This is a genomic window from Afipia sp. 1NLS2, assembly GCF_000178995.1.
In the GTDB taxonomy this organism is placed as follows: Bacteria; Pseudomonadota; Alphaproteobacteria; order Rhizobiales; family Xanthobacteraceae; genus Afipia.
This window is the reverse complement of sequence record NZ_ADVZ01000002.1, coordinates 226,790-282,154: the sequence shown is the minus strand read 5'-3', so window position 1 is coordinate 282,154 and position 55,365 is coordinate 226,790. Positions and strand designations below refer to the sequence as shown.

Below are 55,365 nucleotides of genomic sequence, written 5' to 3'. Positions count from 1 at the left end.
CGATACGAGCCGGTGTTGACCTTCTAAAACTCTATGCCGCCCGCCCAGTTCGATCCGCGCACCCGCAGACCGTCAGTCCCCTGCGAACCTCAACAGATGGCGCATCGGGAATATACAGGGTTTTGATTTCCTGCAATGACGTTCTTCCCTTGCGCGCTCACCACAAAACAGCCAGCCATTTTGCAGCGAATCCGCCCCGATCCTGAAGTCTGACCGGTCGAAAACTTTCCCCCATGCGACCGGAAATCGCGCAACGAGACAACATCCGAATAGCACAGATCGGGGGACTTGGCCAAGCCGGGAGCAACCGCCAAACCGTCATAAAACGACACAGCGACTCCCCTAAAGCCCTCAAATCATTGCCATTCCACCATTGACATGGATGGTCTGGCCGGTGACGTAGGCCGCCTCGTTCGACGCCAGATAGACAGCGGCCGCGGCGATGTCGTCGGGCGAGCCGAGCCGTCCTGCCGGAACCTTGGCAAGGATACCCTCCTTCTGCTTGTCGTTCAGTGCAGCCGTCATCGCAGTCGCAATAAAACCGGGTGCAATGCAATTCGCGGTGACGTTCCGCCGCGCATATTCCTGACCGATCGACTTCATCATGCCGATCAGGCCCGCTTTCGACGACACGTAGTTGACTTGCCCCGCATTGCCGGTGACGGCGACCACGGAGGTGATGCCAATGATGCGGCCGAAACGCTTACGCATCATCAATTTGGTCGCAGCACGCGCCAGGCGGAAGGTCGCGGTGAGATTGACGTCGATCACCTGATCCCAGTCCTCGTCGCGCAGCTGCACAAAAAGGTTGTCCTTGGTGATGCCCGCATTCGCCACAAGGATGTCCAGTTGCCCCATCGCCTTCTCGGAAGCGGGCACCAGCGCTTCGACCTGATCCTTGTCGGACAGGTTGCACGGCAGAACGTGGACGCGCTCCTTCAACTCACCGGCGAGCGTGTCGAGCACTTCGCGCCGCGTGCCTGAAATCGCAACCGTCGCACCCTGCTTGTGCAACGCCTTGGCGATCGCATTTCCGATGCCGCCGGTCGCGCCAGTGACTAGCGCGGTCTTGCCTGTCAAATCGAACATTGAAATTCTCCCTGAAATCACCCGCGCGCGGCGGCGATCGCATCCTTTGCAGTGGCAATATCACCGGGACCACCAACCGCGACACCGACGGCACCATCCGCGATACGCTTGACGAGGCCGGTAAGCACCTTGCCCGAACCGATCTCCAGAAAATGCGTGACGCCGTGGGCGGCCATATAAGCGACGCTTTCGCGCCAGCGCACCGTGCCGGTGACCTGCTCCACCAACAGCTTTCGAATTTGATCGGGATCAGTGACCGGACCCGCGAGGATGTTTGCAACCACCGGGACCACCGGCTTGTTGACGGTGACCTTCGCAAGCGCCTCCGCCATCGCGTCGGCAGCCGGCTGCATCAGGCGGCAATGGAACGGCGCGGACACCTGCAGCAGCATGGCGCGCTTGGCGCCTTTAGCTTTCGCGATCTCGACAGCGCGTTCGACCGCAGCCTTGTCGCCGGACACCACGACCTGACCGCCGCCATTGTCGTTCGCCGCCTGACAGACCTGCCCCTGTGCGGCCTCATCGGCTGCCGCCACGGCGGTCTCGTAATCGAGGCCGAGCAAGGCCGCCATCGCGCCGACACCCACCGGCGTCGCCTTCTGCATCGCCGTGCCGCGAATCCGCAACAACCGCGCCGTATCAGCAATCGAGAGGCTGCCAGCCGCAGCCAGCGCCGAATATTCGCCGAGCGAATGGCCCGCCACGAACGCAGCGTCACGCGCAAGATCGATCCCCGCCTCCGCTTCCAGCACCCGCAGGGTCGCAAGTGACATCGCCATCAGCGCGGGCTGGGTGTTCTCGGTCAACTGGAGAGCTTCGGCTGGCCCTTCCCAGATCACGGTGCTGAGTTTCTGGCCGAGCGCCGAATCCACCTCGTCGAATACCGCGCGCGCAGCCGGAAACGCCTCGGCGAGCGCCTTGCCCATGCCGACGGCCTGTGAGCCCTGTCCCGGAAATGTAAATGCTGCCGTCATAAAGGCCTCCCAAACGTGGGGTGGTAAGACACCGCCAGGCCGGGGGCTGTCAAGCTGACGACACGGAACTGCCGGCAAATCCCCGATTTTGAGAGCATGCCCCCTCAAAACCACCGTAAACGTCTCGATTTTCGGGCCAAATCCGGCTCAAACCGCCTCTCTAGTCCCTTGCCAACCGCCGCAAATCACCTATAAAGCGCGCATCCGTGGATCCCGGCCGGGAGCTGAACGGACGGTCTCAGCAACCTTCATTTCAACAACGAAATTGGGTTGATGGGACAGGGCCAGTCGGTCCGTCGTCCCGTGCTTCCGCCTTCTGAGCAATATCGAGGTCCTTTCCGAAGGTCTCGAAGGGCTTGCCGCCAGGACCCGCGCTAACACAGGAAAGGACTCCCATGCCTCTTTACGAGCATGTTTTCCTCGCGCGCCAGGACGCGAGTGCCCAACAGGTCGAAGAATTCACCACCCAGATCACCGGCGTGATCGAAGGTCTCGGCGGCAAGGTTGCCAAGACCGAGAACTGGGGCGTGCGTTCGCTCACCTACCGCATGAACAAGAACCGCAAGGCTCACTTCGTGCTGCTGAACATCGACGGCCCGGCTGCGATCGTTTCCGAGATCGAGCGTCAGGAGCGCATCAACGAAGACATCATTCGTTATCTGACCGTGCGTGTCGACGAACTCGAGGAAGGTCCGTCCGCAATGATGCGCAAGGCCGACCGTGATCGCGAACGCGACGACCGTGGCGGCGGCTTTGGTGGCCGTGGCGGCGACCGCGATGGCGGCTTCCGCTCCGAGCGCGGCCCGCGCCGTTCGCGTGATGACGAAACCGCATCGGTAGAGGAGTAAGAGACATGGCTGACGCTGGTGCACGCCGCCCGTTCTTCCGCCGTCGCAAGACCTGCCCGTTCACGGGTCCGAACGCGCCGAAGATCGACTTCAAGGATTCCAAGCTGCTGATGCGTTACGTATCCGAGCGCGGCAAGATCGTGCCGAGCCGCATCACGGCCGTGTCCGCGCTGAAGCAGCGCGAACTCGCCCGTGCCATCAAGCGCGCGCGGTTCCTGGGTCTTCTGCCTTACGTGATCCGCTAAGGCGAATAATTCCGCTCCTCATCCCACGGGATGAGGAGCAAACTTCGCGCTCCATGAGGAGCGATTTTCATAACACGGCGGCGACAGCAGTCGTGGATGGTTGGGGCAAACAGCCTCTAACCGCTCGAAGGGGGCGGGACAGCTGATGATGGCAACGACGATTCTCATTGCACTGGCGGCCGCGCTTGCGTCGGCCATGATGTTCGCCTCGATCGCATCGGGCGCGGTGCTGTCGCTTGCCTTGTTCTATCTCGCACCATTGCCGCTGATGGTGGTCGCGCTCGGCTGGGGATCGCGGAGCGGATTCATCGCCGGCGCGGCTGCGGTGCTCGGCCTCGGCGCCGTCTTCGGGCCGATGTACATGCTGGCCTATGGCGTCATGGTCGCCCTGCCCGCGCTCTGGCTCGGCCATCTCGCGCTGCTCGCACGTGCTCACGATGATGGTTACACGCCTCCGTCCGCGCTCGACTGGTACCCGGTCGGCCGCATCCTAGTCTGGACCGCAGGCTTTGCGGCTCTCACCACCGCCGGGGCACTTCTGACCCTTGGCACCGACGTCGACACGATCATGGCGGTTATGCGGAAGAGCCTGACGCACCTCTCCGACGTTGCGAACCAGGGTGGGGTCGCCCATGGCACCACGCCTGATCCCGTCATCGAGGCACTGGTTGCGATCGCCCCCGGCGCGGCCGCGCTGGTCGCGATGCTGACTCTGACGCTCAATCTGTGGCTTGCGGCCAAGATCGCTCAGACCTCGCAGCTTCTGAAGCGCCCGTGGCCAGACCTGCGCACGACCGAGATGCCGCGGCCGGTGATGGCCGCGCTCGCGATCGCCATCGTGCTCTGCTTCTTCGGCGGGCTAACCGCGCTGGTCGCCAAGATCGTCAGCGCTTCACTGCTGCTCGCCTATGGCATGACCGGCTTTGCCGTTCTGCACACCGTCAGCCAGACCATGGCGGGACGCTCCTTCATGCTGAGCGGCATCTACGCCCTCACCGCTTTCATCGGCTGGCCGCTCGCAGGCGCGATCGTGCTCGGCCTTGCCGACGCCGCCTTCGGCATTCGCAGACGCTACTGGCGGAAACAGCACAGCCTGCCAGACCCCAACTGAACTTCAACCGTCACCTCAAGAAATCCCTCTATCCAGTCTTTGCCAAGGAGAACATCATGGAAGTCATTCTACTCGAACGCGTCGCCAAACTCGGCCAGATGGGCGACATCGTGAACGTCAAAAACGGCTATGCCCGCAATTTCCTGCTCAAGCGCCACAAGGCGCTGCGCGCGACCGAGGCGAACCGTTCCAAATACGAAGGCATGAAGGCCGACCTCGAAGCCAAGAACATCGCGGCCAAGGGCGAAGCCAGCAAGGTTGCCGAGAAGATCGAGGGCCGCAACGTCATCGTCATCCGCCAGGCCGCCGAAAGCGGCCAGCTCTTCGGCTCGGTTTCGGTGCGCGACATCATGGCGGCGCTGGCTGCCGACGGCGTTTCGCTCAACCGTCATCAGGTTCTGCTCGAACACCCGATCAAGGAGATCGGCCAGCACAAGATCACGATCGCCGTTCACCCCGAGGTCGAGATTCATGTGACCGCCACCGTGGCCCGCAGCGAGGCGGAAGCCGAGCGCATCAACCGTGGCGAAGACATCAGCACCCGCCAGGAAGATCAGGACGCGGCGGCAGAAGCGATCGCTGCGGCCGGCGAATTCTTCGACCCGGAAGCCCAGGACCGGATCGAAGCACCGGAAGCACCGAGCGAGCAGTAAGCTTCGCTCCATTGCAATCATCATCAAATCCGGTCCGGAAACGGGCCGGATTTTTTCATGCGCTTTTGAAGGCGATGGGCGCAGAGCCGACCGCTTTCAGACTGATGGATATTATTGCGAAACCGGCGCCGCCGGCTTTTCCGGAGCAGCCGGAGCCTCGGATTTGGAATCCGGCTTCGCCTCCGGTTTGGGCTCGACGTTGAAGACCGGCATATTCGAGGAGGCAGGCTTCTCCTCATCCGGCTTCTTCACGGGGGCGTCCGCTGCGGCGTCAGGAGCAGACACGGCAGGCTTGGTCTCAGGCTGTGTGGCGGATTCCGCAGGCTTTTCCGGCGCCGCGGCAGGCTTGCTGTTCTCGGCCGCAGGCGTTTCCGGCTTCGGCTGGGAAGCAGTATCGGATTTTGGCCTGGAGGTATCCTTCGGCTCATCCTTTGCCGGAGCATTCTTCGGCTTACGCTTGTCAACCTTGGGCTTTTTACCCTTGGCGTCGACTTCACCCGCTCCTTCGTCCTTCGGCTTGGCGGCGTGCCCGTGTGCGGGCTTCTCGGCCCCGATATGCCGTTCTTGTCTTTCCTTCGGCTCGGCATCCCGCTCCCGCGGCTTCGGCGCCGTCAACTCGCGTCCCTCGCGCGTAAGGTCGTCACCGGCGCGCCTGTTCGCGGCGCCGTTCGACAGGACGTAAGCACTCATCGCGCCCGCCATCCCGGTGCTCGTCGTATAGTGCTGGCGCAGGAAACCGGGGAGCGATCCGGGCGCCACGCTCTTAAGCAGCCCATGGGGGCTCTTGTGGCAGACCGCGCATGTCGCGGCAAAAATCTGGGCCGGGGTTTTACCGGCCTCGAGATTTTGCGCTGCCGCCGGACCGGCAGCGCTCATCCAAAGCACCGCCGCCGCCAGAGTGAGCGCTCGCCTCGACATAGATGGTCTCCAGAAATTGCTCGACCGGCATCGTCATACCGGGAGGTCAAATGATCGTATGACAAATCCTTAGCGGATAATCCGCCGGATGGAAACGTTGAGAATGCAACACTCTAGGTAAGATTGCAGTGATGCGGCATGGCCACTCCTGCCCTCTATTCGGGCTTGAAGGAGCGGGCAAGAAGGGGGAAACTTTGGGCCGTGGGGCCCGTTCAATAAGAATAGCACATTAGAGCCAAGGCCACTGCCCATGAGCTTTTTGCTGAAATCCGTTCTCCGCCGGTTTTTCCGCTACGGTTCAATCACTTTTATCACCGCTGACGGCCAGTCCTTCACGTGCGGCGACGGGACCGGCACACCGGTCACGGTCCGCTTCACCACCCCCTCGGCACAACGCAGGTTGCTACTCGATCCGGAGATGACCTTCGGCGAGATCTACATGGATGGCGAACTCGTGATCGAGCAAGGATCGATCACCGACGTCCTCGCCGTGGTGCTTGGCCAACCCTACGACCTGCCCGGCTGGGCAAAGCTCCATCACCTGCAGCGCTTTTTGATCCGCAGGTGGCATCAGTTCAATCCGATGGGTCTGGCGAAGCGCCGCATCCAGAGCCATTACGATCTCGACAGCCGGATCTACTCGCTCTTTCTCGATTCCGACCGGCAATATAGCTGCGCCTATTTCGAGCAGCCGGACATGTCGCTCGACGAGGCCCAGTTGGCCAAGCGCCGCCATGTCACCGCCAAGCTGCTGGTGCAACCGGATCAGCACGTGCTCGACATCGGCTCCGGCTGGGGCGGCCTTGGGCTCTATATCGCGGAAATCGCAGGCGGCCTCGTCACCGGCGTCACTCTATCCAACGAGCAGTTCGAGATGTCGAACCAGCGCGCCAAGGCCAAGGGGCTGTCACAGCGCGCCAAATTCCTGCTCGAGGATTATCGCAAGGTGCCGGGTCCGTTCGACCGGATCGTTTCGGTGGGCATGTTCGAGCATGTCGGTATCGACCACTACCAGACCTATTTCGATCGTTGCGCCGAACTGCTCAAGGATGACGGCGTGATGGTGCTGCATGCCATCGGCCGCTCCGAGGGACCGGACATCACCAACCCATGGGTCGCCAAGTATATTTTCCCCGGCGGCTATATTCCGGCGCTGTCGGAAGTGCTGCCCAGGATCGAGCGCTCGGGCCTTCTGGTGGATGACATCGAAATCCTCCGCCTGCATTACGCCGACACGCTGAAAGCCTGGCACGAACGGTTCCTTGCCCAGCAGGAAGAAGCCGCACGCATTTATGACGAGCGCTTCGTGCGGATGTGGCGCTTCTATCTCGCCTGCTCGGAGATGAGTTTCCGCAAGCAGAACATGATGGTGTTCCAGATTCAGCTCAGCAAACGGCAAGGCGTGGTTCCGATTACCCGCGACTACATCACGCGGGAGGAACAGCGACTGCGCGGGCTGGAAGCTGCAAAAGCTCCCCCACTCCAAATCGCCGGCGAATAGCAAGTGGAATTACAGGGAAACAGGGTTTCCCCGGCCGGGTGTGAGAATCGGGCATAAAGTCAGTTCTGACTTACGCCCCTTGCGGTGCAGGTGCTTGATACCTGCCCGCCTCTTCCGACTTGAAAGCGCATCTGAACACCATGGCCGTTTCCGACTCGAACATTGTCAAGCTCGCGCCCGAAGCCGGCGCACCGGCCTACCGCACTGCGCCCCACAACATCGAGGCGGAACAGAGCCTGCTCGGCGCGATCCTCGTCAACAACGACGCGTTCTACCGCGTTTCGGATTTCCTCGAGCCGAAGCACTTCTTCGAGCCGATCCATCAGGTGATCTTTGAGACGGCGTCAAGCCTGATCCGCGCGGGCAAGGTCGCCACGCCGGTGACGCTGAAAACCTTCCTGCCCGCCGACACCGATCTCGGCGGCATCACGGTCAGCCAGTACCTCGCCCGCCTCGCCGCCGAAGCGACGACCATCATCAACGCGCAGGATTACGGCCGCACGATTTACGACCTCTCCCAGCGCCGCGACCTGATCCGCATCGGCGAGGACATGGTCAACGTCGCCTATGACGCGCCGGTGGACTTCGCGCCACGCGCGCAGATCGAGGATGCCGAGCGGCGGCTCTACGAGCTGGCCGAGCAAGGCCAGTATGACGGCGGCTTCCAGAAATTCGGACAGGCCCTGACGGTCGCCATCGACATGGCGGCCAAGGCCTATGCGCGCGACGGCAATCTCTCCGGCCTCGCCTCGGGCCTGCGCGACATGGACACCAAGATGGGCGGATTGCAGCCGTCCGACCTCATCATCCTCGCCGGACGCCCGGCTATGGGAAAGACCGCACTCGCCACCAACATCGCCTATAACGTCGCCCGTTCCTGGCAGGGCGAGTTGCAGCCCGACGGGACGACGAAATCCGTCAATGGCGGCGTGGTCGGTTTCTTCTCGCTGGAAATGTCGGCCGAACAGCTCGCCACCCGTATTCTCTCCGAGCGCACCGGCGTTTCCTCAAGCTCGATCCGGCGCGGCGGCATCACCGAAAGCGATTTCGACAAGATCCGCGACCACGCCATCGAAATGCAGCATTTGCCCTTCCACGTCGACGACACCGGCGGCCTGTCAATCGCGCAACTGATGGCGCGGGCACGGCGGCTGAAGCGGCAGAAGGGCCTCGATCTTCTGATCATCGACTACATCCAGCTCCTGTCAGGTTCGGGCAAGCGTTCCGACAACCGCGTGCAGGAAATCACCGAGATCACCACCAGCCTGAAGGCGCTGGCGAAGGAGCTGAATGTTCCGATCATCGCGCTTTCGCAGCTCTCGCGTCAGGTCGAAGCGCGTGACGACAAGCGCCCGCAACTCGCCGACCTTCGTGAATCCGGCTCGATCGAGCAGGACGCCGACGTGGTGCTGTTCGTATTCCGCGAGGAGTACTACCTGCAGAACAAGGAACCGAAGGTCGGCACGCCGGAACACGAAAAATGGCAACTGGAAATGTCGCTGGTTCACGGCAAGGCCGAAGTCATCATCGGCAAGCAGCGCCATGGCCCGACCGGCACCATCAAGCTGCATTTCGATTCCAGCGTCACGCGCTTCGCCGATCTCGTCGAAGACGACCACATGCCAACGCATATTTGATCTTTGGCGCGGGAAGCGTGATATGAGAGGCTGATCTTCGCCTCCAGCCGCGTCCTTTCATGACACCCTTTCCCGATACCTCAGTCCAGATCGATGCGCACACGTTGCAGGGAACGCCCGGCGTCCTGACCATCGATCTCGACGCGCTCGCCACGAACTGGAAGGCGCTGGAGAGCCGCGCTGTGCCGGCGGAATGCTCCGCCGTGGTCAAGGCCGACGCCTATGGCTGCGGACTCACACCCGTGACGCGCAAACTCGTCAGCATCGGCTGCAAGACGTTCTTCGTGGCAACCCTCGATGAAGCGAAGCGCGCACGCGAGGCCGCGCCAAAAGCCGCGATCTACGTGCTCGATGGTTTCTTCGCCAATTGTGGAGACGATTTCGCCAAGATTGATTGCCGTCCCGTGATCGGCGATCTTAACGAGCTTGCGGAATGGGATGCGTTCCGGCGCACCCGCGGCTGGACCGGCCTCGCCGCGCTCCAGATCGACACCGGCATGAACCGCCTCGGCTTCACCCCCGACGAGGCGCGCGGGCTGGTACCGCGCATCAAGCAAGCCGATCACGGCATCGCGCTGGTGATGAGCCACCTCGCCTGCGCCGAGGACATGAGCAACGCAATGAACGCGCGCCAGCTCGCCGCCTTCCGGAGCGTCGCATCCGAATTCAGCGGCATCACCGCTTCGCTGGCGAATTCGTCCGGCATCTTTCTCGGCTCGCACTTCCACATGGACATGGTGCGGCCGGGTGCTGCGCTCTACGGCGTCAACCCCACGCCGGAAGCCGACAACCCGATGCAGCCTGTGGTCGGCCTCAAGGTTCGCATCGCGCAAATCCGCAACGTGCCCAAGGGCGAGACGGTCGGCTATGGCGCATTGTGGCACGCCAAGCGGCCGACGCGGCTTGCCATCGTCAGCGCCGGGTATGCCGACGGCTATTTCCGCGCCGCGAGCGGCATCGAAGGAACCCGCAGCGCGCAGGCGATTGTCGCGGGCCAGCGCTGCCCCATCGTCGGCCGCATCTCGATGGACCTGATGGCGATCGACATCACCGACGTGCCGCACGGCGGCATACGGCGCGGTCACTTCATCACCCTGATCGGCGAAGGCCTGACCCTCGATGAACTCGGGCACCATTTCGGCACCATCGGCTACGAGGTGCTGACCAGCCTCGGCCGCCGCTACGCGCGCGACTACCGGGGCAGCGTCAGTCAAGATTCGAAAACGGCTCCGGAAAAGTCCTCGGCCTGACCCCTACCTTTCAGGCCATGGGTTGACTTTTTAACTCGAATAAGAACAAAGATAGAACATATCTGTCTGGGGCTCCCGATGGCCAAAAACCTTCCCTCCTTCGTCTGCCAGAATTGCGGCTCGGCCTACACCAAGTGGCAAGGCAAGTGCGAAGGCTGCGGCGAGTGGAACACGCTGTCCGAAGAGGACTCGATTGCGGCCGCCGCCATGCCCTCCAGCATCCGCCCGAAGCGCAAGGGCCGCCTGTTCACGCTGGAAACACTGACGGGCGAATCCCAGCAGGCCCCGCGTCTTCCGTCGGGGATGGCGGAACTCGACCGCGTCACCGGCGGCGGCTTCGTGCGCGGCTCGGTGCTGCTGGTCGGGGGAGATCCCGGCATCGGTAAATCAACCCTTCTGACACAGGCTACCAGCATGCTGGCCCGCGCGGGCCATCGCGCCGTCTATATCTCGGGCGAGGAAGCCGTGGCGCAGGTGCGGCTGCGGGCGGCAAGGCTTGGCCTTGCCGACGCCGCCGTCCAGCTTGCCGCCGAGACTTCGGTTGAAGATATCATCGCAACCCTTTCAGAAGGCACGCCTCCCCGGCTCGTGGTGATCGATTCGATCCAGACGATGTGGACCGATACGGTGGAATCCGCGCCCGGCACCGTGACGCAGGTTCGCGCTTCGGCGCAGGCACTCATTCGCTTTGCCAAGAAATCTGGCGCGGCCCTCATCCTCGTCGGTCACGTCACCAAGGACGGCCAGATCGCCGGCCCCCGCGTCGTCGAGCACATGGTCGATGCCGTGCTGTCTTTCGAGGGTGAAGGCTCGCAACAGTTCCGTATCCTGCGCTCGGTGAAGAACCGCTTCGGCCCCACCGACGAGATCGGCGTGTTCGAGATGACTGGGCTTGGCCTGCGCGAGGTCACCAACCCGTCCGAACTGTTTCTTTCGGAGCGCGATCTCGGCAGCCCGGGCACGGCGGTGTTCGCAGGGATCGAAGGCACACGCCCGGTGCTGGTGGAATTGCAGGCGCTGGTCGCGCCGACCTCGCTCGGCACACCGCGCCGTGCCGTGGTCGGCTGGGATCCGAGCCGCCTCTCCATGGTGCTGGCGGTGCTGGAAGCCCATTGCGGCATCAAGCTCTCGGGCCACGATGTCTACCTCAATGTCGCGGGCGGTCTGCGCATCCAGGAGCCCGCCGCTGACCTTGCCGCGGCGGCCGCCCTCGTCTCCTCGCTCGCCAACGCACCGCTGCCGGTCGATGCCGTCTATTTCGGGGAAATCTCGCTATCAGGTGCTGTGCGCCCGGTCGCACAATCCTCCGCACGCCTGAAGGAAGCGGCCAAGCTTGGCTTCGCCCGCGCGGTGCTGCCGGACACAGCGCGCGGCGATGCAGGCGCTGGCGATGTCGGATTGAGCCTGAACACCGTCAATTCACTGACCTCGCTGGTGGCGGACATCGCGGCCCGCAGCGAGAAGCGTTTGCGTCCCGCCGCTCAGGGATAGATCCATGGGTAAAATTTGAAATATTCACCGCCGGATGGCGCCACATGGACGGTTTGAAAAGCCACAGGCGGGGAAAAATCCGCCTCGAGTTCCCGATTTGATGCCTCTACGGGTCCACACCGCGTGACGCCCGAAAAATGGCTGGTTATACAACGCGCGCGCGGCTTGCGGGCCGCGCCGCTACGCCGTCTCCTGAAATCCGGTGAGCCCTGCGATTCGGGCCACCGCCATAACTGGAACAGCCTCTCCGATGCCGATCACGCTACTCGATATCATCGTCCTCGCCGTTCTTCTGCTCTCCGGCCTGCTTGCGATGATCCGCGGTTTCGTGCGCGAGGTACTATCGATCACGGCCTGGGGCGCGGCGGCGCTCACCACCCTTTACGCCTACCAGAAACTTCTTCCGACAGCGAAGACCTACATCGCCAGCGACACGCTCGCGACCGTCGCCGTCGTCGCCGGCATCTTCATCGTCACGCTGATCGTGGTGTCGATCGTCACCGTGCGCATCTCCGACATGATCCTGGATTCGCGAATCGGTGCGCTCGACCGCACCCTCGGCTTCCTGTTCGGCCTCGCTCGCGGCTTGCTCATCATGGTCGTGGCCTTCCTGTTTTTTGCATGGCTGGTACCCGAGAAGCAGCAGCCCGACTGGGTTCGCGGCGCAAAATCGCGTGTTGTGCTGCAAGGAACCGGCGATTGGCTTTTGTCGCTCTTGCCGGACGACCCTGAAAATACCATCTTGAAACGGTTCAAGAAAACCAAGCCGGAAGACGAGCCGGCCGATTCCGCTCCGGACAACCGGACGGAGAACCCGTCGGACCCCGGCGGCTATGCCAAGTCGGAGCGCGACGGGATGAAGTCGTTAATCGACGGCAAAGCCACGGGGCGTTAACTGTAGGCCATGATGCTTGGGAATCGGGTGGTGGTTTCAGCTAGATATCGTCTCAATGGCGCGGAGGCTTGGTGACACGATGAACAACTTCTCCGGTAGCACGGCCGCCACAGGCGAACGCGACCAGCGCGATATCGATCTGCACGGCGAAGGCGACACGCTACGGGAAGAATGCGGCGTCTTCGGCATCTACGGTCATCCCGACGCCGCCGCCATCACCGCCCTCGGACTTCACGCCCTCCAGCATCGCGGCCAGGAAGCCGCCGGTATCGTCTCCTTCGACGGCCACCGCTTCCACTCTGAACGCCGCCTCGGCCTCGTCGGCGACACCTTCTCCCGCGCAGCCGTAATCGACCGTCTTCCCGGCGACAACGCCATCGGCCACGTCCGCTATTCCACCACCGGCGAAACCATCCTGCGCAATGTGCAGCCGCTGTTCGCCGAGCTCAACGCCGGCGGCTTCGCCATCGCCCATAACGGCAACCTCACCAACGGCCTGTCGTTGCGCCGCGAACTGGTCCGCCAGGGCGCGATGATGCAATCGACCACCGATACCGAAGTCGTTCTCCACCTCGTCGCCCATTCCAAACGCACCCGCTTCATCGAGCGTTACATCGAGGCGCTGCGCGCCATAGAAGGCGCCTACGCGCTGGTGGCGCTCACCAACAAGAAGCTGATCGGTGCACGCGACCCGCTCGGCATCCGCCCGCTGGTGCTCGGCGAGCTTGACGGCTGCCCGATCCTCGCTTCGGAGACCTGCGCGCTCGACATCATCGGCGCGAAATATGTTCGCGACATCGAGCCCGGCGAAGTCATCGTGTTCGACGAGAAGGGTACCGAGATTCACAAACCCTTCCCGCCGCAGCCGCCCCGCCCCTGCATCTTCGAGTACATCTATTTCGCCCGCCCGGATTCCGTCGTCGGCGGGCGTTCCGTTTATGAAGTCCGCAAAGGCTTCGGCGCGCAGCTCGCCCGCGAAAGCCATGTCGATGTGGACGTGGTCGTGCCGGTGCCGGATTCCGGCGTCCCTGCCGCCATCGGCTACAGCCAGGAATCGGGCGTACCGTTCGAACTCGGCATCATCCGTAATCACTATGTCGGACGCACCTTCATCCAGCCGACGCAGAGCGTGCGCGAACTCGGCGTGCGCATGAAGCACGCGCCGAACCGCGCCGCGATCGAAGGTAAGCGCATCATTCTGATCGACGACTCGCTGGTGCGCGGCACCACCTCGAAGAAGATCGTGCGCATGATGCGCGACGCGGGCGCCAAGGAAGTTCACTTCCGCCTCGCCTCGCCGCCGATCATCCACCCGGATTATTACGGTATCGACCTGCCGGACCGCGGCGGCCTTCTCGCGGCCACGCATACGCTGGAAGAAATGCGCGACATCATCGGAGCGGACTCTCTCGCCTTCCTCTCCATCGACGGCATGTACCGCGCGGTCGGCGAGCCGGGACGCGACCCGGCCAATCCGAAGTTCTCGGATCACTGCTTCACCGGCGACTATCCGACCCACCTCACCGACCAGACGCAGGTGGAACAGCCGCAGCACCAGCTCTCGTTGCTGGCGGAAGCAAGCTGAGTTCGCTCAAAGCCTTCGCATCATGAACTGCGCATCTTCGCCATAGCTGCGCAGCTTCTCCGCAAGTGTATCGTCCACCACTGCCGCAAAGCCCTGCCGCTGCCAGAAGCCTTCCGAACCGTTGACTGCGATCAGCGATAGTGACGGCAGGCGCTCGGCCCGCACCTGCTCGGCCAGCGATGTCACCACTTCGGCCGCCGCACCGGTGCCCCGCATCTCGGGCAGCAACGCGATGTCGTGGAGATAATAGGTCGAAGGCTGTGGCGGCAATTCGCCGAGCAGCGTGTTGAGTTGCGGCGGCGCGCGGTCAAGCCACGGATGGCTGATGGCATAAGCCGTGAGCCTCCCATTGCCTTCCAGCACCCGGCAGCCCGGCGGATAAAGCCGCAGCCGCTCGGCGAATACCGCCGCATCCTCCGGATAGGCCGGATGGATCAGCGCTTGCAGCGCATGGACGGCGGGCAGATCGGCAGGCTGCATCTGTCGCCATGAAGCACGTTCGGTCAGCATGTCAGCCTTCTAGCTGCCGTCCGTCTTCTCCCTCAATAACCATCCCTCCCGTCATGGCCGGGCATAGCCCGTCGAAGACGGGCGTGAACGCCCTTTCGCCCGGCCACCGGCGTCTGTAAAACCTGCCGCAAAGGCGTGGATGCCGGGGACGAGCCCGGGCATGACGCAGGCTGAAGAGTTTAAAAATGACAAAACCCCTCGCTTCCCGCATCGCTCTCGTCACCGGCGCCTCGCGCGGCATCGGCCACGCAGCGGCGCGCGCGCTGGCCCGCGCTGGGGCCCATGTCATCGCCGTGGCGCGGACGCAGGGCGGCTTGGAAGAACTCGACGATGAAATCCGCAGCGAAGGCGGCAGCACCACGCTGGTCCCGCTCGACATCACCGATTACGACGGCGTGGCACGGCTGGGCGCCGCGCTGAACGACCGCCACGGCAAGCTCGACATCCTGATCGGCAATGCCGGCGTCGCCGGCCCCTCCTCGCCACTTGGCCATATTGATTTGAAGCCGTGGATGGACGCGATCGGGGTCAACCTTACCGCGAACTTCCAGCTGATCCGCTGCATGGAGCCATTGCTGATCCATTCGGATGCTGGCCGCGCGGTGTTCATCACCTCCGGCACTGCCTCCAAGGCCAGCGCCTATCGCGGACCTTACGCCGCTTCCAAGGCCGGGCTGGAAGCACTGGCGCGGGTCTGGGCGCACGAGACAGCGACAAGCGAGATCCGCGTCAACCTGTTCAATCCGGGACCGATCCGCACCCGCATGCGCGCCTCCGTCATGCCGGGCGAGGACCCGATGACGCTCGACACGCCTGAGCAAGCCGCCGAATACATCCTGCCGATGTGCATGCCGGACTGGAACGAGACCGGCAAGGTCTACGACTACCGCACCCGCTCGCTGATGCACTTCCGTCCGCCGGTGTGAGGGAAGCTACGATTTTCGCTTCGCCTTGTGTGCGAACGGGTTGGCCTTCTCGCGCAGCGTGATGCGGACCGGCGTGCCCGGCAGATCAAACGCCTCGCGCAATGTATTTGTGAGATAGCGCAGATAGGATTGCGGGACAGCGTCGGCGCGCGAACAGAACACCACGAAGCTAGGCGGCCGCGCTTTGGTCTGCGTTACGTAATTCAGCTTCAGCCTGCGGCCCGACACGGCGGGCGGCGGATTGTTGCGCGTCGCCTGTTCGAACCAGCGGTTCAGCGCGCTGGTGGGAATGCGCTTGTTCCAGGTGGCATAGGCTTTCTCGATCGCGCCGATCAGCCGGTCGATGCCTTCTCCCATCAGGCCAGAAATCGCCACCACCGGCGCGCCGCGCACCTGCGGCAGCAGATGATCGGCGGTTTCGCGCAGCTTGCCGATCGCACTCGGCGCGCGCTCCACCAGATCCCATTTGTTGACGGCAAGCACGAGAGCGCGGCCTTCGCGTTCGACAAGATCGGCCAGTCGCAGATCCTGCTCCTCGAAGCGGTTCTGCGCGTCCACCACCAGCACAACGACTTCGGCGAAGCGCACCGCGCGCAGCGCATCCGACACCGACAGCTTTTCGAGTTTGTCGTCGATGCGCGAACGCCGGCGCAAACCCGCGGTGTCGAATACCCGCAGCTTCCGGCCTTTCCATTCGACATCTACCGCGATGGAATCGCGTGTGGTGCCCGCTTCCGGGCTCGTCAGCAGCCGCTCCTCGCCGAGCAGATGATTGATGAGCGTCGATTTGCCCGCATTGGGGCGACCCAGCACCGCGACGCGGATCGGGCGCGTGGGATCGTCTTCGAAGTCTTCCGCGCCGTCTGGGTCGTCCTCGTCCGCCTCATCATCGATCGGATCGGGCATCAATTCGCGCAGCGCGTCATACAGATCGCCTAGCCCCTCGCCGTGCTCGGCGGAAATGCCGATCGGATCGCCCAGACCGAGCGCATAGGATTCCGCGATGCCTGCTTCGCCCTGCTTACCCTCGCTCTTGTTGGCGAGCAGCAGCACCGGTTTGTTGGCGCGGCGCGCAAAGTCGGCGAAGGCACGGTCATTCGGCGTGAGGCCCGCGCGCGCGTCGATCACGAACATCAGCGCATCCGCCGCAGCGATCGCCGTCTCGGTCTGCTCCTGCATCCGCGCGGTGAGCGAACCGCGCGGCCCTGAATCGAGGCCCGCCGTGTCGATGATGGTGAATTCGAGATCGCCAAGGCGACCAAGCCCCTCGCGGCGATCACGCGTAACGCCAGGCTGGTCGTCCACCAGCGCGAGCTTTTGTCCGACCAGCCGGTTGAACAGCGTCGACTTACCGACGTTGGGACGGCCGATGATCGCAATGGTGAAGGACATGATCGATCCCGTCCGCCCTTTACGCGGTCATATGCAAGTGCCGCGCGACGCGGATTTAATGCGAGAAGCTGCCGCTCGGCAACGGCGCCGGGAATGGCGACAATTGCTGCTGCTGAGGCTGGGGGGCAGCCGGTTGCTGCTGCTGTTGTGAAGGGGCCGCTGCTGGTGCTTCGTCCGGCGGCGGCGCCGTAATGCTCTTGCGCTTGGCGGTGCGTACCCGCTTCTTCGGTTTCTCTTCAGGCGGCGGTGCTGCGGCGGCAGCCGGAGCTGCGTTTGCCTGACCTGCTGCAGACGGGGCCCCCGGCGTAGCAGGGTCTGTCGCCGTGAGATCGTTCTGCTGCGCGCCCTTGTAAAGCTCCTTCGGCACGCCCTGCTCGACGCCCGGCACGCCTTCCGGGAATACCGGATGACGTGTTCCGGGTAGCGGCTTCTTGGTGTCGAGGAAGCTCAACATGTCGGTCGGATCGAAGCTGTTTGCCGCGCCTCCGCAACCCGACAGAACGCTGGCAATACTCACCAGAATAGCGCCGGTGAATGCACGGGATAGATGGCGTCTGGGAAATCGGACCAGCATCGGCTTAACTTTTCGCGGCCGGAGGCAACAGCGCAAGCAACGCTTCCGCACGCCTACGCAGCGTTGCGGGGCTTTGCGGGTCATCGCCGATCATGTCGAGCCACTTGCGCGCCGCGTCGTTGTTCTTCGCCCGCCAGGCCGACAGTGCCAGCAATTCGCGCGCGGAATGGCGGAACGTGTGAGTGCCGGATGCATCGTCCGACAACCGCTTCTCGATGTCGGCGTAAGGCGCGGTGTCGAGCAGCAGACTCGCCGCGCGCAAACGGGCGATCTCGCGGATCGGCGCTTCGACCTTGCCGTCATTGGCGACCGCGTCGAACGCGGCAATGCCCTTCTGCGAATCCTGCTTGGCTGCTTCAGCCGCCGCATGAAGCCGCGCCAGCGTGCTGTAACCCTGCGCGTTGCTGCTCGCGATCTTGTCGAAAGCCGCCTGCGCCTGGGCCGGATCGGTCAACGCCACCGCAGCCTCAAAGGCCTTTCCAGCGGCTTCCGCCTTCTGATTCTCGAAATACTGGTAGGCGCGCCAACCGCCGACACCGCCGACGATCAGGACGATGAGCACGATGAAATGCAGCGAATAGCGGTCCCACAGCTTCTTAAGCTGCTCGCGGCGCAAATCCTCATCGATTTCGCTAAATAATTCAGACACTTAATAAAACCCCACCGATCGTCGCGGCGCGCTGGCGCACCATTCCCCTGCGATGATGCAAGCCGATACAGTAACGCTGTGGCAGCCACAAGGCAAAGCGAGGCGGATCAAAGCGTTAACCGCCACCCGTGGCCCCAAAACCCGATCAGGGCTAGATCATGGCTATTTCGCGGTTTTCGGCTTCAGGTTGTAAACATGCTCAGGGCCCGGAAACGCGCGCGACCGCACCTCGCTGGCGTAGTCCTGAATCGCCTTCTCGATGCCCGGCCCGAGGTCGCCATAGCGTTTGACGAACTTCGGCGCCCAGGGCGACAGGCCGAGCATGTCTTCCAGCACCAGCACCTGCCCGTCGCAGGCGACGCTCGCGCCGATGCCGATGGTCGGTGACGCGACGCTCTCGGTGATCTTGCGCCCCAATGGTTCGGCCACCGCCTCGACCACGATCGAGAACGCGCCCGCCTCCGACACCGCCTTGGCGTCTTCCAGGATCATCGCCGAGTCCGCTTCATCGCGGCCGCGCGCCCGGAACGAACCAAGCGTGTTGATCGACTGCGGCGTGAGGCCGACGTGGCCCATCACCGGAATGCCGCGCTCGACGAGAAACGCGATGGTCTCCGCCATCCGCACCCCGCCTTCGACCTTGATGCCGCCGCAGCCGGTTTCCTTCAGTACGCGCGCGGCGGAGTGAAACGCCTGCTCTTTTGAGGCCTCATAGGAGCCGAACGGCATGTCGACCACGACCATCGCCTGCTTCGAGCCGCGCATCACCGCATGGCCTTGCAGGATCATCATCTCGAGCGTGACCGGCACGGTCGTCTCGAAACCGTGCATCACGTTGCCGAGGGAATCACCGACCAGAATGATGTCGCAATATTTGTCGACCAATGCCGCTGTGTGCGCGTGATACGAGGTCAGCATCACGATCGGCTCGCCGCCCTTGCGCGCGAAAATCTCAGGCGCGGTTTTGCGCTTGGCTGCGTTTTGAATGGACATGGTCAGACTCCGACGACAGGAACGCCGATCACCAGCGGGTGGAAGGCCAATGCGAGGGCGAGATAGGCCACGACCCCGACCGCGACCGCGATCAGATCATTACCAATGCCGCCCACCGGAATCGGCGGTGCGCCGGCATCGGCGCGATGCTTCAGCGAAATGCGGTCATAGACGGCCCATGCCAGCACGGAGCCGAACAGGATGATCGAACCGAGATCGCCGTTCGCCAGAAGATGCGCCAACGCCCACAACTTCACGCCGGCCAGCATCGGATGCTTCAGCTTCGCGAAAATGCGCCCGCGAATGTAGGACGCGACAACCAGAATGACGGCAGGCAGCATCAGCGCCAGCGTCAGATGGCGCATCGCCTTGGGCGGATGCCAGATATCGATCCATTCGGTGGCGCGATAGACGCTGAAGCCCTTGGCCGCAAGCGCGATGCCGACAATCGCAACCACGCTGAAAGCGACCTTGTAGCCGCCCTCGCCCAGCCGCGCGACCAGCGAGGCACGCAGATCACGGCGTGTCGTCAGCACATGGACGCCCAGAACAAGCGCCAGCCCCAAAATCAGAAGTGCAAAACCCATGAGAGCACCGCCCATCAGATCGATGGGCTCGGGTAGCATTTTTATGGTGCAGCGCGCAATGCGCCAGAAGCATGCGCCTTCACATCACCGGCATGCGGCGTATCTCAGTTTGATACGGTTTACTCGCCCTTGCCCGCCTTCTTCACGTCCTTGATACTCGTGAAGGTGATGCCCGGCGAGCGCTCGCGGGTGTAGCCGAGATAGAATTCATTCTTGGCGAGATACACCAGATCGCCATCGACATCTTCGGCGATGCTGGAGCCGTTGGCGTTGACGAACGTGTCGAACGTCTTGCGGTCTTCCGCCGTGAACCAGCGCGCCAACTGGAATTCGCTGATCTCGAAATCGACCGGCAGCGAATATTCCGCGTCCAGCCGCGCCTTCAGCACGTCGAGCTGCAACTGGCCGACGACGCCGACCATCGCGGGCGAGCCGTCGCGCGGGCGGAACACCTGCACGACGCCCTCCTCCGACATCTGCTGCAGGGCTTCCTTCAGCTTCTTGGCCTTCATGGCGTCGCCGAGCCGCACGCGGCGGAGGATTTCCGGCGCGAATGACGGCACACCGACGAACTGGATGTCCTCGCCCTCCGTCAGCGTGTCACCAATTCTGAGCGTGCCGTGGTTCGGGATTCCGACCACATCGCCCGCGAACGCCTCGTCGGCAATGGCGCGATCCTGCGCAAAGAAGAACTGCGGCGCGGACAGCGTCATGTTCTTGCCGGTGCGCACCAGTTTCGACTTCATGCCACGCGTCAGCTTGCCCGAGCACAGCCGCGCGAACGCAATGCGATCGCGATGGTTCGGGTCCATGTTCGCCTGAATCTTGAAGACAAACGCGCTCATCTTCGGCTCGGAAGCCTCGACTTTGCGCGTGCTGGAGTCCTGCGCGCGCGGCGGCGGCGCATAGCGCCCGAGCCCTTCGAGCAAGTCACCGACGCCGAAATTGCGCAATGCCGAGCCGAAGAACACCGGCGTGAGATGCCCCTCGCGGAACGACTCCAGATCGAACGGCTTGCAGGCCTCCGACACCAGCGCGAGTTCTTCGCTGATCGCGTTCGCATCGAGATTGGGATTACGGCCCGCCAACTCCTTGATCTCGATCTGCTCGGCCTGCCCGGTCTTGGCGCCGCCGCCTTCGAGAAGGCGCACGCCGCCGGTCGCGATGTCGTAGGTGCCGAGGAAGTCGCGGCCCCGTCCTACCGGCCAGGTCATCGGTGTGGTGTCGAGCGCAAGCGTCTTCTCGATCTCGTCCATCAAATCGAACGGATCGCGGCTTTCACGATCCATTTTATTGATGAAGGTGATGATCGGAATATCGCGGAGGCGGCAGACCTCGAACAGCTTCCGGGTGCGATCCTCAATGCCCTTGGCGGCGTCGATCACCATCACGGCGGAATCGACTGCGGTGAGCGTGCGATAGGTGTCCTCGGAGAAGTCTTCGTGGCCCGGCGTATCGAGCAGGTTGAAAACGAGGTTGTCGAACTCGAACGTCATCACCGAGGTGACGACGGAAATGCCGCGGTCGCGCTCGATCTTCATCCAGTCCGAGCGCGTCGAGCGCCGCTCGCCCTTGGCCTTGACCTGCCCGGCGAGATTGATCGCCCCGCCGAACAGCAGGAGCTTTTCGGTCAGCGTGGTCTTGCCCGCGTCGGGGTGGGAAATGATCGCGAAGGTGCGCCTGCGCTCGACTTCATGGGCAAGCGGAGACGCAGAATCGGCGGCAATTACAGTGTCGGTCATGATCGCGAGCATGTGGCAGGGAAACGCTTCAGGATCAAGGGAAACCGCCCTTCCGCCTCGTCCTGCCCTTGCGGAAACCGCCCTTGTTTCCCTAAATAGCTCTTTGGCGGGGACGACCCCGCTTCGCGGCTTGCGGAACTCGCGCGCCCGTTAAATCCCATCATTTTCGCGGGGACGACCCTGCCCGTTGAAGGAGCGCTTCATGGCGTGGGTCATCCTGTTTTTCGCCGGGTTGATGGAAATCTGCTGGGCTATCGGGCTCAAATATACCGAGGGTTTCACCCGGCTGGTGCCCTCGGTCCTGACGCTCGCCGCGATGACGATCAGCGTCATCCTGCTCGCGATCGCGCTGAAAACGCTGCCGGTCGGAACCGGCTACGCGGTCTGGACCGGCATCGGCGCGGTCGGCACCGCGATCCTCGGCATCGTGCTGTTCGGCGATCCGGCGACGGCCGGGCGGCTCGCCTGCATCGGGCTGATTATCGCCGGGATCGTCGGGTTGAAACTCGCGACGTGAGGTTCACAGCGAGCGCTTGAAGTAGTGCGCGATCTCGCCGACGATGCCGCGGCGGAAGGTCAGCACGCAGACGATGAATACCGCGCCCTGCATCACCATCACCCATTGGCCGAATGATGCGAGATACTGCTGCATCGCGACGATGATGAAGGCACCGACGATGGGGCCGAAGGACGTGCCGAGGCCGCCGACCAGCGTCATCAGCACGACCTCGCCCGACATCGTCCAGTGCACGTCGGTGAGCGAAGCATTCTGGGTCACGAACATCTTCAGCGATCCCGCAAGACCCGCCAGCGTGCCCGACAGGATGAACGCCATCAGCTTGTATTGATCGACCTTGTAGCCGAGCGAAATCGCGCGCGGCTCGTTCTCGCGGATCGACTTCAGCACCTCGCCGAAGGGCGAGTTGACGATGCGGTGGATCAGGAGGAACGCCAGCAGGAACACGCTGAGGATGAAATAATAAAGCGTGTTGGTGTGCGAGAGATCGAAGATCCCGAACAGCGTGCCCTGCGGAATGCCCTGAATGCCATCCTCGCCGCCAGTGAACGGCGCGCGCAGATAGATGAAGAACATCAATTGCGACAGCGCCAGCGTAATCATGGCGAAGTAGATGCCCTGCCGCCGGATCGCGATGGCGCCGGTGATGACGCTCAAGACAGCGGCCGCGAACACGCCGATCAGGATGCCGGCGACCGGCGGCACGCCCCACGACTTCAGCGAATAGGCCGTGAAATAGCCCGCGGTGCCGAGGAACATCGAATGGCCGAACGACAACAGGCCGCTATAGCCGATCAGCAGGTTGAAGGCGCAGGCGAACAGCGAAAAGCACAGCGCCTGCATCACGAAGTAAGGGTAGATGCCGGTCAGCGGCACGGCGGCCAGCAGCACCGCCATGACGATGAAGCCGACGATCTCGTCCGCCATCGAGCGGTTCTTGGTGGGGGTCGCGTTTTCGGTGATGGTCGCCATGTCAGTTCGCCCGTCCCGTCAGCCCTGTCGGCTTTACCAGCAACACCAGCACCATCAACACGAAGACCACGGTGTTGGATGCTTCCGGGTAAAAATATTTGGTCAGTCCCTCGATCACTCCAAGGGAAAAGCCGGTGATGACCGAACCCATGATCGAGCCCATGCCGCCGATCACCACCACCGCGAACACCACGATGATGAGGTCCGCTCCCATCAGCGGTCCGACCTGATTGATCGGCGCCGACAGCACACCGGCCAGCGCCGCGAGGCCGACGCCAAGCCCGTAGGTCAGCGTGATCATCAGCGGCACGTTGATGCCGAAGGCGCGAACCAGCGTCGGGTTCTCGCTCGCGGCGCGCAGGTAAGCACCTAGCCGCGTCCGTTCGATCAGGAACCATGTCGCCAGACACACGATCAGCGACACGACGACGACCCAGCCGCGATAGATCGGCAGATACATGAAGCCGAGATTGACGCCGCCGCGCAGTTCGGCCGGCATCGCATAGGGCATGCCGGAGGAGCCGAAATAGTTCTGGAAGATGCCCTGGATCACCAGCGCAAGGCCGAAGGTCAGCAGCAGGCCGTAGAGCGGATCGAGGCCCTGCAGCCAGCGCAGCAGCGTACGCTCCAGCAACATGCCGAACGCGCCCACGATCAGCGGCGCGAACAACAGCGCCCACCAGTAATTCAGGCCGAAATAATGCAGCAGGAAATACGCGGTGAACGCGCCCATCATGTAGAGCGCGCCGTGGGCGAAATTGATGATTTCGAGCATGCCGAAGATGACGGCAAGGCCAAGACTGAGCAGCGCGTAGAACGAGCCGTTGATCAGTCCGACAAGAAGCTGTCCGTAAAGCGCCTGCATCGTCACACGCCGAGATATTGGTGAAGTTTCTGCATATTGGCTTCCAGCTCGCCGCTCGCGAAGGTGTCGATCACCTGCCCGTGCTCGACGACGTAGAAACGATCCGCGATATCCGCCGCGAACCGGAAATTCTGCTCGACCAGAAGAATGGTGAAGCCTTCCGCCTTCAGCCGCGAGATGGTGCGGCCGATCTGCTGGATGATGACCGGGGCCAGTCCTTCCGTCGGCTCATCCAGCATCAGGAAGCGCGCGCCGGTGCGCAGGATGCGTGCGATCGCCAGCATCTGCTGCTCGCCGCCGGACAGCTTGGTGCCCTGGCTGGTGAGCCGCTCTTTCAGATTCGGAAACAGGTCGAAGATCCGCTCCACCGGCATGCCGCCCGGACGTATCTGCGGCGGCAGCAGCAGGTTTTCCTTCACGTCGAGGCTGGAGAAAATCCCGCGCTCCTCGGGACAGAACGCGACGCCGAGGCGCGCGATCTTGTCCGAGGTCAGGTTGATTGTTTCCTTGCCCTCGAACATCACCGAGCCCCGGCGCTTGCCGATGATGCCCATGATCGATTTCAGCGTGGTGGATTTGCCAGCACCATTGCGGCCGAGCAGCGTCACCACCTCGCCGGGCCGGACGTGAAAATCCATGCCGTGAAGAATGTGAGACTCGCCGTACCAGGCTTGCAGTCCCTTGACGTCGAGCACGGGCGCCGTTGCTGCCTCAGGCATGCCCGGCCCCCAGATAGGCTTCCCGCACACGCTCGTCCTGGGTCAGGGTCGCGTAATCGCCCTCGGCCAATATCTGGCCGCGCGTCAGCACAGTGATCTTGTCCGACAAGTTCGACACCACATTGAGGTTATGCTCGACCATCAGGATGGTATGGTCGGCGGCGATGCGCTTGATGAGCGTGGCGATCTTGTCGATATCCTCATGGCCCATGCCGGCCATCGGCTCGTCCAGCAGCATCAGTTCCGGCTCGAGCGCGAGCGTCGTTGCGATCTCCAGCGCGCGCTTGCGCCCATAGGGCATTTCAGCCGCACGGATATCGGCGAAGGCCGACAGCCCCACGTCGTCCAGCAGCGCCCTCGCCCGCTCGTTGAAACGGTTGAGGACCGATTTCGACCGCCAGAAATCGAACGACTCGCCGTGTTCGCGCTGCAGGGCCACGCGCACATTCTCCAGCGCCGTCAGGTTGGGAAACACCGCCGAAATCTGGAAGGAGCGTACAAGGCCGAGCCGCGCCACATCGGCGGGCTTCATCTCGGTGATGTCCTCGCCATTATAGATAATTGTCCCCTTCGAGGGACGGAGGAATTTGGTGAGCAGGTTGAAACAGGTGGTCTTGCCCGCGCCATTGGGCCCGATCAGCGCGTGAATGGTATGGCGCCGAACCTGCAGATTGACGTCGCTGACCGCGGAAAAACCTGCGAACTCCTTGGTCAGCCCGTGTGTTTCAAGGATGTAGTCCGACAATCAGAATCCCCGCCTTCGCATTGCAATAAGCATCGGCATTATTTGCCTTATCTGCCTAAGCGCCACCTGCCCTCGCCGAATATGCAGCGAACCTTCCGTGCCGCGCAACGAGACCTTTGGACAGTGAAGTGCACCGCACAACATCTCAAGTTTAAAAAAGCGGCGTTAGGAACTCTCAACGCATTTTCTGTCTTGCGTTTGTAAATATCAGGAACATGATGGACCTTTATCGGAATTGATTTCGGAGGCTGTCACCATGTCGGCCAAACGAGACATTCTTCCTGACGATACCGCTTCGTTTCCGGGAACAACGATTGAAGTCGTCCGCGCGATTCAGCAGCGCGACCTGCTGAACAAATGGCTCAGCCTCTACACGCCGCTTCAGCACGCCCCGCCATTTGAAGAATTCCATCTCGAATGCAACGAGACGGATTGCGCCTCGGCGGTGCTCTACACCGTGAAGGTCGAGAACGGCCACCAGCGCATCATGATCGACAGCGGCGGCACACGGCTCGCCAAGGCCTATGGCGCAACCGGTATTGGCCGGGAATTGAGCGAGTATCTCGGTCCCAAACTTATTCCCGTCATCATGCCCATTTACGAGGAATGCATCCGGCGCGGGCTGCCGGTCTATACCGTGTCGCGGCTTCACGACCGCGACAAGCGCAAGGTCGATCTCGAGCGGCTTCTGCTTCCCTTCAGCGACGGCAAGCGCATCACCCGTATTTTCGCCTCGTTCGAGACGATCAGCCCGGAGGGGCATTTCGACATCAACCAGCTCATGCGCGAGCGGCTCCCGATCGATGTCGTCCGCGCCGTGATCGATAAGAAGCTCTATTTCAAGCCGCCACCGCGAATCTCGCCGCGCGACAAGATCGAGTTCGAGTAAGTTCAGACCAACTTGCTAAGTTCAGGCAAACTTGCGGCCCGCATCAGCGGGCTGCCTTTTTGCGCGCCGCCTTCCCGAGTTCTTTTTCATATTCATCCGGCTTGAAGCCGACCAAAAGGCGTTTGCCGTCGTCGAGTACGGGCCGCTTGATCATCGAAGGCTGCGCCATCATCAGGGCGATGGCCTTGCGCTCGGTCAGCCCTTCCTTGTCGGCGTCCGGCAGTTTCCTGAACGTGGTCCCGGCGCGATTGAGAACCGTTTCCCAGCCTGCGGCCTTGCACCACTTCTCAAGATCGCCCTTGGTGATGCCCGCTTTCTTGTAGTCATGAAAATCATAGGCGACGCCGGTCTTGTCGAGCCAGGCGAACGCCTTCTTCATCGTGTCGCAGTTCTTGATGCCATAGATGGTGACAGACACGCCGACCTCATACTGACTGGAGATGCCGCCATCTTACGGCATCGCGCGAACAGCGCAAAACCGGCCCGGACGACGCGTGAACAGGATTATTTCAAAATCCCAGCGACTGCTGCGCGGGCTCTTCCGGCGCCATCACGACGCCTTCCAGCTCCAGCATCCGGACCTTCGATGCCGCTCCGCCCGGCGCGGAAAACCCGCCGACCTTGCCGCCTGCGGCCAGTACACGATGGCAGGGAATGATGAGCGGGATCGGATTTTTGGCCATCGCCTGACCGACATCGCGGGCAAGCCGCGGATCGGCATCGATCTCCTTCGCCAGCGCCCCGTAGGTGGTCGTCTGCCCCCATGGGAGACGCCGGGCCAGAGCGTAAATTTGTTTGAACAAATCGTCCTGACCCTCGAGGTCGAGATTCAAATCCGAGAAATCGACTTCGCTGCCCTCGAAATAACGTCGCACCACATCGATCACACCGGTGATGTCCGGCGTCGGCTCCGCCGCCTTCGCGTTCGACATCCGCCGGAGCAGCAACCGCTCCGTGGCAGCGGCGTTATCCGTGGGCAACTGAAACCGCGTGATACCGTCGTCGCTCCATGCGATGCCGCAGAATCCTGATGCCGTCTCAAAAACAGCGTAGCTGTCAGCCTTCATGATCTGCCCTTATCCGGCGCTTTCAGATGAGCGCCTTCTCCTTCCCAACCATCTCACGCAAACGCGTGTTCTCGGCCTCGAGTTCGGCCAGATGTGCCCTCACCGGCTCCAGCGCCTCGGCCAGTTCCTCTTCGGTGAACCTAGGCGTGATGTGCTGCGAGCAGTTCCAGTCGAACGCCTCCAGATGCAGGATCATCACGCGCTCCACCTTCGCCTTGTATCCGGGGATGGCAAACCGATCCACCAGCGAAGCATCGTCGCGAACCTCCTTCACCTCGGCACGCGCATAAACCTTCAACCGGCCCCGCCGGGGATAGTCCATCAGGAACAGACAGACGCGATCGTTGGCCGCCAGATTCCCGGTCGTGATGTATTGCCGGTTGCCCCGGTAATCGGCGAAAGCGAGCGTCTTGTCGTCCAGCACGCGCAGGAACCCCTTCGGTCCACCACGATGCTGGATGTAAGGCCACCCGTTTTCCGACGACGTCGCGATGTAGAAGCTGTCGCGTTCGGCAATGAAGGCTAGTTCGGCCTCGGTGAAACGATCGCGCGTGCGCGTGCTTGTGAGGTGCTCCCAGTACTCAGCGACACCATTGGCAGCCTGCGCCGCCTTGACGCTGGGCGTTGTAGCAATCTCGAGAAATCGATGAATCATCCGACCCTCCCTCGGTTGAGCACAAAATATGGCCTACCGTCGAAAGTAATAATCCTGTACTTTCGAGAAGTACCCTCTCGGAAAATGAGAACAAGATGGATCGGCTTGAGGCAATGTCGCTACTGGTCACGGCCGTGGAGGAAGGCAGCCTGTCGGCCGCCGGACGCAAGCTTGGCGTCCCGCTTCCCACCATCAGCCGCAAGGTTTCGGAACTCGAAGCACACCTGAAAACCCAGCTTCTCGTCCGCTCGACACGCAAGCTCGGCCTGACAGAAGCCGGCACCGCCTATATCGCGGCCTGCAAGCGCATCCTCGAATGGGTGGACGAGGCCGAAGAACAGGCCACGGGCGAGTACAGCGCGCCGCGCGGCGGCCTCGCCATCACCGCGCCGGTCGCATTCGGCAGGCTGCACGTCCTGCCCATCGTCAACGACTTCCTCCTGCGCTTTCCCGAGATCAATGTGCGCATGACGCTGTCGGACAAGAATATCGACCTGATCGAGGATCACATCGACATGGCCGTGCGCATCGGAGAGCTGCCGGACAGCACGATGGTCGCCACCCGCGTCGGCGCGATCCGGCGGGTGGTCTGCGGCAGCCCTGCCTATTTCAAGGCGCACGGCACGCCGCAGACGCCGGACGATCTCAATGCGCACATGTGCGTGGCCTTTGCGATCGCCTCCCCGGCATCGTTCTGGACCTTCGCGAAAAAGGGGAAAGGACCTCCGCGACCGGTCCGCCCGGTCTGCCGGCTTGCGGTCAACACGGCGGAAGCCGCCGTCGATGCCGCGATCGCGGGCATCGGCCTCACCCGCGTTTTGTCTTATCAGGCCGAACAGGCCATCCGGCAGGGCAAGCTGAAAATCGTTTTGCAGGACCATGAGCCTGCGCCGATCCCGGTGCATCTGATGCACGCGGGCCAGAACATCCTGCCGCTGAAGATGCGGCATTTTCTGGAGTTCGCCGCGCCACGTATCAGGAAGGCGCTTGGATCAGAATCCACAAAGAGGACACCATGAGCAAACGCGAGATCATCCGGGTCGAGCCGCTATCGACGTACCTCGAACGCTGGAAGGCGCCAACCTCCGCGGTCACGCGCCACGGCGACACAGTCTATGTGTCCGGCTTTCCGCCGTTCGATCCCGCAACAGGCGAAGTGATCGATGCACCCATCGAAAGACAGACCGAAATCGTACTTGAGCAGATGAAGCTTTGTCTTGAAACGGCCGGATCGTCTCTCGACAAGGTTTTAAAGTGCAACGTGTATTGCACGTCGGTCGAGAAATTCGCCGCCGTCAACGCGGTCTATGCGCGCTACTTTCCGAAAGACCCGCCAGCACGCATTTTCATCAACGTGCCGGCATGGCCCGGCCATTTCGACATCGAGATCGACTGCATTGCAGCGGTGTAAGGCCGCCGACAGCAGGCATGACGATTACTTGCCGTCGTCGATGTAAACGATGATGGCCGCGTTCGCGATCAGGATAGAATCCTTGCCCTCATAGGGCACTTCCAGACCGCCCTTGACCGCCTTCACCGTGATCTTGCCATAAGGCAATTCCTTCGCGACCGCAGCGGTGTCCACCCCGCTCGGGTCCGGCACGGCGACCGTGACATCGACAAACATGTCGTCGCGCGTTTTGCCGACCAGCGGAAAGAAGCTCAGGCTCGAGTGACGCAGCGCATCCGACACCGCGCGGCGCGCCGCCTTGGTGCCATCCTTGCCATGAACGTCCACGCCCATGCCCATCTCGGTGATGCAACGTACCTTTGCCATTGTCGTCTTGCTCCTGAACCAACCATCAGCTGGATCGCCATAACCGGTCTCGCCCGGCGCGACAAGACCGGATCAGCATGCCGAAGCTGGCCAACTCAAGACGGCTTCAAAGACCAAGCCGCTGGGCCACCCGCTGGGCAGTCTCGCGCCGCTGCTCGGTGATGGCCCGCGCATTCTTGCGGGCGGTGCTGACGACGCTCGCGGGAGCGGTTTCCGGCGTGCCCGCATTGAACGGCGGCTCGGGCGCATATTGCATATAGAGCTGGATCGTTTGCGCCGCCTCCGCGCCGCGCAGGTCAGCGGCGACACGCAACCCGCCATCGATGCCGGCGGTGACGCCTGCCGCGAACACCATGTTGCCGTCTGCCACCACGCGCTGGTTCACCGGAATGGCGCCGAAGATCGGCAGCAGTTCGAACGCCGACCAGTGCGTGGTCGCGCGCCTGCCCTTCAACAGGCCCGCCGCGCCGCAGATCAGCGCGCCGGTGCAGACCGACAGCACGCACTTCGCACCCGCCGCCTGCCTGCGGACCCAGGACAGCACCTCCTCGTCCTCCATCAGCATCTCCTGCCCGTAACCGCCGGGCACATGCAGCACGTCGAGCTGCGGCGCATCGGCCAGCAGCGCATCCGCCGCAAGACGCAGGCCGCGAATGTCACGCACGGTGTCGGTGGTCTTGCCGTAGAGACGATAGGTGGAGTTCGGCATCCGCGAGAGGATCTCGAACGGACCGGTGAGGTCGATCTGGTCGAGGCCCTCGAATAAAAGCGAGCCGATCTGAAGATGGGTGTCGGGCGGGATCATGCGAGGCTCCGAAGAATGGGTCTGGACAAGCCCACCATAGGCTGACAGGCTCTGGCGGATATGCCAAAGAACCCTCGTTTTCCGCCAAAGCCGCGCCGCATCGAAATCCTCGCTTTTCCCGGCGTGCAACTGCTCGATGTCGCGGGGCCGTTGCAGGTGTTCGCGACGGCGAACGTGATCGCCACGAAATCCGGCGGCGCGGCGCCCTACGATCTGCAAGTCGTCGCGCCGAAGGGCGCGACGGTCACGACGTCGGCCGGGCTTGGCCTCGTGACCGCGCCGCTGCCGCGCGCACGATCCACGCTCGATACCCTGCTGGTGGCGGGCGGCGCCGGTGTCCGCAAAGCGTCGACCGACAAGGCGCTCGTCAAATGGGTTCAGGGCCGCGCGGCGCAAGCGCGCCGTGTCGCGTCCGTCTGCACCGGCGCGTTCCTGCTCGGCGCAGCAGGCTTGCTCGACGGCAAGCGTGCTGTCACGCACTGGACCGAATGCAAGGAGCTTGCGCGGCGCTTCCCCGCCATCCACGTCGAGCCCGACCCGATCTTCGTGCAGGATGGCGCGGTGTGGAGTTCGGCCGGGATCACGGCTGGCATCGATCTCGCGCTGGCGCTGGTCGAGCAGGACATCGGGCGCGAAATGGCGCTCGCGGTCGCGCGGCATCTCGTGATGTTCCTCAAGCGGCCCGGCGGACAGGCGCAGTTCAGCGTCGCGCTGTCGCTGCAAAGCGCCGAGGACCGCTTCGGCACGCTGCACCACTGGATGTCACATCATGTCGGCGGTGACCTGTCGCTGCCTGTGCTTGCACAACAGGCCGGCATGAGCGAACGCAGTTTCAGCCGCCGCTACGTCGAGGCCACCGGACAGACGCCTGCCCGCGCGGTGGAGCGGCTGCGGGTGGAAGCGGCGCGGCGTCTCCTCTCCGACACGCGGCTGCCGGTCAAGCGCATCGCCGCGCGCTGCGGCTTCGGCTCGGAGGAAACCATGCGCCGCAGCTTCGTGCGAACGCTTGCCGCAACACCGCAGGATTATCGCGCGCGGTTCAGTTCGTGAGTTTTACGGCGGCGCGGGGCGGGGTTCGCCCTACTCCCACTCGATCGTTCCCGGCGGCTTGCTTGTCACATCATAGACGACGCGGTTGACGCCCTTGACCTCGTTGATGATGCGGGTCGCGGCCTCGGCCAAAAACTTCATATCGAACGGATAGAAGTCCGCCGTCATGCCGTCGGTCGAGGTCACTGCGCGCAGGCCGACGACGAATTCATAAGTTCGGCCGTCGCCCATCACGCCCACAGTCTTCACCGGCAGCAGCACCGCGAACGCCTGCCAGATGGTGTCGTACAAGCCGGCGCGGCGGATTTCCTCGATGTAGATCGCATCCGCCTGCCGCAGGATGTCGAGCTTCTCCGGCGTGATCTCGCCCGGACAGCGGATCGCGAGGCCCGGCCCCGGAAATGGGTGACGGCCGACGAACACATCCGGCAGGCCGAGTTCGCGGCCCAGCGCGCGCACCTCGTCCTTGAACAGTTCGCGCAGCGGCTCGACCAGCTTCATCTTCATGCGCGCGGGCAGACCGCCGACATTGTGATGCGACTTGATGGTGACGGAAGGCCCGCCGGTGAACGACACGCTTTCGATCACGTCGGGATAGAGCGTGCCCTGCGCGAGGAAATCCGCGCCGCCGATCTTTTTGGCTTCCTCATCAAACACGTCGATGAACAGCTTGCCGATGATCTTGCGCTTGGCTTCCGGATCGGTGACGCCCGCGAGCTCGCCCAAGAAAGTCTTCGAGGCGTCCACATGCACCAGCGGGATGTTGTAATGATGCCGGAACAGATCGACCACCGTCTCGGCTTCCGCCATGCGCAACAGGCCATGATCGACGAACACGCAGGTGAGCTGATCGCCAATGGCTTCATGGATCAGCACGGCGGCCACTGCTGAATCGACGCCGCCCGACAGACCGCAGATCACGCGGCCTTGGCCGACCTGCGCGCGGATCTTCTCGATCGCTTCCTCGCGGAAGGCGCGCATGGTCCAGTCGCCTTTCAGCCCCGCAACCTTGCGCACGAAATTCTTGATCAGCTTGGCGCCATCCGGCGTATGCACCACCTCGGGGTGAAACTGCATCGCATAGAATTTGCGCTTGTCATCCGCGATGATGGAAATCGGCGAACCCGCCGCCTTCGCCACGCCGCGAAAACCCTCCGGCAGTTTCGTCACGCGGTCGCCATGGCTCATCCAGACGTCGTGGCGCTCGCCCTTCTTCCACACGCCGTCGAACAGCGCGCAGTCGTCGGTGATCTCGATCGCGGCGCGGCCGAACTCGCGATGGTGCCCTGCTTCCACCGTACCGCCGAGCTGCTGCGCCATGGTCTGCTCGCCATAGCAGATGCCGAGCACCGGCACGCCCGAGGTGAAGATCGACATCGGCGCGGACGGCGCGTCCTCATCCAGCACCGAAGCCGGACCGCCGGACAGGATCACGGCCTTCGGCTTCATCGCCTGGAAGGCTTCCTCGGCTTTCTGGAACGGCACGATCTCGGAATAGACGCCGTCCTCGCGGACGCGGCGGGCGATCAGTTGCGTGACCTGAGAGCCGAAATCGACGATCAGAATCTTCTCGTGCGCGGCCGCCACATCAGGCGTCGCGGCACCGGTCTGGCTGTGTGCTGTCATGGCTGGGAGATACGCGAGGGGGACCGGAGTCGCAACCCCGGAACGCCTGCAAAACCGGCCTTATCGGCAGGTTTTGGCGGCAAAGCCACCCCGCCTGCGTCGTTATCCGGCCTTGCGCAGGATCGAGACGAAAAACCCGTCGGTCCCGGTGCGCAGCGGGGTCATCAGCAGCCCCTGCGGCGAGGAGCGCACGGCTTTCCCGAAAGCCTCGGCACGGTCCCCAAGCGCGCCAATGACCTCGGCAGGCGGCACCACGGCGAAGTCCCCGTGGCGGGCCGTAAAGGCTGCAATCTGGCCGCCGTTCTCCTGCGGCAATACGGAGCAAGTAATGTAGGCGATGCGCCCGCCGGGCTTCACAAGCGCTGCGGCGCGCTCCAGCACCTCCGCCTGATCCTTGAGCCGAACCTCCAGCGCGCCGGGCCGCATCCGCCACTTGGCGTCCGGGTTGCGCCGCCATGTCCCGGTACCGGTACAGGGGGCATCCACCACCACGAGGTCAGCGGTCGCCTTGATATCGGAGAGCGGATTCTCGGCTCCCTTAGGGCCCCGAACTTCGGCATTATGAATTCCCGCGCGCGACAGCCGCTCATGGATCGGCGCAAGCTGACGCTTGTCGCGGTCGGTCGCGATCAGGCGGCCCTTGCCCTGCATCATCGCCGCGAGCGCCAGCGTCTTGCCGCCCGCCCCCGCACACAAATCGATTACCTGCTCGCCCGGTTTTGCCTGCGCGAACAAGGCCGCAAGCTGCGATCCTTCATCCTGAACTTCAACACCGCCCTTGATGAAAACCTCCTCGGCATGGACGCCGGGATTGCGCGCATCCGCCCCGAGCACGATGCGCAGGCCGAGCGGCGACCACGGCGTCGGCTGCGCGCCGAGATGTGACAACGCGGCCAGCGCCTTCTCCGGCTTGGAGCGCAGCGTGTTGACGCGCAGATCGAGCGGCGCACGGCTCGCCATCGCCGCCGCTTCCCTGACGCGATCATCGCCGAAGGCTTCCGCCAGATGCGAGTCGAGCCATTCAGGATAATCACCCGCGATGTCGGGTGGCGCATTGTCGAGCGTGCGCGTGTCCAATGCGCTGCGCTCCGCCTCCGAGAGCGGCGCGGGCGCGAAACGCTCGCCGCTGCACAGGGCCGCGATGGCATCGGTGTCGAGGCCGCGCTCCAGCCGCAGCGCGCCGAGGAGCCGGCCGCGCGGCGTGTCTTCGTCCATCACATACGCACCCGACGCGCGGCGGCGCAGTGTATCGAACACCAGCCCGGCGATCGCAGCGCGATCGCCGGAGCCCGCGAAGCGGTGCGCCGTACCCCACTCCTTCAGCGCGCTTTGCGCCGGGGAGCGGTTGGTGTCGATGGCTTCGAGAACTTCAATGGCAGCGGACAGCCGTGCGGCGGGCGTCATGACTATCCTTCAGTCGTTACGTGATTGTGGGAAACAGGATGCGTAGCGCGAAGTACACCCACATCGCCAGCAATACCAGTGCACCTGCGATAAAGAGCGAGGAACTCTGCGAACCTTCGCCCGATGAGCGAATGAAAATACCGGCATGGAGAATTTGCAGCACCACGAAAACCCATGCCAGCAGCACCATCACCAGATCGGCCTGTCGCAATGGCAATGCAAGCGCCACAACGACATAGAACAGGGTGTGGAGGTGATAGTTGAACCAGCCCTGTGCAGGTCCGCCCGCGAGCGAGAGGCGCTGTCCGGTCCAGAACAGCACCCCGAAGGTCAGGGCCACGAGCACGAAAACCGGCAGCAAAATGCCTTGGTACATCATACGGCGTTCTCCAAATATCAAAGTATGGATCGCCCGCGCGCATCCCAATCAGGAATGCACGCGGGCTCGCCGTAATAACTACGCTCCGCCGGGATAGTTCGGGCTCTCGCGCGTAATCGTCACATCGTGGACGTGGCTTTCGCGCAAGCCCGCGCCGGTGATGCGGACGAATTCCGCCTTGGCGTGGAAATCCTGCAGCGTCTTGGCGCCGACATAGCCCATCGCGGCGCGAAGGCCACCGGCCAGCTGATGCAGGACACCGGCGACCGGCCCCTTGTATGGCACCTGCCCTTCGATGCCTTCCGGCACCAGCTTGAGCGTGTCCTTGATGTCCTGCTGGAAGTAGCGGTCGGCCGAGCCGCGCGACATCGCGCCGACCGAGCCCATGCCGCGATAGGCCTTGTAGGAACGTCCCTGCCACAGGAACACCTCGCCCGGCGTCTCGTCGGTGCCCGCGAGCAGCGAGCCGACCATGGCGACATCCGCGCCTGCGGCCAGCGCCTTGGCGAGATCGCCCGAGAACTTGATGCCGCCATCCGCGATCACCGGAATCCCGGCCTTCTTCGCCGCCTCGACCGAATCCATGATTGCGGTGAGCTGCGGCACACCGACACCCGCGACGATGCGCGTGGTGCAGATCGAGCCCGGACCGATGCCAACCTTGATCGCGTCCGCGCCTGAATCGATCAGCGCCTGGGTGCCTTCCCTGGTCGCGACGTTGCCCGCCACGACCTGCACCGCGTTCGACAGCCGCTTGATTCGGTTGACGGCATCGAGCACGCGCTGCGAATGGCCGTGCGCGGTATCGACCACGACCACATCGACGCCCGCGTCGATCAGCCGTTCGGTGCGCTCGAATCCGCCATCGCCCACCGTGGTCGCGGCAGCAACACGCAGACGGCCCTGCTCGTCCTTGGAGGCCAGCGGATAGGCCACCGCCTTCTCCATGTCCTTCACCGTGATGAGGCCGACGCAGCGGTACTGATCGTCAACGACGAGCAGCTTCTCGATGCGGTTCTGGTGCAGGAGCTTCTTGGCTTCGGTCTGATTGACGCCGCCCTCGCGCACGGTGATGAGATTTTCGTGCGTCATCAACTCGGAGATCTTCTGGTCCGGGTTGGTGGCGAAGCGCACGTCGCGGTTGGTGAGGATGCCGACAAGCTTGCCGGGCTGGCCGTTGCCGCCGCCGGTGACCACCGGAATGCCGGAGAAGCCGTGGTCCTTCATCATCGCCAGCGCGTCGGCGAGCCGCGCGTCAGGCGAAATGGTCAGCGGATTGACCACCATGCCGGATTCGAACTTCTTCACCTGCCGCACCTGCGCGGCCTGATCTTCGGGACTATTGAAATTGCGATGGATGACGCCGATGCCGCCCGATTGCGCCATCGCGATCGCCATGCGGGCCTCGGTCACGGTATCCATGGCGGACGCCATGATCGGGATATTGAGAGGAACGGCGCGCGTGAGATGGGTCCGCAGATCGGCGTCGGAGGGCATCACCTCCGACAGGCCGGGCTTCAACAACACATCGTCGAAGGTGAACGCTTCCCGGATTGTCTGATTGATGGACGCCATTGCCAACTCCCTCCAGCGGCCTCGCCGCGATAACATCTCAGGATGTACGACGATCCGGCGGCGCTGCGGCACCACACGCGAATCGTAGCCCATCGATGGGATTGGCGGTGGTCGATAGCATGGTGACCCCGTATTTCAAAGCCTTTCTCGCGGTTTTGACAGGCTTTTCGGCGATGGCAGCCATACGCCCTCACGCCCTTGCGCCGGAACGGCTGCGCTCACGGCGAGTTGACCCGGCCAGACCGCCCTCACCCACGGGACCGGCCACTTTCGCCCCTTTTTCATCTCTGGCCGGGCTTTGCCGATCCTCCCGCCATTGCTACCAACCTGCCGATGCAGAAAGAACGCCTGATTCCCCTGATCGTCGCCTGTGCGCTGTTCATGGAGAACATGGACTCCACGGTGATCGCGACCTCGCTCCCCGCGATTGCGACCGACATCGGCACCAATCCGCTGGCGCTGAAGGTCGCGATCACATCGTATCTGCTCTCGCTCGCGGTCTTTATTCCCGGCAGCGGCTGGATGGCGGACAGGTTCGGCGCCCGCAACGTGTTCGCCTGCGCGATCGCCGTTTTCATGGTCGGCTCGATCGGCTGCGCGATCTCATCCTCGCTCACCGATTTCGTCTATGCCCGCATCCTGCAGGGCATGGGTGGCGCGATGATGATGCCGGTCGGCCGCCTGGTGCTGCTGCGGACCATCGAAAAGAGCGCGCTCGTCAATGCGATGGCGTGGGTCACAGTGCCCGCTCTGCTTGGCCCGGTGATGGGGCCGCCGCTCGGCGGCTTCATCACGACCTATTTTTCGTGGCACTGGATTTTCCTGATCAACATCCCGATCGGATTTCTCGGGATCTACCTCGCCATCCGATTCATCGACCCGATCCCCAGCGACAGCCTCGAGCGGTTCGACCTTGTGGGATTGCTGCTGGCCGGGCTTGCGGTTGCCGGCCTCGCCTTCGGGTTATCGGTCGCGGGATTGAATCTCCTGCCCTGGCAGTTGGTCGTCGGATTGATCGTGGGCGGCGCTGTCTCGGGCCTGTTCTACATCCGCCATGCCCGCAAGACGGCCTCGCCGGTGCTCGACTTCTCGCTGCTGCAACTGCCGACGCTGCGCGCCAGCCTTGGCGGCGGCTTCCTGTTCCGCATGGGCATCGGCGCGTTACCGTTCCTGCTGCCGCTGCTGATGCAGCTCGGATTCGGACTGTCGCCGTTTCAGTCCGGCATGGTGACGTTCGCCTCCGCCATCGGCGCGATGGGCATGAAGACGTTCGCCGCGCGCATCATCCGCACCTTCGGCTTTCGGCCCGTTATCCTGTTCAACGTGTTCGTCGCATCGGCGTCCGTCGCCGCCTGCGCGCTGTTCACGCCCGGCACGCCGCTGTTGCTCATCATGATTGTCCTGATCGTCGGCGGTTTCTTCCGCTCGCTGCAATTCACTGCGATCAACACGCTCGCCTATGCGGAGATCGAGCCGCCGCAGATGAGCCGCGCCACCACGCTCGCCAGCGTCAACCAGCAACTCGCGATTTCGGCGGGCGTCGCGGTCGGCGCGTTCGCGGTCGAAGCCACGCAGCATTTCCGGCAGGCCGCCGAACTCACCGCCATCGATTTCTGGCCTGCGTTTGTTGTGGTCTCGCTGATCTCGGTGTCGTCGTTCTGGGCGTTCTATCGCCTGCCCGCCAACGCGGGGCACCAGATCTCCGGCCAGAAGGTCGAGGCGATGGAAGGCCCGAAGGCCGCCGATACCGCCGCCAACGAGAGCACCGCCGATGTGCGCGACCAGCGGCTCGGATAACCGGACGAACTGGCGAAGCCATGCCCTGCGTTACCGGTGCGTTTTTATCGCTCTGGTGACAGCGGCGATCGCCCTGATCTTCACGCGCGGCGCTGAGTCAGCGCCCCTGTGGCTTCATATCCTGCTGGAAGCCACGCTTCTGGCCGTCATCCTGTCATCGTCGCGCATGATATGGAGGCTGCTCTTTCTGCTGTTGAGCATCGCGCTCTCGCTGCAAAGCGCAAGCGTGCTCCTGACGGGGCACCTTCTCTCTTCTCTCGTCATCGCAAATATCGACGGATATCAGTGGCTCGGAACCAGGACCCTGACCGTCCTCGCCACGGCATTCGTGTTTTCAAATCTTTTTAATTTCGCGCTCTATTTCACATCGCGCGCCAGCGGCTTCGGATCGAAGACCAGGATTACCGCGGCCATCCTGTATGCGGCGACAATCATCCTGCAGGTCACGCCCCTCGGCAGCTTCGCCAAAAGCGTGGCGGCCGCTGACCGTGAATACGCTTTCCTCCCAAAGCGGAAGCTGGATCCACGTGCCACCAAATTCATGAAAGACTCATACTGGACGGATGGCGACACCCGAGGGCTCTCGCTCAAGGGCAAGAACATCATCGTCATCTTTACCGAAGGCCTGTCCAGCCGGGTGATCGACACGGAAAACAGCCTCGGCCTCGACCTGACGCCGAACATGGACAAGCTCGTGGCGCGAGGCACCACTTTCGAGAATTACTTCAATCACACGGCAGCGACCTATCGCGGGCTGCGCGGACAACTGACATCGTTCTATCAATACAGGGACGCCTTCCTGCCAAACCCCAAATTCGGCATGGAACAGGAGATGAAACTGTCGGACGTCGACGAGGCCTTTGGCGGGCGATTGGTCTCGCTGCCACATATCCTCGGCACATCCGGATACAGCACGTATTTCCTCACATCGGCGCCGACGGACAGCACATTGAACCGCATGCTGTCGGATATGGGTTTCGACAAAGTTTTCGGCGTCGAGGATTTCTACGAACCGAGCGCGATGATGTCCGACCTTCAGACGTTCGATGCGCTCCGAACGCTGACAGCCAGATTCCAGTCGGCTGGAAAACCGTTCTTCCTCGGCGTCTATCCGAGTGGCACACATCTCGGGATGACGAATTGCGATGTCGAATACCGCACCGGCTCCAATCAGCTTTACAACCAGTTTTATAATTACGATCAGCAGCTCGGTAAATTTATCGACTGGCTCTCAGTTTCGCCCGCCGCCAAGGACACGGTGATCGTTCTCACGGCCGATCACGCTACCTATCCCAGCCCCGCCTACAAAAAGAGCTTCCGGACGGATATCGACCTGTTCGTCGATCGCATTCCGCTCATCATTTACGGCGAAGGGGTCAAGAGCCAGAAGCTCGACGCCAGAAATGGCAACAGCCTGTCATTGGCTCCGACGCTTCTGCACCTCCTGGGCATCCGGAAGGGCGTCAACTTCTTCCTCGGCTGCTCGCTGTTCTCGACCTCGTGCGAAAGCCCCTACAGCCACATCTCTGCGATCGGAGAGGATATCATCGACACCTCGAGCGGAACCCCGCGCGTGATTTCAAATCACCACATCACGCACGACATCCACATGATGTACGATATCGGGGGATGACGCTGCGATCAGGCCGCGATGGATCGACGGATCGTCAGGCGCCGCCGCGAAAACCCATCGCCAGCACGTAGCGCTCGGATGAATCCTGACGGCTCGCCGCCGGCTTGACGTGGCGCACGGTGGCGAAATTGCGCTTCAACTCGTTCTGCAGCGTGGCATCCGCCCCGCTCTGAAACACCTTCGCCAGAAACACGCCGCCGGGATTGAGCACCTCGGCCGCGAACGCGGCCGCGCTTTCGACCAGACCGACGATGCGGAGCTGATCGGTCTTGCGATGGCCGGTGGTGTTGGCCGCCATGTCGGACATCACGATATCGGCGCCACCGCCCAGCATTGCGCGCAACTTCTCGGGAGCATCGTCGGCAAGGAAATCGAGTTGCGCGAACGTCACGCCGGGAATTTCGCCCATCTCCAGAAGGTCGATGGCAATGACCTTGCCCTTGCCCGCTTCCGCGCCGACGCGCTTCGCCGCGATCTGGCTCCAGCCGCCGGGCGCGGCACCGAGATCGACCACCGCCTGCCCCTGCTTCAGGAAATGGTATTTGTCATCCATCTCGCGCAGCTTGTAGGCGGCGCGCGAGCGATAACCGTCGCGCTTGGCCTGCATGACATAGGGGTCATTGAGCTGACGCTCCAGCCACAGCTTGGACGACAGCTTGCGCTTGCCGCCGCTTTTCACCGTGACGTGCAGCCGCCCCGTCGTGTCTTTCGCCATGAATTGAGCCTTGCAGGAATCGCTTGAGTATCCGTGTGCGATCTTACACGGGCTGGATATAGCCGTCTTCGCGCATCATTTCGACCAGCATGCCCTCGCGCAGGCCCCGGTCGGCGACCCGCAGCCGCGGCACCGGGAACGCCGCGCGGATCGCGTCGAGAATGGCGCAGCCCGCCAGCACCAGGTCGGCGCGCTCGGAACCGATGCAGGCATTATCGGCGCGCTGGCGGTAGGTCATCGTCATCAGCTTTTCGACCGCCGCCTCGATGTCGTGGCCCTTCATCCAGAGCCCGTCGACCCTGCGGCGGTCGTAGCGCACAAGGCCGAGATGCACGCCCGCGACCGTGGTGACGGTGCCGGACGTGCCGAGCAGATGCATGCCCGCGAGATCGCCGTTATGCGCGGCGGCAAACGGCGCGAGATGCTGGGCGACTTCATCGATCATCGCCGCATAGGACTCCCGCGTCACGTCGATGCCGCCGAAATGTTCCGCCAGCGTGACGACACCGAGCGGCAGCGAAATCCACGGCCCTTTGACCGGCGGTGCATCCGGCTGGCCGTCGGGCCGCATCAGCTTCACCACTTCGGTCGAGCCGCCGCCGATGTCGAACAGGATCGCGCCGCGCGCGCGATCGTCGAGCAGCGGCGAACAGCCGATCGCGGCGAATGTCGATTCCGTCTCGCGGTCGACAATCTCAAGCTCGATTCCGGTTTCCGACTTGATGCGGGACAGGAACAGATCGGAATTGTCCGCCGCGCGACAAGCCTCGGTTGCGATGGTGCGGCGGCGCACGGCACCCCGCGCATCCATCTTGTCCCGGCAGACCGACAGCGCCCCAACCGCGCGCTCGATCGCGGCATCGCTGATGCGGCCCGAGGAGACGATCCCCTCGCCGAGCCTGATGATGCGCGAAAATGAATCGACCACACGGAAGCCATCGCCGGTCGGGCGCGCGATCAGCAATCTGCAATTGTTTGTGCCGAGATCGATCGCGGCATAGGCAGGCGCGCTGGGAGCACGGCTTGCTTGCGCTTCGCCTGCCAGCAAATCCGCGTTCCGCTGTTCAGCGGCGCGTGACTGTGCATGCTCCGTCATGCAGATCCAAATCTGCGCCGAGGCGGCGCGAAACACCATTCGTCATTAAATGTACCAGCGCAGGCGGCTCGCGCAACCATCCTGTTCCCGCCCCGCCAAAACGCCTGAAAACAAAGGAATGCGAGCCTGCTTTCGCGGCGGCGCGAGCCATGTTATCGCAACGCAAAACGCAGGACGTTAAACGAACGAACAATATGCGAATCTATATCGACGCAGATGCCTGTCCGGTGAAGGATGAAATCTACCGTGTCGCCGCGCGCCACCACTGGCCCGTGAGCGTCGTCGCGGGGAATTTCATTCGCGTGCCGGACGATCCGATGATCGAGCGCATCGCCGCCGGGTCCGGCATGGATGCAGCCGACGACTGGATCGCCGAACGCGCGACGAAAGACGATGTCGTCATTACCGCCGACATTCCACTCGCCAGCCGTTGCGTGAAGGCGGGCGCGTCCGTTATCGCGCCGAACGGCAAGGCCTTCACGGAAGAGTCGATCGGCATGACGCTCGCGGTGCGCAATTTGATGACGGATCTGCGCGCCAGCGGCGAGATCACCGGCGGCCCGCGCGGCTTCTCGCCCAAGGATCGTTCTGCTTTTCTCTCGGCGCTCGATCAAGCCATCCGCCGCATCCTGCGCGCGCAACCAGCAGACTGAGGCACATGGCTCCCCTTATCCAGCTCAAGGACATTGCTCTCACCTTCGGCGGCACGCCGCTTCTGACCGGCGTGGAACTGGCCGTCGAAGCGGGCGACCGCGTCTGCCTGATCGGCCGCAACGGCTCGGGCAAATCCACGCTGCTCAAGATCGTCGCCGGATTGATCGAGCCGGATCGCGGCACGCGTTTTGTCCAACCCGGTGCGACGGTGCGTTACCTGCCGCAGGAGCCGGATTTCTCGGGCAGCGCGACGACGCTGGCCTATGTCGAGGCCGGTTTGAATCCGGGCGACGATTCCTATCAGGCGCGCTATCTGATCGAACAGCTCGGCCTCACCGGCGAGGAGAACCCCGCAAATCTGTCCGGCGGCGAAGCACGCCGCGCCGCGCTGGCGCGCGTACTCGCGCCCTCGCCCGACATCCTGCTGCTCGACGAGCCGACCAACCATCTCGACCTCACCACCATCGAATGGCTGGAAGGCGAACTCGCCTCGCGCCGCAGCGCGCTCGTCATCATCAGCCACGACCGCCGCTTCCTCGCCAATCTGTCGCGCGCGACCGTCTGGCTCGACCGCGGCGAGACGCGACGCATCGAAAAAGGCTTCGATGCTTTCGAAGAGTGGCGCGACGAGGTGCTGGCGGAAGAAGAACGCGACCAGCACAAGCTCGACCGCAAGATCGTGATGGAAGAGCACTGGCTGCGTTACGGCGTCTCCGGCCGCCGCAAGCGCAACGTCAAGCGGCTCGGCAACCTGCATGCGCTGCGCGAGCAGCGGCGCGACTATCGCGGCGCGACCGGCAAGGCGGCGCTCGCCGCGGCCGAATCCGACGTGTCCGGCAAGCTCGTGGTCGAGGCGAAACACATCTCGAAGGCGTTCGGCGAGCGCGCCATCGTCAGCGATTTCTCCACTCGCATCGCGCGCGGCGACCGGCTCGGCATCGTCGGCCCCAACGGCGCAGGCAAGACCACGCTGATCAATCTTCTCACCGGCGCGGAGCCACCCGATAGCGGCACGGTGCGGCTCGGCGTCAATCTCGAAATGGCGACGCTCGACCAGCACCGCGAAAGCCTCGATCCCAAATCGACGCTCTCGGAAGCCCTGACCGGCGGACGCGGCGATCACATCATGGTCGGCGGCAAGCCGAAGCACGTCATCGGCTACATGAAGGACTTCCTGTTTTCGCAGGAACAGGCACGCACGCCGCTCGAGGCGCTGTCTGGCGGCGAGCGCGGACGGCTGATGCTGGCGCGCGCGCTGGCCAAGCCCTCTAACCTTCTGGTGCTCGACGAGCCGACCAACGATCTCGATCTGGAAACGCTGGACGTGCTGGAAGACATGCTCGGCGATTACGAGGGCACGGTGGTGCTTATCAGCCACGACCGCGACTTCCTCGACCGCGTCGTCACATCGGTGATCGCACCGGAAGGGCAAGGCCGCTGGGTCGAGTATGCTGGCGGCTACAGCGACATGCTGGCGCAGCGCGGCAGCGACTTAAAGGAAAAGACCGTCAAGGGCACCCCCGCGCCCGCAAAGGCCGCGAAGGAAGCTTCTCCTTCCGCCGCCGCGCCCGCTCCGAAACGCCGCCTCAGTTTCAAGGACAAGCACGCGCTGGAAACGCTGCCGAAGACGATGGCGAAGTTGCAGGCCGAGATTGCAAAGCTGCAAACCCAGCTCGACGATCCGACGCTGTATACGCGCGACCGGAAGGCCTTCGATGCCGCCTCCGCCGCGATGACAAAAGCCCATGCCGATCTCGCGACCGCCGAGGAACAATGGCTGGAGCTGGAAATCCTGCGCGAGGACATCGAGGGCGGGACGTAACGCGGCTTCCTTCAGCGCACTTCATGAAGCTCCAGAGCGAGCGCATCGCGGAAGGCTTCGATCGGAGCCGCCAGACGGCCGGCCGGCGGACGATGAACGACCCATGCCCTCACGGCGGGTTCGAAGTTTTCGACCTTGACGATCTTCAGCTTGCTGCGAAAGGGGCTGCGCTTCAAAGCCGCAGGCGTTGCCAGTCCAATTCCCATGCCGCGCGCGACCAGCGACAATCGAAGCTCCGGGTCGATCGCCTCCACAGCAATCTGAAACGGCAGATGCGCTGCGTCAAACCGGCGCTTGAGCGCCCTGCGAAATCCGCAGCCATCATGATTGATGACCCATGGCAGGCGCGACAGGTCCGGCAGGCCAATCGTCTTCGGCACCTTCATGTCGCGAGGGACGACGAAAATGACAGCCTGCGTTCCGAGATCGTCACATTCTAGTTCTTCCGGTGGCGCGACACCGTCAGGCAGACAGATCGCAGCGGCATCGAGTTCGTTGCGGCCAACCCGCTCCGTCTGCTCCAGCGACCAGCCGGAAATGACCCGCAGGCTCAGCGACGGAAATTGCGCGCGCAGCCTATCCAGCGGCACGCTCAAACCGGCTTCGGATAAATAAGGTGTAATGCCCAGGCGGAATTCGCCGCGCACGACGCCATCGGCCGCAACCCCCGATTTAAGATCGTCCAGCGTCCGCAACACCCGGCGCCCCTGCTCATACGCTTCGCGACCTGCCGTTGTTGGTTTCAATGGCTTCGATTGCCGGTCGAGCAATTCCACACCAAGCATGTCTTCGAGATTCTGCACGCGGCGCGTCACCCCCGGCTGGGTCAGATTCAGCCGCGCGGACGCGGCGACGATGGAGCCGGTTTCGACTACCGCGACGAAGGCGACCAGATCATTGGTATTCATGACCAACACGCATATTGATTATCGATATAATTGAATTGTTGCATATTATGCGTGCTGCTTAAAGGGCCTCGCGATCATTTGCGAGGCTTTCAATGACCCTGCTTACGGCCACGACCCTTCCCGACCCTCAACAAACCGTTTCCCGCTCCTTCATCCGGCTGGGTGCCCTCGCCACCGGCGTCATTGTGACTAACCTGTCCGCGCCACAAATCCTTGTCGCGTTGATCGGCTCGTCCTTCGGCATATCCACCGCACAGGCTGGCATGGTCAGCACCTCGACCCTGCTCGGATACGCCACCGGATTGTTTCTGCTGGTGCCGCTCGCCGACATCTTTGAAAACCGCAACCTCATTGGCTTCACGCTCGCCTGCACCGTCACTGCCGCGATCTGCACCGCACTCGCACCGACACCCTCCCTTTTGCTGCTGTGCGTGTTCGTGCTCGGCGTCTTCTGCTCCGCGATCCAGATGCTCGTGCCGCTCATCGCTGCGATGGCGCATCCATCCGAACGCGGGCGCGTCATCGGCGATGTGATGGGTGGATTAATGATCGGTATCATGCTGTCCCGCCCGCTCGCGAGTTTAATAGCGGATGCTTGGGACTGGCGCGGATTCTATGCGGCCTCTGCTGCGGCGATCGCAGTTCTTGCCATCGCGCTGATGCGACGCCTTCCCTCGCTGCAGCCCGCCGCACGCATAAGCTACGCGGGGCTGCTGGGGTCGTTCTGGACATTGTGGCGCGATGAACCGGTCTTGCGCGTGCGCTCATGGACGGCCTCGCTGGCCATGGCATCCTTCTCCGCCTACTGGACTGCCATTGCACTCCGGCTATCCGCCAGCCCTTTCAACCTCACAGCGCGCGGCATTGCGATCTTCGCGCTGGTCGGCGCAGCCGGCGCGATTGCGACACCGCTGGCGGGCCGGATGGGCGATCGCGGCTGGACACGGCGGGGATTATGCGCATCGCATCTTCTCATTATCGTGGCGCCCGTGCTGTGTGCATTGGCTGAATTCGTCTCGTCACGAACATTGGCGCTCACCGTAGAAGGTCTCGGTGCGATCCTTCTCGACATCGGCTTCACCTGCGACCAGATTCTTGGCCGCCGTGCCATCAACTTGCTACAGCCCGAAGCGCGAGGCCGCATCAACGGTCTCTATGTCGGCCTGTTCTTCATCGGAGGCGGTATCGGCGCAGCCGCAGCCAGCTTAGCGTGGTCATACGGGGGATGGTCAGCCGTCTGTCTCGCCGCCGGAAGCTTTGGCTTTATTGCCCTGATAACGGATGCGGTAACCTCGACAGGGACGTCATAGCCGCAAAAAATCCGCGCCACACTTTCGCGTGACGCGGATTCTTTATCTTGACCGGAACTTACTTGGTCAGCGGGCAGCCGCTTTCCTTCGCGGTCGGGTAGGCCTTGTCGCCCGGCACGGTGGCGATCACCTTGTAATAATCCCACGGCTTCTTGCTTTCCGAAGGCTTCTTGACCTCGAACAGATAGAGGTCGGTGACCATGCGGCCGTTGGCGAGAACCTTGCCGTGCGAGGTGAAGGCATCATCCACCGGCATTTCCTTCAGCTTCTTGGTGACGGCTTCGGTATCCTTGGTCCCGGCGGCCTTCACAGCCTTCAGGTACGAGGTCACGGCCGAATAGGTACCGGCCTGGACCATGTTGGGCATCCGGCCGGTCTTCTTGAAGAAGCGGTTGGCGAAATCGCGCGACCTGTCGTCGCGATCCCAGTAGAAGCTCTCGGTCAGTTGCAGGCCCTGCGCCGCCTGAAGGCCGAGGCCGTGCACTTCCGCCAGCGTGAACAGCAGCGCCGCGAGCTTCTGGCCGCCCTGCACGATGCCGAATTCAGACGCCTGCTTGATGGCGTTCGAGGTGTCGAGACCGGCGTTGGCGAGACCGATGACCTTCGCCTTCGAGCTTTGCGCCTGCAACAGGAACGACGAGAAGTCGGAGGTGTTCAGCGGGTGACGCACTGCGCCCAGCACCTTGCCGCCCTTTTCCTTCACGATCGCGGCGGTGTCCTGCTCCAGCGAATAGCCGAACTGATAGTCGGCGGTCAGGAAGAACCAGGTGTTGCCGCCCGCCTCGGTCAAGGCACCGCCGGTGCCGACAGCGAGCGCATGCGTGTCATAGGCCCAGTGGAAGCCGTAAGGCGAGCAGAGGTCGCCGGTGATGCGCGACGAGCCCGCGCCGACCACCATGTCGATCTTCTTTTCCTGCTTCGAGAGTTCCTGCACGGCAAGCGCGACAGAAGATGTCGTCAGTTCGGTGATCATGTCGACATGTTCGACATCGTACCAGCGGCGCGCGATGCTCACGCCGAGGTCGGGCTTGTTCTGGTGGTCGGCGTTAACCAGTTCGATCTTCTGGCCGAGCACGGAGCCGCCGAAATCATCGATGGCCATTTGGGCGGCTTCGACCGACCATTTGCCGCCGAAATCAGCGTAGACGCCGGACTGATCGTTCAAGACACCAATCTTGACGCCCTCGGCGGCGAATGCCGGGCCGGCCGCGCAGAGAAGGGCCAGGGCCGAGATTGCCGACAGATATTTGGACTTCATGTTTCACTCCCGATTATCGTTATTTTGCAACGCGAAAGAGACGAACGAGGTTGTGGTTCCCGGACAGCCTAGCGGTTTTATGCGACACCGCCATAGTTCTATCGTCCGAAATTCTTAACGGCCCACCCGGGCCAGCGCGCCCCGCCCGGCCGCGACGCCGGTGGCAAAAGAGGCTTGAAGGAGATATCCGCCGGTCGGCGCCTCCCAGTCGAGCATCTCGCCCGCAATAAAGACATCGGGCCGCAAACGCAGGCTGAAATCCGGACCGACCTCCGAAAAAGCCACCCCGCCCGCGGTCGAAATCGCCCGCGCAAGCGACGCCGTTCCTTCCACCCGCACGGGCAGTTCGCGGATCAGGCGCGCCAGCTCCTCCGGCGGCATGGCCGAAAGCATCGTGTCACGATGCAATGCGGCCTCATGCAGAAGCCCTATCGCGTGCGGCGGCAAGGTTAGCGCTTTACGTAAAAATGTCGCGATCGACTGCTTGCCGCGTGGACGCGACAGCCGCGCCACGAGATCCGGCAAGGTGAGATCCGGGCGCAGATCGACGGTGAGCGTGGCATGTCCCTTCGCGGCAACGCCCTCGCGCAATGCCGCCGACAACGCATAGATGCCGCCGCCTTCGATGCCGTCCTTCGTGATGACGATCTCGCCGCGCGATGTGCGCGCCCCATAGCCGAGCGCCACGTTCTTGAGCGGCTGGCCTTCGAACCGCTCCCGAAAGGAGTCACTCCATGCGACGCGGAAACCGGAATTCGCCGGTTTCAGTTCGCTGATCGCGATACCCTGCGCCGACAGGATGTCGCGCCAATCACCGTTCGATCCCAGCCGAGGCCAGCTTGCGCCGCCGAGTGCGAGGATCGTCGCGCGCGGTTGCATGCTTTGCTCGCCCTGCAGCGTCTCGAAACGCAAAGCGCCATTCTCGTCCCAGCCAAGCCATCGATGACGAAGCGCGAACTGCACGCCAAGACTTTCCAGCCGCGACAGCCATGCGCGCAGCAACGGCGAGGCCTTGAAGGTTTTGGGAAAGACCCGCCCGCTCGAGCCGATGAAGGTGTCCTGCCCGAGCCCATGCGCCCAGTCGCGCAACGCCTCCGGCGAAAACGCCTCGATCGTCGCGCGCAGAAGCGGCGGCGCGTTGTTATAGCGCGCAAGGAAAATATCGAGCGGCTCGCTGTGGGTGAGGTTGAGCCCGCCCCGCCCGGCCATCAGAAATTTCCGCGCGACCGACGGCATCCGGTCGTACACGATGACCGACGCGCCTGCCGCCGCCACCGTTTCGGCCGCGATCAGGCCGGCCGGACCGGCCCCGATAATGGCAACATCCGGCGCGCTCACGACATCAAACCGGCTTCATCCCTTCGACTGGGCCCTGAGTTGCGCGATGATGCCGGAAAAGTCCACCATGCCGTGTCCGGCATCCGAAAAAGCCTGATAAAGCGCCTGCGCATGCGCGCCGAGCGGCGTGGACGCGCCGGCCGCGCGCGCCGCCTCCTGCGACAATCGCAGGTCCTTCAGCATCAGCGCCGTGGCGAAGCCCGGCTTGTAATCATTATTGGCGGGCGATGCGGGCACCGGACCCGGTACCGGACAATAGCTCGTCAGCGACCAGCATTGTCCCGAGGAGGTGGACGCGACATCGAACAGCGCCTGATGCGACAGACCGAGTTTCTCGCCGAGCGTGAACGCCTCGCAGACGCCGATCATCGAAATGCCGAGGATCATATTGTTGCAGATCTTCGCCGCCTGCCCCGCGCCTGCCTCGCCGCAATGGATGATTTTGGCACCCATCTTTTCCAGGATCGGCTTTGCGGCGGCGAATGCCTTGGGATCGCCGCCCGCCATGAAGGTCAATGTCGCGTTCTTCGCGCCATTGGTGCCGCCGGACACCGGCGCATCGACCGAACGCAGGCCCGCGGTCGCCGCCAGTTCGTGGGCCTCTCCTGCGCTTCCAACATCGATGGTCGAGCAATCGATAATCAAGGCGCCCTTTTCGAGCAGCGGCACGATCTCGTTCCAGACATCGAGGACATGTTGACCCGCAGGCAACATGGTGATGACGGTTTCGGCTTCCTGCACCGCATCGTTGATGCTGGCCGCAACGGCGATGCCTGCCGCGGCCGCCGCCTTCTTGGAAGATTCGGCGAGATCGAAACCGCGAACCGCAAATCCCGCCTTCACCAGATTGGCGGCCATCGGGCCGCCCATGTTGCCGAGACCGATAAAAGCAATCTGCGTCATGACCGACTCCGTCTGGTGAACGTGAAGCAATTTAGCGTCCGAACGGAGCGAGCGCGATATTCAACATAAGAACGAGATGCGCTGTGCCGCTAGCGAGCGACTTTTCCTTGTGCGGATTTCGGGACAGCGCGTTTGACGCGCGGCTCATTCCCCGCCAGCGCCTTCTTCCGGCCTGCCTTGAGAATATCCGCCGATAATTCCTCATCGGCCGCTGCCGCGCGCGCCAGCAGAAGGCTTCCGACCATGGTAGCGATGGCGCCGATCGCCTCTTCGCGCATAGCCCTGGTCGGACGCTCCGCATGTTGCGAGGCGACAAGATCGATCGCCTCTTCAAGTTTGGCGGTGAAAATCCGCCGCGTCTTTGTACTGGAGCGGGCCAGTTCGGCGCCTAGCGCCGGTAACGCGCAACCGCCCGACACGTCGTCGCGATGTTCGCGCGTCAGATAGCCATTGACGATGGCGGCCAGCCCTTCGCCTTTCGGCGCTTTCTCCGCCCGGGCCCGCCAGCGCCGCGCAGTCGTATCCAGCGCATCGCGGAAGGATTCCTCGATCAGCGCGTCGCGGGATTTGAAATGCGCATAGAAGCCGCCATGGGTGAGTCCCGCCTCCTCCATCAATTCCGCGATGGCGATGCCGGCTGAACCATTTTCCTTCAGACGCATGACCGCGCCTTTCAGGATTTTCTCATGGGTCGCCGCTTTGTGATCCCGCGTGTAACGCATGGCCTGTCCTTTATATGTCATATATCATATAATACGAAAGAAGCCGCTCCGTAAAGGGATTGTGATCCAATCCTCGTGATATGATACATATCATACTCTCAGTTTCCGACTTGCCCCACAGGACCGACCATGATCTCGAACTGGCTCTCGGCGCGCCTTGCCTCCCGCGACATCTATTACGGATGGGCCGTCGTCGCCGCGACCTTCCTGACGACGCTGGCGAGCGCCGCCTCGATCAGCGCGCCGGGCGTGTTCATCGTGCCGCTGGAGCAGGAATTTCACTGGAGCAACGCGGAAATCTCCAGCGCGCTGTCGATCCGCCTGCTGCTGTACGGGCTGGTGGCCCCCTTCGCCGCAGCCCTCATCAACCGCTACGGCATGCGCAATGTCGTGCTCTGCGCGCTGACGACGATCATCTCAGGCCTCGTGCTCTCGCTGTTCATGACCGAAGTCTGGCAACTGATCGTGCTGTGGGGTTTCGTCGTCGGCCTCGGCACCGGCATGACTGCATTGGTGCTCGGCGCGACGGTTGCCGCGCGCTGGTTCACCGCGCGGCGCGGATTGGTCGTCGGGATGTTCGCCGCGAGTTCGGCCACCGGCCAGCTTCTGTTTCTGCCGGTGATGGCGAAGCTCACCGAACTCTATAGCTGGCGCGTCGCCACCGGCGCGCTCTGCGTGCTGATGGCCGTCGCCGCGCTTGCCGTGCTTCTGGTGGTGCGCGACCGTCCGTCCGATCTCGCGCTACGCCCCTTTGGCGATGACGGCAGCACGCCGATCCCTCCGCCCGCGCCCGCGAATGCGCCGATCACATCGGCTGCCCTCGGCGCATTGAGGGAGGCCTTGCAAAGCCGCGTCTTCTGGGTGCTGTTCTTCACCTTCTATATCTGCGGCGCCAGCACCAACGGCCTGATCCAGACGCACTTTATTACGCTGTGCGCCGACTATTCGATTCCTGCCACGGGCGCCGCAACGCTGCTGGCGGCGATGGGCATCTTCGATTTCATCGGCACCATCATGTCCGGCTGGCTGTCGGACCGCTACGACAATCGCTGGCTGCTGTTCTGGTACTACGGCCTGCGCGGGCTCTCGCTGATGATGCTGCCGTTCACCGACTTCACCTTCTACGGCCTGTCGCTGTTCGCGGTGTTCTACGGGCTCGACTGGATCGCCACGGTCCCCCCGACCGTGCGCCTGACCGCCTCGACCTTCGGAGCCGAGCGCACCAATCTGGTGTTCGGCTGGATTTTCGCCGGCCACCAGATCGGCGCTGCCTCGGTGGCGCTAGGTGCCGGATTGTCGCGGACCTATCTGGCCAGCTATTTGCCCGCGTTCTTCACAGCCGGGCTCCTGTGCCTGATTGCATCGCTCGCCGCCCTGTCGATCCGCCGTGACAAACGCCCCGTAGTCGCCTAGGTCTGTACCGACAGATTTCTCCGGCAAGGCAGGACGATGCGACGGATTGTTGTTACGGGTATGGGTGCGGTGTCCCCGCTGGGTTGCGGCGTGGAAACCAACTGGTCACGGCTGACCGCCGGAAAATCAGGCATTCGCCGCCTGCCCGAGGAAGCCTGCGCCGACCTGCCCTGCAAGGTGGCGGGCCTCGTGCCGGACACCACCGAGGACCCGGAAGCCGGCTTCGATCCGAGCTGCGCGGCTCCGGTCAAAGACCAGAAGAAGATGGACCGCTTCATCCTGTTCGCGCTGCTCGCAGCTGAGGAAGCAGTGGCGCAGGCGAACTGGCACCCGGCCGAGGAAAAGGACCGCACACGGACCGCGACCATCATCGGTTCCGGCGTCGGCGGCTTCCCGGCCATTGCCGATTCCGTGCGGCTTGCGGATTCGCGCGGCGTGCGGCGGCTGTCGCCCTTCACCGTTCCCTCCTTCCTCGTCAATCTCGCTGCCGGTCAGGTGTCGATCAAGCATGGCTTCAAGGGCGCGCTGGGCGCACCGGTGACGGCCTGTGCCGCCGGTGTGCAGGCGATCGGCGATGCCGCGCGGATCATCCGCGCGGGCGAAGCCGACATCGCGCTGGCGGGCGGCGCGGAAGCCTGCGTAGAGCGCACCGCGCTTGGCGGCTTCGCTGCGGCGCGCGCACTCTCCTCCGGTTTCAACGACACGCCCGAGCGTGCCTCGCGCCCGTTCGACAAGGCACGCGACGGTTTCGTGATGGGCGAAGGCGCGGGTCTTCTCGTGATCGAAGAACTGGAGCATGCACTCGCGCGCGGAGCTAAACCGATCGCGGAGCTGATCGGCTACGGCACCAGCGCCGACGCCTACCACATGACATCAGGTCCCGAAGATGGCGATGGCGCGCGCCGCGCTGTCGTGCAGGCGCTGCAACAGGCGGGGCTTGATCCGTCGCAGATCCAGTATCTCAACGCCCACGCCACTTCGACTCCGGTGGGCGATCTCGGCGAACTGGCCGCAATCAAATCGGTGTTCGGGACCAACAACAGCGTGGCGGTGAGTTCGACCAAATCGGCGACCGGCCATCTGCTCGGCGCCGCTGGTGGCCTCGAGGCGATCTATTCGGTGCTGTCGCTGCGCGACCAGACCGCGCCCGCCACGTTGAATCTCGACGATCCCGACGATGCGGCGCAAGGCGTCGACCTCATCCGCGGACAAGCCCGCGAAATGAAGATCGATCATGTGCTTTCAAACGGGTTCGGCTTCGGCGGCGTCAACGCCAGCGTGATCTTCCGCAAGATCTGACGGCTTGCGCGGGTAAGCCCTACTACTCCGCCGCCTCCGACACCGCGCTCGGCGGCTCGGAATGATCGCTGTCGGACGGCGTTCCGCGCCCGAACTGCGACATCCAGTTCGACAGGCGATCGAGGTAAAGATAGATCACCGGCGTCGTGAACAATGTCAGCACCTGACTGACAAGCAGGCCGCCGACCATGGCGTAGCCAAGCGGCTGGCGGATTTCCGAACCGGTGCCGTGGCCCAGCATCAGCGGCACACCGCCGAGCAATGCAGCCATCGTCGTCATCATGATCGGGCGGAAACGCAGCAGCGCCGCCTTGTGGATCGCTTCTTCCGGCGTCAAATGCTCGTCGCGCTCGGCCACGATCGCGAAGTCCACCAGCATGATGCCGTTCTTCTTCACGATGCCGATCAGAAGCACGATGCCGATCAGCGCAATGAGGCTGAAGTCGTAGCCGAAGATCATCAGCGTCGCGAGCGCGCCGACACCCGCCGAGGGCAGCGTCGATAGAATGGTGATCGGGTGGATGTAGCTCTCGTAGAGAATGCCGAGGATGAGATACACCACGATGAGCGCCGCGAAGATCAAGAGCGGAATGGTGCCGAGCGATTGCTGGAACGCCTGCGCGGTGCCCTGGAAGCTGCCGTTCAACGTGCCCGGCACGCCGAGTTCGGCCACCGCCTTCTGCACCGCGTCGGTCGCCTGCCCCAGCGCAACGCCTTGCGCGAGGTTGAAGCTGATGGTGATCGCCGGGAATTGTCCCTGATGGCTGATCGACAGCGGCCGCACCGGATCGGTGGTCCAGCGCACGAAGGTCGAGAGCGGCACCTGATCGCCCGTCGTCGGCGATTTGATGTAGATTTTCTGGAGGCTATCCAGATCGCCCTGCATCTCCGGCAGGATTTCCATCACCACATGGTAGCTGTTGAGCTGGGTGAAATACTGCGCGACCTGACGTTGGCCGAATGCGTCATATAATGTGTCGTCGATCAATTGCGGCGAGATGCCGTAGCGCGACGCCGTATCGCGGTCGATGGTCAGCGTCAGCGTGGTGCCCTTGGTCTGCTGGTCGGTCGCGACGTCGCGCAGTTGCGGCAACGTCTCCATCTTCGCCAGGATCTTCGGCGCCCACTCGTTCAGTTCTGCAAGGTTGGCGTCCTGCAACGTGTATTCGAACTGCGTGCGGGTGGCGCGGCCGCCGAGGCGCACGTCCTGCGACGCCTGCAGATAGAGTTTGGCGCCTTCCACCTTTTCGGCCTTGGCGCGAATGCGCGCGATGATCTGCGGCGCAAGCGCCGTCCGTTCGTTCCGCGGCTTCAGCGTAATATAAAGACGGCCGGTGTTCAGCGCGCTGCCGCCGCCGCCGATTGCCATCGCGACGCTGTAGACATCCGGATCGTCCATCACGATCTTGCCGAGTTCTTCCTGCTTGCGCTTCATGTCGGCGAAGGAAATGTCCTGCGCGGCCTGCGAGGCGCCGGTCAGCAGGCCGTTATCCTGCTGCGGGAAAAAGCCCTTCGGGATCGCGATGAACAGGATCACGGACAGCGCCAGCGTCGCGAAGAACACCATCAGCGTGGTGAAGCGCCAGCGCATCACCACGTTCAGGCCACGCTCGTACCAATAGAGCATGCCGTCGAACATGCGCTCGCTCCACTGGTAGAACTTGCCGTGCTGCTGGTGCTCCTGGTGCGGTTGCAGGAAGCGGGACGCCATCATCGGCGTCAACGTCAGCGACACGATCATGGAGACGAAAATCGTCATCGCCAGCGTTACCGCGAATTCGCGGAACAGGCGCCCGATGATGCCGCCCATCAACAAGAGCGGGATCAGCACCGCGACCAGCGACACGCTAATCGACACGATGGTGAAGCCGATCTCGCTCGC

General features: G+C 63.1%; 54 protein-coding genes (1 of these 54 running past the window's edge). 23 read left to right on the top strand and 31 right to left on the bottom strand.

What is annotated here, in order from left to right:
- Positions 1-351: 351 nt before the first annotated feature.
- Positions 352-1,089, bottom strand: coding sequence for a 3-oxoacyl-[acyl-carrier-protein] reductase (fabG, locus tag AFIDRAFT_RS10075; RefSeq protein ID WP_009339257.1), 738 nt, complete (start codon positions 1,087-1,089; stop codon positions 352-354).
- A gap of 17 nt (positions 1,090-1,106) precedes the next feature.
- Positions 1,107-2,063 (bottom strand): ACP S-malonyltransferase, encoded by a 957-nt coding sequence (gene fabD, locus AFIDRAFT_RS10070; RefSeq protein ID WP_009339256.1) that lies wholly within the window; start codon positions 2,061-2,063, stop codon positions 1,107-1,109.
- 395 nt (positions 2,064-2,458) lie between these two features.
- Between fabD and rpsF the strand changes: the two genes are divergently transcribed.
- The 4 genes from rpsF (at position 2,459) to rplI (ending at position 4,920) form a co-directional block, all read left to right on the top strand.
- Complete coding sequence (rpsF, locus tag AFIDRAFT_RS10065) at positions 2,459-2,911, top strand: 30S ribosomal protein S6 (RefSeq protein ID WP_009339255.1); 453 nt, start codon at positions 2,459-2,461, stop codon at positions 2,909-2,911.
- Positions 2,912-2,916: 5 nt separating this feature from the next.
- On the top strand, positions 2,917-3,156 hold the full coding sequence (rpsR, locus tag AFIDRAFT_RS10060) for a 30S ribosomal protein S18 (RefSeq protein ID WP_009339254.1): 240 nt from the start codon (positions 2,917-2,919) through the stop codon (positions 3,154-3,156).
- A gap of 145 nt (positions 3,157-3,301) precedes the next feature.
- Positions 3,302-4,267 carry a DUF2232 domain-containing protein gene (locus AFIDRAFT_RS10055; RefSeq protein ID WP_009339253.1) on the top strand — a complete coding sequence of 322 codons (966 nt, stop codon included), beginning with the start codon at positions 3,302-3,304 and terminating at the stop codon, positions 4,265-4,267.
- Between the two features lie 56 nt (positions 4,268-4,323).
- A complete protein-coding gene (rplI, locus tag AFIDRAFT_RS10050; RefSeq protein WP_009339252.1) occupies positions 4,324-4,920 on the top strand; it encodes a 50S ribosomal protein L9 in 597 nt (198 codons plus the stop codon).
- Positions 4,921-5,031: 111 nt separating this feature from the next.
- Here the strand turns inward: rplI and AFIDRAFT_RS10045 are convergent, their stop codons facing one another.
- Positions 5,032-5,838: a hypothetical protein gene (locus AFIDRAFT_RS10045; RefSeq protein ID WP_009339251.1), complete on the bottom strand. Its 807-nt coding sequence runs from the start codon at positions 5,836-5,838 to the stop codon at positions 5,032-5,034.
- A 250-nt stretch (positions 5,839-6,088) separates the two neighbouring features.
- Between AFIDRAFT_RS10045 and AFIDRAFT_RS10040 the strand changes: the two genes are divergently transcribed.
- From AFIDRAFT_RS10040 to purF, 6 genes are all read left to right on the top strand, one after another.
- Positions 6,089-7,339 carry a cyclopropane fatty acid synthase gene (locus AFIDRAFT_RS10040; protein WP_009339250.1) on the top strand — a complete coding sequence of 417 codons (1,251 nt, stop codon included), beginning with the start codon at positions 6,089-6,091 and terminating at the stop codon, positions 7,337-7,339.
- A gap of 140 nt (positions 7,340-7,479) precedes the next feature.
- The gene (locus AFIDRAFT_RS10035) at positions 7,480-8,976 is read left to right on the top strand and encodes a replicative DNA helicase (protein WP_009339249.1); all 1,497 of its coding nucleotides are present in this window, start codon (positions 7,480-7,482) and stop codon (positions 8,974-8,976) included.
- A gap of 59 nt (positions 8,977-9,035) precedes the next feature.
- Positions 9,036-10,226 carry an alanine racemase gene (gene alr / locus AFIDRAFT_RS10030; RefSeq protein ID WP_009339248.1) on the top strand — a complete coding sequence of 397 codons (1,191 nt, stop codon included), beginning with the start codon at positions 9,036-9,038 and terminating at the stop codon, positions 10,224-10,226.
- Between the two features lie 78 nt (positions 10,227-10,304).
- On the top strand, positions 10,305-11,717 hold the full coding sequence (gene radA, locus AFIDRAFT_RS10025) for a DNA repair protein RadA (protein WP_009339247.1): 1,413 nt from the start codon (positions 10,305-10,307) through the stop codon (positions 11,715-11,717).
- A gap of 250 nt (positions 11,718-11,967) precedes the next feature.
- Positions 11,968-12,612, top strand: coding sequence for a CvpA family protein (locus tag AFIDRAFT_RS10020; RefSeq protein ID WP_009339246.1), 645 nt, complete (start codon positions 11,968-11,970; stop codon positions 12,610-12,612).
- Between the two features lie 79 nt (positions 12,613-12,691).
- The gene (gene purF, locus AFIDRAFT_RS10015; RefSeq protein WP_009339245.1) at positions 12,692-14,197 is read left to right on the top strand and encodes an amidophosphoribosyltransferase; all 1,506 of its coding nucleotides are present in this window, start codon (positions 12,692-12,694) and stop codon (positions 14,195-14,197) included.
- A 6-nt stretch (positions 14,198-14,203) separates the two neighbouring features.
- On the opposite strand, the gene AFIDRAFT_RS10010 is transcribed toward purF, so the two are convergent.
- Positions 14,204-14,707, bottom strand: coding sequence for a GNAT family N-acetyltransferase (locus tag AFIDRAFT_RS10010; RefSeq protein ID WP_009339244.1), 504 nt, complete (start codon positions 14,705-14,707; stop codon positions 14,204-14,206).
- Between the two features lie 185 nt (positions 14,708-14,892).
- Between AFIDRAFT_RS10010 and AFIDRAFT_RS10005 the strand changes: the two genes are divergently transcribed.
- Positions 14,893-15,633: an SDR family NAD(P)-dependent oxidoreductase gene (locus AFIDRAFT_RS10005; RefSeq protein WP_009339243.1), complete on the top strand. Its 741-nt coding sequence runs from the start codon at positions 14,893-14,895 to the stop codon at positions 15,631-15,633.
- Between the two features lie 6 nt (positions 15,634-15,639).
- On the opposite strand, the gene der is transcribed toward AFIDRAFT_RS10005, so the two are convergent.
- The 6 genes from der to AFIDRAFT_RS09975 form a co-directional block, all read right to left on the bottom strand.
- Positions 15,640-17,025, bottom strand: a complete 1,386-nt coding sequence (der, locus tag AFIDRAFT_RS10000; RefSeq protein ID WP_009339242.1) for a ribosome biogenesis GTPase Der — start codon at positions 17,023-17,025, stop codon at positions 15,640-15,642.
- Between the two features lie 55 nt (positions 17,026-17,080).
- Positions 17,081-17,599, bottom strand: coding sequence for a hypothetical protein (locus AFIDRAFT_RS09995; protein WP_009339241.1), 519 nt, complete (start codon positions 17,597-17,599; stop codon positions 17,081-17,083).
- Positions 17,600-17,603: 4 nt separating this feature from the next.
- Positions 17,604-18,248 carry a tetratricopeptide repeat protein gene (locus AFIDRAFT_RS09990; protein ID WP_009339240.1) on the bottom strand — a complete coding sequence of 215 codons (645 nt, stop codon included), beginning with the start codon at positions 18,246-18,248 and terminating at the stop codon, positions 17,604-17,606.
- A 162-nt stretch (positions 18,249-18,410) separates the two neighbouring features.
- Entirely contained in the window at positions 18,411-19,241 is an 831-nt protein-coding gene (gene panB, locus AFIDRAFT_RS09985) for a 3-methyl-2-oxobutanoate hydroxymethyltransferase (RefSeq protein WP_009339239.1), read from the bottom strand.
- A 2-nt stretch (positions 19,242-19,243) separates the two neighbouring features.
- Entirely contained in the window at positions 19,244-19,828 is a 585-nt protein-coding gene (locus AFIDRAFT_RS09980; RefSeq protein ID WP_198007810.1) for an NnrU family protein, read from the bottom strand.
- A 119-nt stretch (positions 19,829-19,947) separates the two neighbouring features.
- On the bottom strand, positions 19,948-21,570 hold the full coding sequence (locus AFIDRAFT_RS09975) for a peptide chain release factor 3 (RefSeq protein WP_040298333.1): 1,623 nt from the start codon (positions 21,568-21,570) through the stop codon (positions 19,948-19,950).
- A gap of 202 nt (positions 21,571-21,772) precedes the next feature.
- Between AFIDRAFT_RS09975 and sugE the strand changes: the two genes are divergently transcribed.
- Positions 21,773-22,087: a quaternary ammonium compound efflux SMR transporter SugE gene (gene sugE, locus AFIDRAFT_RS09970; protein WP_009339236.1), complete on the top strand. Its 315-nt coding sequence runs from the start codon at positions 21,773-21,775 to the stop codon at positions 22,085-22,087.
- A 3-nt stretch (positions 22,088-22,090) separates the two neighbouring features.
- Here sugE and AFIDRAFT_RS09965 read toward each other — a convergent pair whose 3' ends face one another.
- Genes AFIDRAFT_RS09965 through AFIDRAFT_RS09950 form a run of 4 tightly spaced genes read right to left on the bottom strand, consistent with a single transcriptional unit; the run spans position 22,091 to position 25,358 of the window.
- Entirely contained in the window at positions 22,091-23,059 is a 969-nt protein-coding gene (locus AFIDRAFT_RS09965; protein WP_009339235.1) for a branched-chain amino acid ABC transporter permease, read from the bottom strand.
- 1 nt (position 23,060) lies between these two features.
- On the bottom strand, positions 23,061-23,924 hold the full coding sequence (locus AFIDRAFT_RS09960) for a branched-chain amino acid ABC transporter permease (protein ID WP_009339234.1): 864 nt from the start codon (positions 23,922-23,924) through the stop codon (positions 23,061-23,063).
- 2 nt (positions 23,925-23,926) lie between these two features.
- Positions 23,927-24,643 (bottom strand): ABC transporter ATP-binding protein, encoded by a 717-nt coding sequence (locus AFIDRAFT_RS09955; protein WP_040298258.1) that lies wholly within the window; start codon positions 24,641-24,643, stop codon positions 23,927-23,929.
- Positions 24,636-25,358: an ABC transporter ATP-binding protein gene (locus AFIDRAFT_RS09950; RefSeq protein ID WP_433994110.1), complete on the bottom strand. Its 723-nt coding sequence runs from the start codon at positions 25,356-25,358 to the stop codon at positions 24,636-24,638. Before AFIDRAFT_RS09950 ends, AFIDRAFT_RS09955 begins: the two co-directional genes overlap by 8 nt.
- Before the next feature lie 286 nt (positions 25,359-25,644).
- Here AFIDRAFT_RS09950 and AFIDRAFT_RS09945 point away from each other — a divergent pair, with 286 nt between their 5' ends.
- On the top strand, positions 25,645-26,277 hold the full coding sequence (locus AFIDRAFT_RS09945; protein WP_009339231.1) for a PAS domain-containing protein: 633 nt from the start codon (positions 25,645-25,647) through the stop codon (positions 26,275-26,277).
- Positions 26,278-26,320: 43 nt separating this feature from the next.
- On the opposite strand, the gene AFIDRAFT_RS09940 is transcribed toward AFIDRAFT_RS09945, so the two are convergent.
- The 3 genes from AFIDRAFT_RS09940 to AFIDRAFT_RS09930 all read right to left on the bottom strand — a co-directional run bounded on the left by AFIDRAFT_RS09940 (position 26,321) and on the right by AFIDRAFT_RS09930 (position 27,999).
- Positions 26,321-26,695: an ArsC family reductase gene (locus AFIDRAFT_RS09940; protein ID WP_009339230.1), complete on the bottom strand. Its 375-nt coding sequence runs from the start codon at positions 26,693-26,695 to the stop codon at positions 26,321-26,323.
- Between the two features lie 91 nt (positions 26,696-26,786).
- On the bottom strand, positions 26,787-27,344 hold the full coding sequence (locus AFIDRAFT_RS09935; RefSeq protein WP_009339229.1) for a methylated-DNA--[protein]-cysteine S-methyltransferase: 558 nt from the start codon (positions 27,342-27,344) through the stop codon (positions 26,787-26,789).
- 22 nt (positions 27,345-27,366) lie between these two features.
- Positions 27,367-27,999 (bottom strand): pyridoxamine 5'-phosphate oxidase family protein, encoded by a 633-nt coding sequence (locus AFIDRAFT_RS09930; RefSeq protein ID WP_009339228.1) that lies wholly within the window; start codon positions 27,997-27,999, stop codon positions 27,367-27,369.
- A 95-nt stretch (positions 28,000-28,094) separates the two neighbouring features.
- On the opposite strand from AFIDRAFT_RS09930, the gene AFIDRAFT_RS09925 reads away from it, so the two are divergent.
- Positions 28,095-29,018, top strand: coding sequence for a LysR family transcriptional regulator (locus AFIDRAFT_RS09925; RefSeq protein ID WP_009339227.1), 924 nt, complete (start codon positions 28,095-28,097; stop codon positions 29,016-29,018).
- Complete coding sequence (locus AFIDRAFT_RS09920; protein ID WP_009339226.1) at positions 29,015-29,410, top strand: RidA family protein; 396 nt, start codon at positions 29,015-29,017, stop codon at positions 29,408-29,410. The genes AFIDRAFT_RS09925 and AFIDRAFT_RS09920 overlap by 4 nt, the downstream gene beginning before the upstream one ends.
- A 24-nt stretch (positions 29,411-29,434) precedes the next feature.
- On the opposite strand, the gene AFIDRAFT_RS09915 is transcribed toward AFIDRAFT_RS09920, so the two are convergent.
- Positions 29,435-29,776, bottom strand: coding sequence for a Lin0512 family protein (locus AFIDRAFT_RS09915; RefSeq protein ID WP_009339225.1), 342 nt, complete (start codon positions 29,774-29,776; stop codon positions 29,435-29,437).
- Between the two features lie 106 nt (positions 29,777-29,882).
- Positions 29,883-30,581, bottom strand: a complete 699-nt coding sequence (locus tag AFIDRAFT_RS09910; RefSeq protein ID WP_009339224.1) for a DJ-1/PfpI family protein — start codon at positions 30,579-30,581, stop codon at positions 29,883-29,885.
- A gap of 60 nt (positions 30,582-30,641) precedes the next feature.
- Between AFIDRAFT_RS09910 and AFIDRAFT_RS09905 the strand changes: the two genes are divergently transcribed.
- Complete coding sequence (locus AFIDRAFT_RS09905) at positions 30,642-31,631, top strand: GlxA family transcriptional regulator (RefSeq protein WP_009339223.1); 990 nt, start codon at positions 30,642-30,644, stop codon at positions 31,629-31,631.
- A gap of 30 nt (positions 31,632-31,661) precedes the next feature.
- Here AFIDRAFT_RS09905 and guaA read toward each other — a convergent pair whose 3' ends face one another.
- The 4 genes from guaA to guaB form a co-directional block, all read right to left on the bottom strand.
- Positions 31,662-33,257 carry a glutamine-hydrolyzing GMP synthase gene (guaA, locus tag AFIDRAFT_RS09900; RefSeq protein WP_009339222.1) on the bottom strand — a complete coding sequence of 532 codons (1,596 nt, stop codon included), beginning with the start codon at positions 33,255-33,257 and terminating at the stop codon, positions 31,662-31,664.
- 102 nt (positions 33,258-33,359) lie between these two features.
- Entirely contained in the window at positions 33,360-34,661 is a 1,302-nt protein-coding gene (locus AFIDRAFT_RS09895; protein WP_009339221.1) for an RsmB/NOP family class I SAM-dependent RNA methyltransferase, read from the bottom strand.
- Positions 34,662-34,677: 16 nt separating this feature from the next.
- Complete coding sequence (locus AFIDRAFT_RS09890; protein ID WP_009339220.1) at positions 34,678-35,040, bottom strand: MAPEG family protein; 363 nt, start codon at positions 35,038-35,040, stop codon at positions 34,678-34,680.
- A gap of 78 nt (positions 35,041-35,118) precedes the next feature.
- Complete coding sequence (guaB, locus tag AFIDRAFT_RS09885; RefSeq protein WP_009339219.1) at positions 35,119-36,615, bottom strand: IMP dehydrogenase; 1,497 nt, start codon at positions 36,613-36,615, stop codon at positions 35,119-35,121.
- A 333-nt stretch (positions 36,616-36,948) separates the two neighbouring features.
- Between guaB and AFIDRAFT_RS09880 the strand changes: the two genes are divergently transcribed.
- Entirely contained in the window at positions 36,949-38,412 is a 1,464-nt protein-coding gene (locus tag AFIDRAFT_RS09880; RefSeq protein WP_009339218.1) for an MFS transporter, read from the top strand.
- Positions 38,387-40,045 carry an LTA synthase family protein gene (locus AFIDRAFT_RS09875; RefSeq protein WP_009339217.1) on the top strand — a complete coding sequence of 553 codons (1,659 nt, stop codon included), beginning with the start codon at positions 38,387-38,389 and terminating at the stop codon, positions 40,043-40,045. The genes AFIDRAFT_RS09880 and AFIDRAFT_RS09875 overlap by 26 nt, the downstream gene beginning before the upstream one ends.
- A gap of 34 nt (positions 40,046-40,079) precedes the next feature.
- Here AFIDRAFT_RS09875 and AFIDRAFT_RS09870 read toward each other — a convergent pair whose 3' ends face one another.
- Together AFIDRAFT_RS09870 and AFIDRAFT_RS09865 are read right to left on the bottom strand one after the other, a co-directional pair.
- Complete coding sequence (locus AFIDRAFT_RS09870; RefSeq protein WP_009339216.1) at positions 40,080-40,760, bottom strand: RlmE family RNA methyltransferase; 681 nt, start codon at positions 40,758-40,760, stop codon at positions 40,080-40,082.
- 43 nt (positions 40,761-40,803) lie between these two features.
- Positions 40,804-41,856, bottom strand: a complete 1,053-nt coding sequence (locus AFIDRAFT_RS09865) for a Ppx/GppA phosphatase family protein (protein ID WP_009339215.1) — start codon at positions 41,854-41,856, stop codon at positions 40,804-40,806.
- Positions 41,857-42,050: 194 nt separating this feature from the next.
- Here AFIDRAFT_RS09865 and AFIDRAFT_RS09860 point away from each other — a divergent pair, with 194 nt between their 5' ends.
- Complete coding sequence (locus tag AFIDRAFT_RS09860) at positions 42,051-42,509, top strand: YaiI/YqxD family protein (RefSeq protein WP_040298329.1); 459 nt, start codon at positions 42,051-42,053, stop codon at positions 42,507-42,509.
- Positions 42,510-42,514: 5 nt separating this feature from the next.
- A complete protein-coding gene (locus AFIDRAFT_RS09855) occupies positions 42,515-44,332 on the top strand; it encodes an ABC-F family ATP-binding cassette domain-containing protein (RefSeq protein ID WP_009339213.1) in 1,818 nt (605 codons plus the stop codon).
- An 11-nt stretch (positions 44,333-44,343) separates the two neighbouring features.
- Here AFIDRAFT_RS09855 and AFIDRAFT_RS09850 read toward each other — a convergent pair whose 3' ends face one another.
- The gene (locus AFIDRAFT_RS09850) at positions 44,344-45,240 is read right to left on the bottom strand and encodes a LysR family transcriptional regulator (RefSeq protein WP_009339212.1); all 897 of its coding nucleotides are present in this window, start codon (positions 45,238-45,240) and stop codon (positions 44,344-44,346) included.
- Positions 45,241-45,332: 92 nt separating this feature from the next.
- Between AFIDRAFT_RS09850 and AFIDRAFT_RS09845 the strand changes: the two genes are divergently transcribed.
- The gene (locus tag AFIDRAFT_RS09845; RefSeq protein ID WP_009339211.1) at positions 45,333-46,550 is read left to right on the top strand and encodes an MFS transporter; all 1,218 of its coding nucleotides are present in this window, start codon (positions 45,333-45,335) and stop codon (positions 46,548-46,550) included.
- Between the two features lie 58 nt (positions 46,551-46,608).
- On the opposite strand, the gene AFIDRAFT_RS09840 is transcribed toward AFIDRAFT_RS09845, so the two are convergent.
- The 4 genes from AFIDRAFT_RS09840 to AFIDRAFT_RS09825 all read right to left on the bottom strand — a co-directional run bounded on the left by AFIDRAFT_RS09840 (position 46,609) and on the right by AFIDRAFT_RS09825 (position 50,771).
- Positions 46,609-47,808 carry an ABC transporter substrate-binding protein gene (locus AFIDRAFT_RS09840; protein ID WP_009339210.1) on the bottom strand — a complete coding sequence of 400 codons (1,200 nt, stop codon included), beginning with the start codon at positions 47,806-47,808 and terminating at the stop codon, positions 46,609-46,611.
- Between the two features lie 114 nt (positions 47,809-47,922).
- Complete coding sequence (locus tag AFIDRAFT_RS09835; RefSeq protein WP_009339209.1) at positions 47,923-49,146, bottom strand: TIGR03862 family flavoprotein; 1,224 nt, start codon at positions 49,144-49,146, stop codon at positions 47,923-47,925.
- 15 nt (positions 49,147-49,161) lie between these two features.
- Positions 49,162-50,049: a 3-hydroxyisobutyrate dehydrogenase gene (gene mmsB / locus AFIDRAFT_RS09830; RefSeq protein ID WP_009339208.1), complete on the bottom strand. Its 888-nt coding sequence runs from the start codon at positions 50,047-50,049 to the stop codon at positions 49,162-49,164.
- An 89-nt stretch (positions 50,050-50,138) separates the two neighbouring features.
- A complete protein-coding gene (locus AFIDRAFT_RS09825) occupies positions 50,139-50,771 on the bottom strand; it encodes a TetR/AcrR family transcriptional regulator (RefSeq protein WP_009339207.1) in 633 nt (210 codons plus the stop codon).
- A 129-nt stretch (positions 50,772-50,900) separates the two neighbouring features.
- Between AFIDRAFT_RS09825 and AFIDRAFT_RS09820 the strand changes: the two genes are divergently transcribed.
- Complete coding sequence (locus AFIDRAFT_RS09820; RefSeq protein WP_009339206.1) at positions 50,901-52,184, top strand: MFS transporter; 1,284 nt, start codon at positions 50,901-50,903, stop codon at positions 52,182-52,184.
- 36 nt (positions 52,185-52,220) lie between these two features.
- A complete protein-coding gene (fabF, locus tag AFIDRAFT_RS09815; protein WP_009339205.1) occupies positions 52,221-53,483 on the top strand; it encodes a beta-ketoacyl-ACP synthase II in 1,263 nt (420 codons plus the stop codon).
- A gap of 22 nt (positions 53,484-53,505) precedes the next feature.
- Here the strand turns inward: fabF and AFIDRAFT_RS09810 are convergent, their stop codons facing one another.
- Positions 53,506-55,365, bottom strand: the 3' portion of a protein-coding gene (locus AFIDRAFT_RS09810; protein WP_009339204.1) for a multidrug efflux RND transporter permease subunit. 1,290 nt of this gene lie beyond the right edge of the window; the window shows 1,860 of its 3,150 coding nt (coding positions 1,291-3,150); its start codon lies off the right edge, out of view — the gene reads right to left on this strand; the stop codon is at positions 53,506-53,508.

Excerpts from the sequence above, each read along its gene's own strand:
- guaB (WP_009339219.1), bottom strand. The coding sequence starts at position 36,615 with ATGGCGTCCATCAATCAGACAATCCGGGAAGCGTTCACCTTCGACGAT.
- fabF (WP_009339205.1), top strand. The coding sequence starts at position 52,221 with ATGCGACGGATTGTTGTTACGGGTATGGGTGCGGTGTCCCCGCTGGGT.
- rpsR (WP_009339254.1), top strand. The coding sequence starts at position 2,917 with ATGGCTGACGCTGGTGCACGCCGCCCGTTCTTCCGCCGTCGCAAGACC.
- AFIDRAFT_RS09935 (WP_009339229.1), bottom strand. The coding sequence starts at position 27,344 with ATGAAGGCTGACAGCTACGCTGTTTTTGAGACGGCATCAGGATTCTGC.
- AFIDRAFT_RS09820 (WP_009339206.1), top strand. The coding sequence starts at position 50,901 with ATGATCTCGAACTGGCTCTCGGCGCGCCTTGCCTCCCGCGACATCTAT.
- alr (WP_009339248.1), top strand. The coding sequence starts at position 9,036 with ATGACACCCTTTCCCGATACCTCAGTCCAGATCGATGCGCACACGTTG.
- rplI (WP_009339252.1), top strand. The coding sequence starts at position 4,324 with ATGGAAGTCATTCTACTCGAACGCGTCGCCAAACTCGGCCAGATGGGC.
- fabD (WP_009339256.1), bottom strand. The coding sequence starts at position 2,063 with ATGACGGCAGCATTTACATTTCCGGGACAGGGCTCACAGGCCGTCGGC.
- AFIDRAFT_RS10055 (WP_009339253.1), top strand. The coding sequence starts at position 3,302 with ATGATGGCAACGACGATTCTCATTGCACTGGCGGCCGCGCTTGCGTCG.
- radA (WP_009339247.1), top strand. The coding sequence starts at position 10,305 with ATGGCCAAAAACCTTCCCTCCTTCGTCTGCCAGAATTGCGGCTCGGCC.
- AFIDRAFT_RS09850 (WP_009339212.1), bottom strand. The coding sequence starts at position 45,240 with ATGAATACCAATGATCTGGTCGCCTTCGTCGCGGTAGTCGAAACCGGC.
- AFIDRAFT_RS10045 (WP_009339251.1), bottom strand. The coding sequence starts at position 5,838 with ATGTCGAGGCGAGCGCTCACTCTGGCGGCGGCGGTGCTTTGGATGAGC.
- der (WP_009339242.1), bottom strand. The coding sequence starts at position 17,025 with ATGTCCTTCACCATTGCGATCATCGGCCGTCCCAACGTCGGTAAGTCG.
- AFIDRAFT_RS09870 (WP_009339216.1), bottom strand. The coding sequence starts at position 40,760 with ATGGCGAAAGACACGACGGGGCGGCTGCACGTCACGGTGAAAAGCGGC.
- AFIDRAFT_RS09865 (WP_009339215.1), bottom strand. The coding sequence starts at position 41,856 with ATGACGGAGCATGCACAGTCACGCGCCGCTGAACAGCGGAACGCGGAT.
- sugE (WP_009339236.1), top strand. The coding sequence starts at position 21,773 with ATGGCGTGGGTCATCCTGTTTTTCGCCGGGTTGATGGAAATCTGCTGG.
- AFIDRAFT_RS10040 (WP_009339250.1), top strand. The coding sequence starts at position 6,089 with ATGAGCTTTTTGCTGAAATCCGTTCTCCGCCGGTTTTTCCGCTACGGT.
- AFIDRAFT_RS09880 (WP_009339218.1), top strand. The coding sequence starts at position 36,949 with ATGCAGAAAGAACGCCTGATTCCCCTGATCGTCGCCTGTGCGCTGTTC.
- AFIDRAFT_RS09920 (WP_009339226.1), top strand. The coding sequence starts at position 29,015 with ATGAGCAAACGCGAGATCATCCGGGTCGAGCCGCTATCGACGTACCTC.
- purF (WP_009339245.1), top strand. The coding sequence starts at position 12,692 with ATGAACAACTTCTCCGGTAGCACGGCCGCCACAGGCGAACGCGACCAG.
- AFIDRAFT_RS10010 (WP_009339244.1), bottom strand. The coding sequence starts at position 14,707 with ATGCTGACCGAACGTGCTTCATGGCGACAGATGCAGCCTGCCGATCTG.
- AFIDRAFT_RS09855 (WP_009339213.1), top strand. The coding sequence starts at position 42,515 with ATGGCTCCCCTTATCCAGCTCAAGGACATTGCTCTCACCTTCGGCGGC.
- AFIDRAFT_RS09965 (WP_009339235.1), bottom strand. The coding sequence starts at position 23,059 with ATGGCGACCATCACCGAAAACGCGACCCCCACCAAGAACCGCTCGATG.
- AFIDRAFT_RS09915 (WP_009339225.1), bottom strand. The coding sequence starts at position 29,776 with ATGGCAAAGGTACGTTGCATCACCGAGATGGGCATGGGCGTGGACGTT.
- mmsB (WP_009339208.1), bottom strand. The coding sequence starts at position 50,049 with ATGACGCAGATTGCTTTTATCGGTCTCGGCAACATGGGCGGCCCGATG.
- AFIDRAFT_RS09905 (WP_009339223.1), top strand. The coding sequence starts at position 30,642 with ATGCCAAAGAACCCTCGTTTTCCGCCAAAGCCGCGCCGCATCGAAATC.
- AFIDRAFT_RS10005 (WP_009339243.1), top strand. The coding sequence starts at position 14,893 with ATGACAAAACCCCTCGCTTCCCGCATCGCTCTCGTCACCGGCGCCTCG.
- AFIDRAFT_RS09980 (WP_198007810.1), bottom strand. The coding sequence starts at position 19,828 with ATGGGTTTTGCACTTCTGATTTTGGGGCTGGCGCTTGTTCTGGGCGTC.
- panB (WP_009339239.1), bottom strand. The coding sequence starts at position 19,241 with ATGTCCATTCAAAACGCAGCCAAGCGCAAAACCGCGCCTGAGATTTTC.
- AFIDRAFT_RS09975 (WP_040298333.1), bottom strand. The coding sequence starts at position 21,570 with ATGACCGACACTGTAATTGCCGCCGATTCTGCGTCTCCGCTTGCCCAT.
- AFIDRAFT_RS09945 (WP_009339231.1), top strand. The coding sequence starts at position 25,645 with ATGTCGGCCAAACGAGACATTCTTCCTGACGATACCGCTTCGTTTCCG.
- rpsF (WP_009339255.1), top strand. The coding sequence starts at position 2,459 with ATGCCTCTTTACGAGCATGTTTTCCTCGCGCGCCAGGACGCGAGTGCC.
- AFIDRAFT_RS09960 (WP_009339234.1), bottom strand. The coding sequence starts at position 23,924 with ATGCAGGCGCTTTACGGACAGCTTCTTGTCGGACTGATCAACGGCTCG.
- AFIDRAFT_RS09930 (WP_009339228.1), bottom strand. The coding sequence starts at position 27,999 with ATGATTCATCGATTTCTCGAGATTGCTACAACGCCCAGCGTCAAGGCG.
- AFIDRAFT_RS09825 (WP_009339207.1), bottom strand. The coding sequence starts at position 50,771 with ATGCGTTACACGCGGGATCACAAAGCGGCGACCCATGAGAAAATCCTG.
- AFIDRAFT_RS10020 (WP_009339246.1), top strand. The coding sequence starts at position 11,968 with ATGCCGATCACGCTACTCGATATCATCGTCCTCGCCGTTCTTCTGCTC.
- AFIDRAFT_RS09995 (WP_009339241.1), bottom strand. The coding sequence starts at position 17,599 with ATGCTGGTCCGATTTCCCAGACGCCATCTATCCCGTGCATTCACCGGC.
- AFIDRAFT_RS09840 (WP_009339210.1), bottom strand. The coding sequence starts at position 47,808 with ATGAAGTCCAAATATCTGTCGGCAATCTCGGCCCTGGCCCTTCTCTGC.
- AFIDRAFT_RS09845 (WP_009339211.1), top strand. The coding sequence starts at position 45,333 with ATGACCCTGCTTACGGCCACGACCCTTCCCGACCCTCAACAAACCGTT.
- AFIDRAFT_RS09895 (WP_009339221.1), bottom strand. The coding sequence starts at position 34,661 with ATGACGCCCGCCGCACGGCTGTCCGCTGCCATTGAAGTTCTCGAAGCC.
- fabG (WP_009339257.1), bottom strand. The coding sequence starts at position 1,089 with ATGTTCGATTTGACAGGCAAGACCGCGCTAGTCACTGGCGCGACCGGC.
- AFIDRAFT_RS09910 (WP_009339224.1), bottom strand. The coding sequence starts at position 30,581 with ATGATCCCGCCCGACACCCATCTTCAGATCGGCTCGCTTTTATTCGAG.
- AFIDRAFT_RS09890 (WP_009339220.1), bottom strand. The coding sequence starts at position 35,040 with ATGATGTACCAAGGCATTTTGCTGCCGGTTTTCGTGCTCGTGGCCCTG.
- AFIDRAFT_RS09875 (WP_009339217.1), top strand. The coding sequence starts at position 38,387 with ATGTGCGCGACCAGCGGCTCGGATAACCGGACGAACTGGCGAAGCCAT.
- guaA (WP_009339222.1), bottom strand. The coding sequence starts at position 33,257 with ATGACAGCACACAGCCAGACCGGTGCCGCGACGCCTGATGTGGCGGCC.
- AFIDRAFT_RS10035 (WP_009339249.1), top strand. The coding sequence starts at position 7,480 with ATGGCCGTTTCCGACTCGAACATTGTCAAGCTCGCGCCCGAAGCCGGC.
- AFIDRAFT_RS09925 (WP_009339227.1), top strand. The coding sequence starts at position 28,095 with ATGGATCGGCTTGAGGCAATGTCGCTACTGGTCACGGCCGTGGAGGAA.
- AFIDRAFT_RS09955 (WP_040298258.1), bottom strand. The coding sequence starts at position 24,643 with ATGCCTGAGGCAGCAACGGCGCCCGTGCTCGACGTCAAGGGACTGCAA.
- AFIDRAFT_RS09860 (WP_040298329.1), top strand. The coding sequence starts at position 42,051 with ATGCGAATCTATATCGACGCAGATGCCTGTCCGGTGAAGGATGAAATC.